Here is a 57,671-nt window from a genome sequence, read left to right as displayed (position 1 = left end):
CCTCCAACTCTATAATAATTTCATGGGAACCCAAAATCTGTTGCAGAGGACTGACAGCGCTACCCTGCAAAGTTTGCTGAGGCATAAACTCAAACTCGTAGGACTCCCCATTAATATAATGAACCGTTAAGGAAATCGGAGTTAATTTACTCATTGACGACGTGCTTCTAACTGTTCATAAACTTTCCGTAAATCCACCTGATGATAAGCCAGAGCCACCAGGGAATGATAAAATAAATCGGCTACTTCTGAGGCGATCGCCTGCGGCTCATCATCCTTACAAGCCATAACTACTTCCGCCGCCTCTTCTCCGATTTTCTTGAGAATCTTATTATCTCCCCCGGCGAATAACTGACAGGTATAGGATTGGGAATTTGGATGATCTCGGCGATCGCAAATTACCCGAAACAAACCCGCCAAGGTATGTCCACCAGAGCCATTTAACTCCGAGGGACAATAGGCAACCCCAGCCACCAGAAAATTGCCCCGGTAGTCATAGCTAATGGACTCCAGTATAATATCAGGATGCCAAAGTTCAATCTGTGACTGTTGAACCCACCACAGTTGTTGAGTCGCGAGGGTTTTCTGTAGTGCTTCCCGGTTCATCGACCCCAAAGCCAAAACCCCACCATTTAAGATATCCTGAATGGCGATCGCTACCAGGCCCTGATCATCGTAACGAATTTTATCAATATCAATCAGATTCCCCAATTCTGGGGGTTTCCCGGCTGCCATAACTCCACTAAATGTCATAAAAAACACCACTACTGTTTAGAATATCATTTTGTGTCTCACCGTTAGCAAATTTGGCACCACAGCATCCAAACATATTAAGCATAAGGAGATTAAAGTGGTAAGCACCCCATTAAAAACAACAAAATCTGAGGAAATCTTTAGCGCCGCCCAAAAAATCATGCCAGGGGGGGTTAGCTCCCCAGTGCGTGCATTCAAATCCGTTGGCGGTCAACCCATAGTTTTCGATCGCGTCAAAGGAGCATACGTTTGGGACGTTGACGGGAACCAATATATTGACTATGTTGGCACTTGGGGGCCAGCTATTTGCGGTCATGCTCACCCAGAAGTAATCGCCGCTCTCCACGAAGCGCTAGAAAAAGGGACCAGTTTCGGCGCACCCTGCGCCCTAGAAAACGTTTTAGCGGAAATGGTGATCGACGCTGTTCCCAGCATCGAAATGGTAAGGTTTGTCAACTCTGGTACGGAAGCCTGTATGTCCGTACTGCGACTAATGCGAGCCTTTACGGGTCGCGAAAAAATCATCAAATTTGAGGGCTGCTACCACGGCCACGCGGATATGTTCCTAGTCAAAGCCGGATCGGGTGTGGCGACTCTCGGCTTACCCGATTCTCCCGGCGTACCTAAAAACGTGACTGTAAACACTCTCAACGCCCCCTACAATGACCTAGAAGCGGTCAAAAAACTATTTTCGGAAAATCCAGGTCAAATCGCAGGTATCATCCTAGAAGCCGTTGTAGGCAACTCTGGCTTTATTCCTCCTGATGCGGGTTTCCTGGAAGGTTTGCGGATGCTGACCGAGGAAAATGGCGCTTTACTGGTATTTGATGAGGTGATGACTGGCTTCCGCATTGCTTACGGTGGCGCTCAAGAAAAATTTGGTGTTACCCCAGATTTAACTACTTTGGGTAAAATTATCGGTGGTGGCTTACCTGTGGGAGCCTATGGCGGTCGTCAGGATATTATGGCTATGGTCGCGCCAGCAGGTCCCATGTACCAAGCGGGAACCCTATCAGGAAATCCCCTAGCCATGACGGCGGGAATTAAGACTCTGGAACTATTGCAAAAGCCGGGGACTTATGAATATCTCGACCAAATTACCAAAAAGCTGAGTAATGGCTTATTGGAAATTGCTAAAGAAACAGGTCATGCAGCCTGTGGTGGCCAAATTAGCGCGATGTTTGGGTTCTTTTTTACGGAGGGACCTGTTCATAATTATGATCATGCTAAAAAGTCTGATTTGGCGAAGTTTGGTCGCTTCCATCGAGGTATGTTAGAACGGGGTATTTATTTGGCTCCTTCACAATTTGAGGCTGGTTTTACTTCTTTTGTGCATACTGAGGAAGATATTGATCAAACTCTGGCGGCGGCGCGGGAAGTTTTATCTGGTCTGTAGATAATTCTGACAGTCAAGAACTGGGTTTTTTATGGAATTGATGGTTAAGTCTGTCTGGAATTCCCATAGAAAACCTGGTTTTTGCTGGGGTTTATCGGGCTAATCTTAACCTATTAATTTGGATGAGTAATTACTGTAAAAAAATCTTGATTTTGGGAGGAACGGCGGAAGCGACAGCCCTATATGATAGGGTTCAAACTATGGCGAATATAGAGGCGATCGCTTCTTTTGCGGGTCGCACTCAACAGCCAGTTACCCCGAAAGACCCGGCGGCTTTTCGGATTGGGGGTTTTGGCGGTGTTCAGGGTTTAATCGACTATTTAAAACAACAAAAAATTGATATTTTAATTGATGTTACCCACCCCTTTGCTGCCCAAATTTCTGACCATGCGGCTATAGCAGCTAATGAATGTGGAATTAAACGGTTAATGGTTGTCCGTCCGGCTTGGGAAAAAGTCCCCGGCGATAACTGGGTTGAGGTGGATAGTCACTCACAGGCTACTATGGTTTTATCAGGGTTAGCTGAACGGGTATTTTTAACTATTGGTCGTCAGGAACTTTCCGCCTATGCTGAACTAAAAGATATCTGGTTTTTAATGCGGATGATTGACCCACCTCAGCCGAATTTACCTATACCTAGGGGGGAATTATTGTTACAAAGGGGGCCGTTTTCGGTGGTAGATGAACTGTCAATTTTACGGGAATATCAACTGGGTGCAATTGTTAGTAAAAATAGCGGCGGTGATGCTACCTACGCCAAAATTGTGGCGGCGCGAGAGTTGAAATTACCTGTGGTTATGGTGCAACGTCCTCCCATTCCTATGGGGGAAACAGTGGCTGATATTGAGTCGGCGATCGCTTGGTTACACCAACAATAAACCGCCTTTTTAGTTATGGTTTCAGCACTGACCATTGAGTGACAGTAGCTAAGGGTTTCCAGCCTAAAAAATTGCCAATGGCTGCAGTTCTTTCAATGCCAATTCGGGTAAGTTCCCCCCCTAATTTATTATGCCATTGTAACAGAAGTAACTCACTCTCAACTGTGACTGTATTAGCCACTAGACGACCTCCCGATCGCAATTTTTTCCAACAGGTTTCTAATAGACCTGGGGTGGTAATACCACCACCAATAAAAATGGCATCAGGGGAAGGTAAATTAATTAATGATTCGGGTGCTTTTCCGGCTATTATTTGCAGGTCTGGAGTCCCTAAAGCTGTGGCATTATCAGCAATATATTCTAAGCGTCTGGGATGCTGTTCTATGGCGATACTTTGACAACGGCGATCACTTCTCATCCACTCAATACCAATGGACCCACAACCTGCACCGACATCCCATAAAAGTTGTCCCGGTAGGGGAGATAATCGACTGAGAGTAATCGCTCGGACCTCCTGTTTAGTTAACTGTCCGTCGTGGTGGTAGGCGCTGTCAGGAAGTCCCGGGAAACTAGGGGAAAAGTTAACGGGATTAGAACTAATACACTCTACGGCGATCGCATTTAAATCAGCCACTTCGTCAACATCCCAAGAGGAAGCGATACCCGAAATTTGTCTCTCTTTTTTGCCTCCCAAATGTTCCAACACCACGATTAAACTATCACCAAATCCTTGATGTGTTAGGAGTTCAGCCACGGCGGCGGGAGTGCGACGATTAGCACTTAAAATTAACAGACGCGCACCCCCATAAATTACCCGATTTAATAAAGCCAGGGGACGACCACATAAACTCAGGGTTTCTACATCGGTTACAGACCAACCCAAACGACTACAAATTAGGCTAAATGTAGAGGGAGAAGGAATTATAGTAATTTCCTCAAGGGGTAGGCGACGGGTAAGGGTAACGCCAATACCATACCACATCGGATCGCCACTAGCTAAAACACAGACGGGTTGACCACGGCGGCGGATAATTTCTGCGATCGACTCATCCAGAGGAGAAGTCCAGAGGAGTTTTTCTCGTTTATCCTCCGGGGGTAACATTGCTAAATGACGTTGACCACCGACAACTACTGAAGCCATAGATAAAAGCGATCGCGCCGTGGCGCTTAACCCTTCTAACCCATCTTCCCCAATTCCTACAATTGATAACCATTTGTGGGAAAAATCCCTGCTGACCATGATTTATAGTTAAAATACCAGTATTCATGATATAGTATTTGGGCTTGTCGTTGGGAAAGTTCGGTGAGATTCCGACACTGTGCCGCAACTGTAATACAATTTTCTGAGTCAGAATGCCAACTACAAGTTATTGATGAGTTGTCAAAATCAGCTAATTTTGCGGCTCATTCTCTGCGTCGCATGGAGAAACAAATCACCATGAATTGGTTAGTTAAAGCAAATGTTTGTCCGGGTCTATTTTATGGAACCCACGCCCAGGATGGTTTTTTAATCCGCATTCGGACTCCGGGCGGATTAATTAATAGTAAACAGGGTAAATTATTGGGTTATTTATTAACGGAGTGGGGAGGGACGCTACAAGTAACTAATCGCGCTAATTTACAAATTCGGGGAGTGCAAAAACCACCAACTAGCGCCGTTTTTGAGATGCTGAAAAAATTAAATTTAGCTGCTCAACATCCCCACATAGACCACCTACGCAATATTATGGGTAGTCCGACGGCGGGAATTGATAGCCAGGAGTTAATTGATACTAGTCCCCTGATTAAAGCCCTGGATAATCTGATTCAAAATCACCCGTTAATTGGCGAACTTAGTCCTAAGTTTAGCATCGGAGTTGATGGGGGGGGGACTGTGGGAATTGGTATCCGTTCTCCGGTGGCTTGGGAACATCGATATAATGAGATTCAGCTTAATGCGATCTCGGTAGATGATGGGAATAATAGCATTAATTTTCAGTTGGCGATCGCCGGAGATAAAAAGCTATATAATACCCAACTTGTCATCACGCCAGAACAATGTTTATCTGTAGTCGCTACCCTTATTAATGTCTATGGGGAGTATGTCCGAAACAACCCCTTAGATACCGGGAAAAAGCCTCGGATGAAACAGCTAATTGACCATCTAGGATTAGATACATATATCCAGCAAGTCAACAGCCAACTAACCCAGCCCTTGCCGATATTGTCCGCTGAACCTACCCCCAGCCAACCCTATCATCATTTAGGAATTTATCCCCAAAAAAACGCCGAATTGTGTTATATTGGGATATCATTACACCTAGGACAAATTAATGCACAACAATGGTTAGGATTAGTAGAACTTTCAGAAACCTTTGGTAATGCCGAGTTAAGATTAACCCCTTGGCAAACAATTATAATGCCAGATATTCCCCATCAACAAATCAGCCAATTATTGCCGAAACTATCTTTATTAGGCTTCGCGGAAATTGAGTCAAATCAAGTGGCGATCGCTGCTTGTGGTGGTAAGCCTGGCTGTGCCGCATCACTTACCCACACTCAAACTCACGCTTCCCAATTAGCAGAATATCTCCACCAGCGATTAAATTTAGATACTCCTATTAATATTCATGTAACTGGTTGCCCTAAATTTTGCGCTCAACCCAGTCCCGCAGAAATCACCCTTTTAGGGCATACAATTAATCAAAATGGGAAAACTATCGAAGGCTACCAAGTGTATCTTGGGGATGGTGAACAATCCTTAAAACAAAAAATTTTTGAGGGAGTATTTACCGAAATACCCGAATTTTTAGCCAATTTTTTGACCCAAAATCGCCCACTTAATTAATCACTAATTACCTGCAAATTTGCTGATGATAGACTACCTGCGTGACGGCAACCAAATATATCAGAAATCCTTTGGAATAATTCGGGATGAAACCAACTTTCAAGGTTTATCAGATGATTTATCTCATGTAGCAGTTAGGTTAATTCATGCCTGCGGAATGACGGATATTATCGGAGATTTACAAGCCTCAGAAAATGCCGTTAAAGTCGGACGGGAGGCACTACAACAGGGAAAAGCCATCTTTTGTGATGCCATGATGGTGGCTAGGGGAATTACTAAAAAACGCTTACCTAAAAATAACCCGATTATTTGTACCCTAAATCATCCAGATGTCCCTAATATCGCTCGCCAGATTGATAATACTCGGTCGGCGGCAGCATTGGAGTTATGGGGGGATAATTTACAAGGCGCAGTGGTAGCCATTGGTAATGCACCGACTGCCCTCTTTCACCTGCTGGAAATGTTGGATGATGGTTTAGTGAAACCTGCACTGATTTTAGGGTTTCCGGTCGGCTTTGTCGGCGCGGCAGAGTCGAAACTTGAATTGGCATCTAATAGCCGTGGTATTCCATTTATGACACTCCATGGGCGGCGCGGTGGGAGTGCGATCGCAGCGGCGGCAGTAAATGCGTTAGCAAAGGAAAATGAATTATGACTAAATTAGGGCGACTTTATGGGTTGGGAATTGGTCCGGGAGATCCGGAATTACTAACTTTAAAAGCACATCGTATTTTAACAACTGTTCCCGTCATTGCCTATCCCAGTTTGGAAAATGGCAAGGTTTTAGCTAGGGCGATCGTCGCCGATTTTATCTCCCCTGATCAGATCGAAATTCCTATCCCCCTACCCTTTAGTGTGCAGCGATCGTCACAGCCTTATTATGATATCGGGGCGGAAAAAATTGCCGAACATCTCAGCCAGGGGAAAGATGTGGCGGTTTTGTGTCTGGGAGATCCGATGCTTTATGGTACGTTTATGTACATTTTTAATCGCTTATCAGGGCGGTTTTCAATTGAGGTCATACCTGGGATTTCTTCAGTGATGGCTAGTGCGGCTATGTTGGGAGTACCGATAACTTATCGCAATGATGTCTTTACCATTCTTCCGGCTACATTAGAGGCGGATATATTACGCGATCGCCTCTCGGTAGCTGATGCAGCCGCCATTATGAAATTAGGTCGGCATTTTGCTAAAGTTTATCAAATTTTGGCAGATTTAGGACTACTACAAAGGGCTTTATATATCGAACGCGCTACTTGGAAAAATCAGGCAATTATCCCCATTACAGAAGTTGACCATAACTCAGTTACCTACTGGTCATTAATTTTAGTACCTAGTCACAACCTGCCCAAATAACCCCGAATTAACCCTTAATTCCCCCTAAGTTATGAACCAACCAGCCATTATTGTTTTAACCGAAAATAGTCTTGATGTGGCTAAGAACATCCAAAAAGCGCTAGGTAATGGGATTATCTATGGTTCCCCAAAACGCACCCAGTCGGCTGATTTAACCTATGATAATTTTGGGGATACCCTGCGGGAACTCTTCCAAACAGGAACCCCCATTATTGGCATTTGTGCGGCGGGGATTTTAATTCGCACTTTAGCACCATTATTAATCAATAAATGGCAGGAACCTCCCGTTTTAGCTGTGGCTGAAGATGGTAGCGCCGTCGTGCCACTTTTAGGGGGTTTACAAGGGGTTAATGATTTGGCGCGTAAAATTGCCCAATTCTTGCAGGTTTCTCCAGCTATTACCACCACAGGAGAAATTAGATTTAAAACGGCTTTATTATCTCCCCCCAAGGGTTATCAATTGATTAATCCTGATGATGCCAAAACCTTTATTTCCGATTTGTTGGCGGGAGAACAAGTTAAATTGCTCGGAGATGCACCCTGGTTACAAAATAGTAAATTGCCCTTTGATGAACAGGGAAAATTGACTATTGAAATCGTAGATAAAGCAGATATAGACACTCTTCAGCCTAGGGGCGATCGCTTAATTTATCAGTTAGAGAGTTCACCAGAAATCACCGGTAAATTAGCCATAATTGGCACCGGACCCGGAAGCCATGATTGGCTATCTCCCCAAGTTCGCGAGGTCTTAGAAAATGCTAGTGATTGGGTAGGTTATAAAACCTATTTAGACCTAGTTGAATTTTTAAGAAAACCCGAAATTATCCGCCATGAATCTGATAATAGGGTAGAATTAAATAGGGCGGAGACTGCCTTAAATTTAGCCGCTAAAGGGCGTTCAGTGGTGCTAATTTCTTCCGGCGATCCAGGCATTTACGCCATGGCTTCAGCGGTATTTGAAGTATTAGAAACCAAAGCCAAACCAGAATGGGAGGCGATCGCTATCCAGGTCTGTCCAGGTATTTCCGCCATGCAAGCCGCCGCCGCCAGAGTTGGCGCACCATTAGGACACGATTTCTGCGTCATTTCCCTATCAGATATTCTCAAACCCTGGGATGTCATTATCAACCGCATTGAATTAGCCGCCAAAGCCGATTTAGCCATGGCATTTTATAACCCTGTTTCTCAACAAAGAACCTGGCAACTTGACCAAGCAAAACAGATATTATTAAAGTGGAGGTCTCCCCAAACTCCCATTATCTTAGCCCGAAATTTAGGCAGAAAAGGAGAAACCGTCACCGTCAAAATACTCGAACAATTAACCGCTCAAGATGCCGATATGCGAACCATAATTTTAATTGGAAACAGCCAAACTCGCATCATTAACCAAAACCAAAACCAGCAGTGGATTTACACCCCACGCCATTATCCCTCTCTCCCCAAAGGACGGGTTTATTAATCCTCCGGTTGGGAAACGAGAAACTAGCAGAACCCCCCGACAATTAACAATTATTAATTAATCACTGGCTGGGGGCGGGTTTATTAATCCTCCGGTTGGGAGGCGATAAACTACCAGAACCCGCCCCTACAATTATCAATTATTAATTAATCACTGGCTGGGGGCGGGTTGATTAATCCTCCGGTTGGGAGGCGATAAACTAGCAGAACCCCCCGACAATTATCAATTATTAATTAATCACCGGGTGAGGGCGGGTTTATTAATCCTCTCCTAGGCAAACGAGAAACTGGCAGAACCCGCCCCGACAATTAACAATTATTAATTATTAATTATTAATTATTAATTATTTGCGTTTTCGATTATTAAGAATCTGTTACCCTAGAGTGTACCCATTCCACAATAGCATCAGCCAAAGTAGTCGCTAATTTCCGCTGTTCAACCGGGTTAATAATCCATTCAAACTCTTCGGGATTAATCATAAACCCTAATTCCAATAATACCGAAGGGGTAACAGAAGGACGAGTTAGGGCGAGATTATTCCAAAAGACACCATAGGAAGGTCGATCCAATTTTTCCACCAAATAATTATGCAGAAAAACCGCTAAATTGTGGGCTTGGGGATGAAACCAAAACATCCCAACTCCCTTGGTATTGATGGCATCTCCATTATCCGGTAAGGCATTATAATGAATCGAAAAAGCCAGATCCGGCTTTTGTTGATTAATCATTTCCACCCGTTCATGAGGCCATAAATCATCATCACCCTCGCGGGTCATAAACACCGTTGCACCCCGTTTAATTAACTCACTTTGCAACAGAGAAGACATGATCAAAGCGACATCTTTTTCCGGGTATCCTGTCGGTCCTCTCGCGCCTAAATCCTCATCACTACCATGTCCGGGGTCTAGTAAAATTTTCACCCCGGTTAGAGGTCTTCCCCGGCGAATAGATGCCAGAAAACTCTGATCATCTAACGCACCCAATTCGGGGGGATGTTTAAGGGATAAAACCAAAGTTGTGCCAGCATAATTAACTTCATATCCCCACTGCTGAGAAGTTCTAAAATGGAAAGTATATTCAACCGCTGCTTGAGTTTCTCCCATGGGTGAGAGAACAGGTTGCCAGTCCATCCGTTCAATTAATGGGTTATCATCAAAGCGGATAGTATCAGTTTGGGCAGTTGTATTATGCAGAGTAATAGTTAAAGTTCGATCGCCCTGTTTAATACTAATCGGAACCGGAACTTGTAAAGGAAAATAAACCTTAGTCCATTGTCCATCTCGGCGCGCACTAGCGCTGCGAATCATGGAATTAGGAGGAATAGAACCGGAGAAAATCCGGGTTTCATCCGCTTTTATCCATCCGCCATAGTCCAGACGTAAATAATCTCCATCCCTACCAGTAATGCGCGACCGGGTTCCTTTGGGAAGCGGAGTTAGACGGGAATAAGTAGTGCTAGGTCCGGTTCTGGCGACCCCTGCATCGACAATTACTTCGGCGATTTCAAATTGAGTCGGAGACAAAATAGACACGGTTCCGGTGGCTGTTTGCGTGACGGTTTCACCATTGAGAATAAGTTGATATCGGGGTTGACCTAAATCGATCGCCTTCCGATTATTAGCAAAATCAGTATCTGGGGAAATAGTGGCGCATCCCCCGAACTTTCCCCCTATATTTATAGGTTCGTTGGTGCCAGTCAAAACCGCCTTATTATCAGGAAGTTGCCGACTTTCAGTTTGCTTAAATAGCGGGATAGTTTCCCCCCCAATATCCACGGAAACTTCGGCGTTAGGAGGTGCGATCGCACTAAAACAAAGAATTTCCCCTGGCAGTCGGGAAATGGGGCTAGAAGGGGTCAAGGATTCCGGCACAAACGCTATTCCATCGGGGATAGGTGGTTGATTAGAAACGCGGGTAATAGTGCGGCGAATTTCCTGATCACCGTGGCGGAGGATAAATTCATTTTCCCCTAATTCCAGAGGAAAAGTGGGGGCGAAATGTCCCCCTTGACTGCGATCGATAACTTGACCATTGATTAATACCTCACCATGGGGGGCGGCGGTGCCAATTAGAAAAATGCGATCGGATATAGTCCTATGTTGGTTAGGAGGATACGCTACAAATAAAGGCTGTTCTGCTAATGCTGGAGTGATCATCACTAAAGCAAAGACTATTAATCCTAATATAATTTTTTTCATCAGTGCTAATTATTCTAATGGTGTCACTGCTATGGATTTTGTCAAAAGGCGATCGCCCTTTCCGGGGCTGATTAACCCCCCTGTTCATAGCAAATCCCTACTGCTATCCCAAATTCTAGCAGCAGGGAGTTAAGATGACCACTGTTTAGTTAATAGTTAATTCCGCAGAACCCCATTCCCCATTTACGCAATCGGTCGCGCATAGAATGAAACCCCTTGACCGATGAAATTGGGTAAATCATTAGCAAAGGCTGCTTGACTTGGATCAATCGTATAGAAATGACCATTAGTATCCAGATTAAAAGCTCTGAATACGGGTAATGCACCAGGCACGGGAGACGAAAAAACCCGAATCGAAGTTCCGGGATCATCCGGGACCCATTCTTCCAGAGTTTGCACAAAACTAATTTCCCCGGGATTGCTGGCATAGAAAAAACCACCCTGGGAGTTTCTAAAGCGTTGTAGGACTGTATCTCCCTCTGATACAAATTCAAACCCCTCATTCACAAATCTTTGTGGATTGCTGGCTAAGGTGTTTTTTTCCATTTGATCAGCCGTAAAAATATGGGAACCCGCCTCAGCATCCCAGAATCTAGCTACACCTGTCAAAGGATCGACATCGGGGCCAGCAAACTCATTAGGTCCTAAAATTCCCCCATTAGCAATATCTGGAGGGTTTAAACTTCCTAAATCAACACTAACCGCTAATTGATAGTCTTGGGGTAGTTCTCCAGTCGGGGGAAATGTGCTAGTATCCGGCAGAGGATCATAACTTGTTACCCGCACTAAATACCGGGAAACCCCATCGGCTCTCAGGGTACTCGGTGCCCCTAAACCTGTGCCAAATTCAATCTGACCTGGCGCAATAGTGGCGTTTCGGTTTCCCAAGGCGCGATCGTCATTGGCTGCGATCGGACTTTGACCAGGGAAAGGAGCAGTATCATTAGGCCCAAGTTGAAAAACTTTCACAATTGGGTCATATTGCATTGTATTAAATGCGTCTACAGCGATCGAAACATTCGCATTGGGAAAGGTAGGCTGAATAATATAATCATCGTAGCGGGTCAGTAAGGCTGGATTACGCAGAGAGGGACTAGCCGGATCGGTGGCGCTTAATTGTTCTCGGACAACTTGAGCATTAGTCATTTTTTACGACTCCTCATGATAAATATTGCACCGAATAATAGCCATAATACCGACACCTGTGGGGAGTTGGTAGTTTTAGGGATTCCATAAACTATGGCTTATACAATCATTTATACCACATTTTTGATCAGGTGAAGATTAAGTTTTTCTTAACTAACCTGACCCGCCAGTGGTTATGGTTTTCCCTGACTATGCACTCCCGTAGTCCCTGGGGGAAATACACTATTGTTACTCCCAGGTAGTTAGTCAGGGTTTCTCAACAACTAATCACGATTCACTCAACCTCGTAAACCATCCCCACGTATGCGATCGCACTGTGAGTAAACTGTGAGTAAACTGTGAGTAATGCTCAGTGATTAGACAGCTACCAAAATCTGCGATCGCACTTGTGCAATCAACTCATTTAAACCATCAGAATTTAACCGATAGCTGAGGGGATGAGCAATCAGTTGAGCCGTACTTTGAAACAACACCTCAATTTCCACTAAGCCATTTTCCTGTAGCGTGCGACCCGTTGACACCAAATCCACGATCGCCTCAGACATTCCCGTAATCGGCCCTAATTCAACCGACCCATAAAGTGGTATAATCTCCACAGGTAAATCAATGCTCTCAAAATATTCACTCGCACAGTGAACAAACTTAGAAGCAACTCGGCTATGGGGGGGGAGTTGGACCGGACGACTATAGGGGCTAGATTTTTTCACAGCTACCGACATCCGACATCCTCCGAATTGGAGATCAACCACAGAAGCCACCTGAGAACCTTTTTCCCGCAGAACATCATAGCCCACAATCCCCAATTGCGCCTGACCATATTCTACATAAACAGGCACATCCTGGGCTCGTACCAGCAAAGCCTTAGCCGTTTTTGTCGGATCTTCAATCTGTAATTGGCGATTAGCCGAATCCAGAAAAGCGCTAAAATCCAGTCCAACCCCTTTGAACAAACCAATACTATCTTTCAGTAAAGCGCCTTTAGGAAGTGCAACAGTAATCATAATAACTTCGGAAATTTATTTAACCATGAGTTAGCTTAACCTTACTGGAACAATATTGATACAATCTTATTAAATCTTTCCGTTGCAGCCTCGCCCTCAAAGACCCTTTTCCTCTTCCTTCCCCATGTACTGTTTTGGGGTTGACAGGGAGACCTAGACCCGAAACCATGAGGCGAGTTGCTATGAGTCGCCCAGAATCACCGCTGCTTTAGCGCCGTGAGTACGTCAATATGTCAACAAATTTAGCTTAATATTCATGCGGATTCTACTTGTAGATGATGAAGTGGAATTAACCAATTCCCTCAGTCGCGCCCTCAGTCGAGAAGGTTATACAGTCGATAAGGCTTATGAAGGTATACAAGCCGGGACCCTCGCCCAAAACCATCACTATGACCTATTGATTCTTGATTGGATGTTACCCCATCAATCAGGATTAGAAATTTGCGCCCAATTGCGATCGCAGCAAAACCGCACCCCCATACTATTTCTCACCGCCAAAGATACCCTAGACGACCGGGTAAAAGGACTAGACGCAGGCGCAGACGACTATTTAGTTAAACCCTTTGAACTGCGGGAACTACTAGCCAGAGTCAGGGCGCTATTGCGTCGCCCTCCTATTTTAGATGTCGCAGTCACCTCTAACCGCCTAGAATTCGGTGATCTGCAATTCGATTGTGAAACTCAATTAGCCTATCGTGGACAAAGAGCGATCGAATTATCAGAAAAGGAAAGCCAATTACTAGAGTATCTCATGCGCCACCCCGGACAACTCCTCACCCACACCGAAATTCACCAACACCTATGGGGAGAAACAGATAAAAAACCCAGCAGCAACGTCCTAGCTGCTCAAATTCGCCTCCTGCGGCGCAAAATCGAACTACCCAACGAAGTCCCCCTCGTCCACACTGTCTATGGAAAAGGATATCGATTTGGGAATTAGTTTTTCTTGGCCTCCCCTGACTACTTCTGTTCAGGATGAGATGCACCTGGTAAATTTTGCCCCATCTTATTGATAGCAGCAATCATAAGATATAAACGCCCCACGTCCCGTTGATTAAAATAAAAAACTAAGCGGGGTAGATGTTCCGTTTCATCTCCTAATTCCTTGGGAAGGGCGGGGCTTTTTTCTATGCGTCCCCGCGAGAGAATATCCTGAAAATCTTGATTAAGATATTCTACCTGTTCATCACTCAGTTCACAATTTAGGCGCATCACAAATAAATCCCCCACATAGCGACTAGAGTGATACACCTGGTAAAAATCAGCGATCGCCGCCTCTGCTACAGCCAAACTATCTGTAATCGTGTAGATACTAGGGTCATCCTGGGAAATCAAACCCCGTCGCAAAAGCTGTTTTCTGACAAATTCTTGCCAATCATACCAATAATCTCCCCCCGGATGGTCAATCAAAATCACCGGAGCCGGGCCAAACTTTCCCGTTTGAGCCAAAGTCAAACCCTCAAAAGTTTCGTCCAAAGTGCCAAAACCACCCGGAAACATAGCCAAAGCGTCACTTTCGCGCAGAAAAAACAATTTGCGGGTGAAAAAATACTTAAACTTAATCAGCTTAGGATCTCCCTCAATGTAGGGATTAGAAAACTGCTCAAAGGGGAGTTTGATATTTAAACCAAACGATCGCTCTGCACCCGCGCCCAAATTAGCCGCTTCCATAATTCCGCCGCCAGCGCCTGTTAGCACCATAAATCCCTGCTGAGTCATCGAACGCGCTAACTCTACCGCCATATCATATTCTGGGGCTTTTGGTGAAGTTCTCGCCGAACCAAAAATGCAGATTTTGCGAACATGGCGATAAGGATAAAAAATCTCAAATCCCTGTTCCATATCCAACACAGCAGCCGAGAGAATTTTCCAGTCCAAGGACTCAATCTCCGATTGTGCTATACGCACCAGGCTAGAAAGCGATCGCAAAATCCATTTTTCGTGCTTTAATTCCGGTAGCTCATCAATGAGTTCGTTAATCTCTCTCTTGAGAGATGCCAGCGTATCTCCATTTCCAGAAGCATTCATAAAATCAGAACAACTGACAACAATTCGCCCTATATTCGCAGTTTGACCGGGCTATCTATCTACAAAATTCCACCAATCATAGCTGAAAATTCCAGGAAAAGGGGCAGGCGGGACAACCCGCTTGCCGACTCTCCACCTTGGACCTGACAGACAGGCTTTTTATTTATTGACACTCCCGCCGCCTTGACTAATGGTGCAGGTAGGATAGGGATAGTTTGCCTCATGGCGGGAAATTTCCGTAACACCTTACGCGCATTAATTAGGGGTCGAGATAGGTTGGAGAACCTTTAATCCCGCTCAAACCTGATTCTTTGGGAGCCTATCACATATAAAGCCCTTAATCTCAAGTTTCGGGTCTAGCCCATGGTTTAAAGGTACTTTTCTAATGTATTAGCAAGGGTACTTTTAGGAACCGCTCCCACCACCATATCGACCTTCTGGCCGCCTTTAAAGATCATTAATGTGGGAATACTGCGAATTCCATATTGGCTTGCTACCTGGGGATTTTCATCGGTATTGAGCTTAACAACTTTAATCTGTCCATCGTACTGCTCTGCAATTTCCTCAACTACAGGGGCGACCATGCGACACGGGCCACACCAGGGAGCCCAGAAATCCACCAGCACCGGAAGTTCGCTTTCCAGTACATCCTGCTCAAAGGTGCTATCAGTAACTTCTACGGCTGTTGACATTCCTTCCAATCCTTAATCTAAATCGTAAATCATTCTACCACCAAACCAACTGGGGCAGAATTAGCAATTTTGTCCCGATGGTTCTGATACCAGGCTGTACAAAAGACTACAGCATATCGAAGTTAATCATATCAGGCGATCGCCAAAAATTTTGGCTAACCTAAACGATTACCCAATTAAGAAACCGCCCGAACCGTAGGTCCAGGCGGAGTGTGGTGTGAGGAGTGAACGGAAACATTTGTCTCCGCCACTTCTATTGTGGCACTTTTTCCCAAATAATTCCAGTGGGTCACACTAAATTTTACGATACTTAATCAGACCACCCCCCGGAAAAATCAGCCAGTCGGGTACAGAAAGCCCAATAATTGCTACTTACCCATTCCCAATTGTTGTGCCTTTTGATAGACCTTACCCTCAGTCAACAGCGAGGGAGCAATCACCACCTCTACCTGCTGCATTTCTTTGATAGTCTTCGCTCCCAAAGTTCCCATACTCGTTTTTAAAGCTCCCAGCAGGTTGTGTGTCCCATCATCCAACTGAGCCGGACCCCGGAGAATTTGCTCTAATGTTCCCGTAGAACCCACCTGAATCCGTGTTCCCCTGGGAAGCACAGGACTAGGAGTAGCCATACCCCAGTGAAATCCCCGTCCTGGAGATTCTTCAGCACGAGCAAAGGGAGAGCCAATCATCACACCATCAGCACCGCAAGCAATACACTTACAGATATCGCCCCCAGTAATTAATCCTCCATCAGCAATCACAGAAACATAACGCCCAGTTTCCTGATAAAAATCATCACGAGCCGCAGCACAATCAGCCACCGCCGTCGCCTGGGGAACTCCCACCCCTAACACACCACGAGAAGTACAAGCCGCACCCGGTCCAATACCTACCAATATTCCCGCCGCTCCGGCTTTCATTAGGTTGAGCGCCACCTCTAATGTGACACAGTTACCTAAAATCACCGGGATAGGCATATTTGCACAAAACTGAGCCAAATCTAAGGGAGTCACCGATTCCGGGGACAGAAAAGCCGTTGAAACCACCGTAGCTTGTACAAAAAATAAGTCTGCTCCCGCTTCAGCAACAGTACCGCCATATTTACTGGCTCCGGCTGGAGTAGCACTAACCGCCGCAATACCGCCCTGAGCCTTAATTTCGGCAATCCGTTTTTTAATCAGTTCCGGCTTAATCGGTTCAGCATAGAGTTCTTGCATCAAGGTCACAAACTCCGTTTTTCCCACCGAGGCAATCCGATCTAAAATCGGGTTGGGATCTTCATAACGGGTCTGGATACCCTCTAAGTTCAGAACCCCCAACGCACCGATTTGGCTCAGTTTCACCGCCATATTCACGTCTACCACGCTATCCATGGCACTAGCAATAATCGGAATTTCTCGGTTAATATTGCCAATAGTCCAACTGGTATCCGCTAAACTTGGATCAAGGGTTCGATGGCCAGGAACTAGGGCAATTTCATCAATTCCGTATGCTCGACGAGCCTTTTTGCCACGCCCAATTACAATATCCACTTCTTTACAGGTTCCTAACACTATTTAGTTAGCCTATCAAATTATCAAAATTGGTGGCGCATATCAACCAGGAAATCTCACCTGACCCCGGCTCACTCCTCCTAGTCCCCCCGGCTACAACCCATCCTTACCACTCTTCACAGATTAATTTTGGGTTAAGTTTTGCATTTAGTATTGAATATTTGGGGATATATCGCTAGGCTAATTATAAGTCAATCTTTTCTCTTGATAAGCTATCCCTATGAGTACCACCCGCACTGACCGCAACCACACGACTCTCCCTAATTCTAACCATGATCAAAATTTTGACTTTGACCAGTGGGTGAAAGCCGTCAAACCTCAGCTTATGGCTGCATTGCGCGCTAACCACCCCATTAGTGATATTCATAAAAATGGTAGATATCACCAAAAAAGGTAACCATTGATAACAGGGTATTTTGATGAAAATTTATTCTGTTTATATGTGAAGACAAACTGACTCCCCAAACCGCAACTTATCAGTTGAAAATGGGGAGTTATACTTATGTCAAGATTATCGAAATGACGAAAATCTATTGCTACACTATTTATTAAATACCATAAACTCAGCCTAAGTCTTTATTTTTGGTAATTTTGTAGCCTAGGCTACAGATTTTTTGTTTATATGCACTTACCACATCCAAAAAATGTATAAAAAGCATAATATCCTGAAAGTCCAACTGATTACTCGATTCTGCACCTGTTCCCTGGGACTGTTTTTGGTGTTTCCCCTACTATCAACTATGTATCCATCCTCCCCGGCTTTAGCAGAGTTTCCGCGCGCGGCTTCTGTCAGTTCGTCCGCGCGCCAAAAGATTTTAGAATCTCTCAAAACGGCTAACATCATCTATCTGGGGGAAACCCACGACAACACCCTGGACCATCAAGCCCAATTCGAGATTTTGCAAATATTGCATCAGCACAATCCCCAAATAGCGATCGCCATGGAAATGTTCCAGCGTCCCTATCAGTCAGTGATAGATCAATATTTAGCGGGGGAGATCTCAGAAACCCAACTGGTCCGGGACACGGAATATCTGCAACGTTGGGGTTTTCCCTGGAAATATTACGCCCCCATTGTTAGATTTGCGCGGGAGAATCAACTTCCGGTTTTAGCCATTAATACCCCCACGGAGGTGACGCGACAAGTGGCGGCGGGGGGGTTAGCCAGCCTACAAACTGAACACAAACGCTACATTCCCCCCATTGAGGAAATCAAGACGGATAATGAAAACTATCGGCAAATGCTCTACAATGTCTATAGGCAACACCAACATCAAGGCAGTGAGGGCGGGTTCGATCGCTTTGTGGAAGCCCAAGTTCTTTGGGATGAAACGATGGCTGATGCGATCGCCAATTTTGTCCAAGCTAACCCAGACTTTACCGTGGTAGTTATTGTCGGAAAGGGTCATGTAGTCTACAACTATGGCATCCCCTCCCGCGTGGAAAGACGATTAGCTGATGCCAATATCGTTCAGCGATCGGTTTTATTTCAATCTCCCCACCAAGACAGTCTACCCACAAATATAGCTGATTTCATCTGGAAACACGATACACCACAAACCAAAACCACCCAGCGATATTATAGCTGAGGCGTTCAAGTGGACCTGGGGGGAATTTAAGGCTGTACAGGCTCAAAATTTGTAGCCCCTGGGACTATAAGCCTCTATGCTGTGGTGTTGTAAAGTTTCAATAAGGATATAGTTCAGATATAGTCATATCTGATAACATACGGACGCGGGAACTGTCAGAACCCAGAAAAGAAGCAGGAATCAGTTATCAAACTGCCTGGTGGTTAAAACCAGGAAATTTGACGATTCATCAATTGCCGTATTTTAGGATTATCATAACTTAATAGGCGATTGAAAGCCACTTGAATATACTCTACTTTTAAAAACTATTAACCCCGAAAACATTGACCCCAGGAATTTGAGACAATTCAGATGATTAATCAACCCCGTTTCCCGGCGCATATAGGTCAAGGATTGGCTTTTCCACTGTTCGTAAATCAGCAAGGCAATTGGGCTTTGAGTGCAGGCGATCGCAACGTCCGAGAGTCGATCTTACTAATTTTGATGACCAATATTGGGGAGCGAGTCAACCGGCCAGAGTTCGGCTGTCGTTTGTGGGAACTCAGCTTTGCACCAATCAACTCGGAAACCCTGATGTTAATGCGAATCTTCGTGCAAGAAGCCTTAGAACAGTGGGAACCGCGCATCATGCTGAGAGACGTAGAAGCGATTCCCGACCCCGATGGTGGGAGAGTAGATTTAGTGATTAACTATAGTCTCAAACCCAGTGAAGATAAGAGGAGCCTAGTCTATCCTTTCTATCTGCAAAAAGAGCCGGAATAAGCTGCCATGGTATTCAACTTTTTACCCAACCTTCCCAAAGCCAGCCTAGATGATCGGACCTATGAGGATCTGCTGCAAGAATGCTTGTTAAGAATCCCTCGCTATTGTCCCGAGTGGAGTAACTACAACCCCAGCGATCCAGGGATAACCTTGCTGGAACTGTTTGCATGGTTGATGGACCAGATGCTGAGTCGCTTCAACCAGCTTCCCAGGCGAAACTACGTCCTATTTTTAGAACTGCTAGGAATTCGCCTACAGCCTCCCAACCCCGCCCAAACGGAAATCACCTTTTATCTGGTATCAGATCTTCCCGAAGCCTATACCATCCCCGAAGGCATCGAAATAGCGACCACTAGGCTACCTGATGCGGAATCAATCGTATTTAGTACGGCTCGCCCGTTAGTTATTGGCAGACCCCTGATCGGACACATTCTGCACGCTGAAACCCCAGAAGAGACCCCAAAAATGTTGCGCGATCGGTTAACGAACTGGTGGACGAGGACAGAAGATGGCACATGGTCTGGCCCAGAACTGTCGTTGTTTAGCGATCGCCCCGAACCAGGGCAATGTTTTTACCTAGTCTTTCACCCTGACAGTACCATTGAAGGCAACGTCATCGCTCTCTCAGTCAGAGGCCAAGCAGCCACGCCCACAGGGATAAACCCCGACCATCCCCCTCGTCGTTGGGAAGCCTGGAATGGGAGATACTGGCAATCAGTCCTACTGACAGAAGCAGACGACGAAAGCCAAGGCTTCAGTTTTCAAGATGTAGTCAAACAGGGTCGAAACCCCCAAGGCGGATCAGATATTATTTTGCATTTACCCGTAGAATTTCCCGTCGCCCAGTTCACCGCCTATCAAGGTCGCTGGCTGCGCTGCGTCTACACAGAACCCACCCCTGACGAATCCCCTTATAGTGCATCCCCCCGCATTGTCGGCATCAGTTCCCGTGCGGTCGGAGGAAGCACCATAGCCACCCAGTGTCAAGTAATCAGCGACGAATTACTAGGAGTGAGCGACGGGACTCCAGGCCTAGCATACCGACTCCAACGCACCCCGGTGCTGGCTCGCCTCCCCGGAGAATACCTAACTGTTACCCCGACCGGAGAACTACCTCAAACTTGGGAAGAAGTCCCGGACTTTTCCAATTCCCGACCGGACGATCGCCACTATGTGATCGACTCCCTAACCGGAATAGTACAATTTGGACCCCAGGTGAGCGAACCGACTCAACTAGTGCGAGAAACCGAGTATCGCGCTCTGTGGCAAACCACAGGCAACTCTAGGGCAGTTTTACCCGCCGACCATCAAAAGCGACAGTATGGTGCTATACCCCCAGCCGGAGCCGCTGTGCAAATGGTTCGCTATCGTACCGGAGGAGGAGTCAAGGGGAACGTCCAACCCGGAACCATCACCGTGATGAAAACTGCTGTACCCTACGTCGGGGCTGTGGTCAACCATATTCCAGCCCGATCTGGTTCCGATGCCGAATCCTTGGAGATGGCCGCCATTCGCGTCCCCCAAATGTTGCGAACCCGCGATCGCGCTGTCACCCCCGAAGACTTTGAAACCCTAGCAATAGTAGCAGGACAAGGAGCGATCGCCCGCTCTCGCTGTCTCAGGGCAAGTCCTGGGGAAGCGGGAACCGTTGAATTGCTGTTGATACCCCGCACCAGTTTGCTAGGTATCGAACAAGGAGTCGGCATTTCTCCCGATGAATTAGCCATCAGTTCCGAACTCAATCGCCAGGTTCTCAGCTACCTTGATGAACGTCGCCTGCTGGGGATACAAGTAAAATGTCGCGAACCAGAGTATGTGGGAGTCGTCGTCGCCGCCGAAATCACTATCGGAGCGCAATACAACAACCCCAACGCCCGGGAAGAGATGCGATCGCAATTGCAAATAGCTCTGTATCGGTTCCTTAACCCCATCATTGGCGGCGCTCAATCCCAAGGTTGGCCATTCGGTCAGCCCCTGTATACAGCCGATATCATCGCCCTACTACAGCAATTTCCTACTGTGATCAGCTTGGGGGCTGTGCAACTCTTTCCGATCCGCCGTCAGGGCGGGCGGTGGGTGCGGGGACAACCTACAGCCATCATTGACCCTGGTTCTAACGGCACTATCTGTTCCTGGTCTGATGTGGCAGGGGGTTGGAGTCACATTATCAATATTATCTATTAAGATGCTATCTGAATTATGGCCCTAGTTCCTGATCAACAATCTGTCCTATTAGATATTGTCTCGATCGACTTTCCCGAAACAGAACCCGCTCAGTTATCTGAATTTAATGGTACTTTCTCTCAACTGGAACCAGCAAGTCCCGCGATCCAACTCATTCCTGGAGAAACCAGCCAAATCGTCATTGACCTGGAAAACTTAGATACCCAGCCATTACATCTCACCTGTAGCTTGTCGGGGAATTTTCCCCACCACTGGGGTAGGAGTGAATTTCCCGAAGCCGTGCTGTCACCCGGAGAACGGCGGTCAGTAGTTCTCTCTTTTGGAGTCGATCGCAATTTTTTCGAGACAGAGGAGCTTTCTATGAATACCGAGGGACTGCAACTCAACTATTCTGGTCGCTTTAATGTTTATGGCAGTTATGTTAATAACCAGTCGGACACCAATGAGCCACTTTTGGAATTTATCGAGTTTGACCTATTTGTGCGACCGCGATCGCCATATATCAACCTACTACCGCAAATTTATCGAGAAATCGATTTGGTCGGTCGATTCCTGAAAATTATTGAAACCACTCTCGACCCAGATTTGCAAATATTCAGCCATCTCTGGGCCTACCTAGATCCCCTCACCGCCCCTGAAAGTATGTTGCCATTTTTAGCCCACTGGGTTGGTTGGCAGAACATCCCAACTCTGAGTCTCCAACAGCAACGCCGTTTAATTCGCCACGCTTTAGAGATTTATCGGGCTTCGGGAACTAGGCGGGGGCTGCGGTTTTACCTACACCTCGTAACTGGTTTACCTCTTGATGAAGATTTGCCGGAAGCGTCCAAACACATTTCAATTCTGGAAAACTTTACCCAGGGGGCGGTCATGGGCAGCTCCTATCTGGGTATAGATACCATTTTAGGCGGTGGCAAACCTTTTCACTTTCAAGTCCGACTGCTGTGCGATCCTGATACTATTGACGAAAAATTGGTTCGCACTGTTATTGAAGCACAGACACCAGCCTTCTGCACTTATGACCTAAAAATAGATTCGGACAATAATATATGATCATCACTGAGAGAAATTCCTCTGATTACCCGCCGCCAGAAATTTATCCCCTCCAACGTTTGATAGTTGACGATGGATTGCTGTTAAATGCCCAGCGTTGGCGACAATCGCACGAATACCACCGAGCGCGACAAAATCTCCATTATCAATCTCTTTACCAACCGGGGATAGTTAGGGGGTTAGGGGTGTGTGTAATCGATGCTCCAGAGAGTATATCTGCCCAATATCGAGATAATCGCTGGGTGCAAATTCAACCGGGAATTGCCATCGATTTGACCGGAAATCCGATTATTGTCGATCGCCCTATCGAGTTTCGGATTAGCTCCGAGTGTCGGACAGAACCAATTACTGTTTATTTAGTTCTCCGCTATGTGGATCCGGAAACCCTCTACCGTGCGTCAGAGCAAGTATTGGTGCCAGAAAGTTTTAGGATAGATGAAAAAAATACCCCCCCCTCAGCCCAGGAAATCGAACTGTGTCGGATCGCTATTTCTGCTAATTTCACCGAAATTAGACCCGCCACAGATGTTTTTTCTCCTGATGTAAATGAGTTGGATTTACGATACCGGGTGCGAGTCCGACCGCGCTCCCAAAAAACTCGGATACGGGTAGGGGTTTTACAGGGTACTGCTGAAGATTTTTATGTAGGGGAGAATCTATTTTATCTATTGCGATCGCTTTCAGTTTTAGCACCGATGACTATGGATGCTGAACCAGTTGAAGAAATCACCTTAACTTCCCAGGTGGCTGATATTCCGCGAGACTATAGCTTGCTATATATGAGATATTCTCAGATGCTGTCTTGGGGAGAAACAGAATACAATCATCTCAAATATTACAGCGATAGAGGCACCATACTGTTGATTGAAGCCTCATCGGTCGAAGTCAATATTGCTGATATTAATTCAGCGATCGGCGAACTTAAACAGGCTCTGAATGATATTCAATTTGCCCAAGTTTCCGAATTCAGAAGGGAATTATCCTCAGAATTAACTATCTGTGAATCCGAACTTCAAAACCGCCTAGAATCCTCCTTAGAGCCTCTGCAAAATATAGCCCATCAATATCTGGGGATTAATATATCGAGTATTGCACCCATATCGGCTCAAGACCCGATTAAAATCCATCCGTTTTTATTTGATGAATTACCAATAATTAATGGAGAGCCAACCCGACTGATAAATTGGGGCAAAATTATTATATCCATAGGCTGTCTGTCTTCGGGTTGGGGGTTAAATAGTCATCAGGGATTATCCCGAGAAACCATCCGCAGCGCCCAAGAATTAGGGATTAATATTCTTAATTTTGCCTCGGAAAATTATCATTTGTCCAACATTCAAAGAAATGCAATTAGCTAGTAATTTAACCCCAAGAAAAGCCATGAAAAAAATTATTTCTATCCGACATTTCATTCCCGCATTAGTAGTATTACCCTTGCTTTGGGCTACCATTACCACAGGAGTTTTAGCTTTTTATAGTGGCAGAAAAGCTGTCAATAGTCTCATGTCAGAATTGAGCCAAAAATCGATAAATTCCATTGAAAAACACATAGATAACTACCTGAAAGTTCCAGAAATAGTAAATACCATAAACATGATCACGATTGAAAATAACTTAATTGATATCAATAATCGGGAACTATTAACCCGCTATTTTCATGCTCAGGTTGATGCGATCGATGGGTTATATTACATTTATCTAGGAACTGAAACCGGGGATTTTCTCGGTGTTCAAAAGCAGCCTGATGGAACCCAAGCATTGGTTATTGGAAATGCCGCCGAAGCTGCCGGTCGAAGTGTTTATCAGCTTGATTCAGCCGGAGTTCGTGCCGAAAAAATCAGAACCTTAGAAGCCCAGTACGATGCTAGACAGCGCCCTTGGTACAGATCATCTCTAGAAATCGGTGAAATAAGTTGGAGTCCCATTTATATTTTTGGCTCCACATTAGAACTAGGAATGACCTCAACAATTCCAGTTAAAAGTCCTGGAGGTGATACTATGGGAGTTGTGGGTATTGACTTGGGCTTGAAAGACCTCAGCAATTTTTTGAGAAGTTTGGAAATCAGCCCCCAGGGTATCGCATTTATTATGGATCGCGCCGGAAATTTAGTAGCCAGTTCTACAGACGAACAACCCTTTTTGAATGAAAATGGTCAACAACGACGATTACTCGCCCTCGAAAGTCAAGAACCGGTGATCCGCTCTACAGTCCAACACTTACTCGATACTGAGTTAAGCCTGAACCAAATTCAACAACCGATTTCCTCTCGCTTTCGATTGAATCGTGAACGCCAATTGCTACAGGTGACTCCCATGGAAAGTATGGGTTTGGATTGGCTAATTGTTGTGGTGATTCCCGAATCCGATTTTATGGAACTGATTTATAACAACCTTCGGTTTACGATGATTATCGGCTTGGGTGTGACGGTGGTAGCGATTACACTGGGGGGGATCGCCTCTTGGTGGATTATCAAACCCATCGATAATCTACACGCGGGAGCGAAAGCTATCAAAGCTAATTCCTTCGACCCAGAAATGCTTGAATCTACTATTTCGCGCTCTGATGAAATGGCCGAATTGGGTCAAGCCTTTGTGGAAATGGCAGCAATTGTCCAGGCTCGTGAGAAAAGCATGAGCGAGGAGTTAGTGGAATTGCATCGCCAGCAAGAACAATGGCGACGCGCGAGCCATCAAAACCTTGATCCTACTGTGCGCTTTCAGGAATTGATGGAGCGAGCCAGACAGGCTAGACAAAACCGCGTGTAGCAGTACGACCAGCAATTATCAATTCTTCTAGCGACCTGATAACGTGAATCATGAACACAGATATCTCTACTAAGGAATTAACCCTAGACCCTTCTGGAGAGGGTACTACATTTGATGTGGTGGTGATCAATGACAGTCAATTCATGAGTAGCTTTCAACTAGAGATATCAGCCGCAGGAGTCGAATCCGATCGCCAATGGCTTTGGTATCAAGTTACACCGGAAGTCTGTAGCAAAAAACCACCAGGGGACCAAACCAAGTTTCAGGTAAAAGTGCTACGATCGCCAATTCCCGGATTTGTGGGGTTAGTTAATCTCACAGTGAAAGTATTTTCCCTGGAACTTGGGAAGGAAGAACGTCACATTCTCAGGCTGAATGTTATGCAGGGATTGGGAGAATGTCCCTTTCGAGTGGAACTCCCCACCAGCCACATTCAGACTCTGCCCAATAACGAAGTTGAAATTTTAGTCGGTATCCACAATAACAGTCAAAAGGCGATCGCTCTAATTTTATCGGTTATTAGCCCTAAGCGGGAATGGTTGCTGTTGGATAATCAAACCCCCCTCAACCTTCCCCCCCAGCAGAGTCAGAATTACTCCTTTACCTGCAAAGTTCCCGAAATTTTACAAGCTCTAGCGGGAGTCTATCCCTTTACCATTAGGTGTGTTTCAGCTAACCATAATTCACCCGTAGGGGCCGGTTCAAGCCTCAGTCAGTTGAGCGCGAGGACAACCACAGAAGCCTCCTGTACTGGCAGTATAGAGGTTTTACCCACAGGAACCTTAGAATTTGACGCTTTTCCTAAACAGCAACGACAACCAGCACTTCGGCCATGGCTACCTCAGTGGGGTATAGATCCCGCAGTTTACCAATTGGAATTTACCAATAATTCTAATTATCCCCAAGGGGGAACCGTAGAAATTATCAACAATCCCCAGACCCAAGATCCGATTATCAATGAGTTTTCGATTATTCCCGAACAGGTAAGTTTGGAGCCTGGAGAAATCCAAACTGTGGAACTTCTCGCCTATAGCAAACGACCTTGGTGGGGTTTGGGTCGAACACAGACCATTGAAGTAGGCTGGGAAGGCAAAGTGGGGGCTGGTTCTCTGGCGGTCAGACCTACAGGGGAGTTAACCGACCCACTCCAAAGGTTAGAAACCAAAATTTCCCCTAGGGTAGGGGGAATTGATGAATTGACGACGACCAGACCTTCAGAGGATTATGGTTCCGACAGTGAGCATCCACAACCATTGCCAATTCTGGAGTTGAGACTGTTACCCATTATTCCCCGGTGGTTACAGGTGGCGATCGCACTACTGATTTTAGGTGGTATTTGGTGGTTTTTGTATGCTGCTTTCCGGCTTAACTACCATACTGCTCCCGTCAATGTGGTTAGGTTTAACGGTTTGGGGGATATGGCGATTAGCACCTCCAATGACCAGACTCTGCGGGGGTGGCGGGTTCAGGGAAATAGACTGCGACATAACGGTTGGTTGCGGAATTTGGGGAAAGCGGGGCGCACAGGTTTGTATCGCCCTGTGGATAATGATCAGGTGGCTGTGGGGTTGGAAAACGGCGAAATTCAGATTTGGGACTTGCTCCGCTCCACTGACAGCCCCCGGCGCTCCCTGTCCTATCGCCGGGATGATCGGGTCATGGCTTTGGCTTATAGTCAAAATTCCCAGTATTTATTCAGCGCCCACGGCAGCGGTTTAATCTTGCAATGGTATGTGGGACCCACGGTAAATCTCACTAATGTTGAGGAACCTCAGTTAATTCAGGAATTTGATTTCGCTATTTATGATATCGCCCCCGTAGGGCCACGACAGGAAACTCTGGCGATCGCTGGTCGCTATAACCAATTGGTGCTTTGGGATACCACCGGCGGTAATGAAGGGTTGCGAACTGTTCCCTACCCAGCAGGGGGACAAGATGAATACATCACCTCTCTAGCTACAGCAGCAGATCAACCTTTTTTGCTGGCTACAGCAGACGATCGCGGTTCCATCAGTCTCTGGAATCTCAGAGAATGCTTAACCAACCAGTCCGCCACTTGTCAAATTATAGATCAGTGGCAAGCTCACGGGGGCCAGCCCATCCGTTCTCTAGCTTTGACGGCTAATGGCTGCTATTTAGCCAGTACCGGAGATGACGGAGAGGTTATGCTGTGGCCATTGCAGCGCTCTGGAGAGCGATCTACCCAACATCTCGCGGGTGAGGCGATCGCGCGATCGCGTTACCCAAAAAACAGTCTAGATATGATTGCCATTGGCTCCTACCTCCACATGATCACAGGAAGTAGAGATCACCAAGTTAACCTTCACCGCATTCAACAACCTGCCACTCTCTGTAATTAGCACAGGTAGAACAACTATTAATTATCTATTATTCTTGATTGACTGAGCCATGAGCAGTACAGAACTTTCATATAACGGCCGACAACAACCTAACCAAATCGTCGAGGGGGTTCTGGAACCCGACCTGCCGACTTTGGGAAAATCCCTAACCCTAATTGCCAACCCATCTGGGGATTTTGCTATATCCGCAGGGGAAACCTTCGAGCTGCATATCACCGTAGTTAATCAGGGTATTATCGGTGCGATTATTGACCTTTATATTGATCAAACCTCTGCATCAGTATGGGAATGGTGTCGCACGCCTCAACAACGATTAGCCCTAAGTCCTCAGCAAAGTGCCGAAGTAGTCTTTGAATGTCCTATTCCCCCCCAGGCGACTCCCGGAATTTATAGTTACTTGCTCGTTGTAGATGCACCATTACACTACCCAGAAGATACCCCCATCCACCACCAAGCTAATCTTCAGGTACTCCCACAATTAGCGTCAGCGGTGCAACTCGATGATCCCACTTTTAGCCTGATACCACACACCACATCAACTGAACCAGCGATCGCCATACCAGGACAGCCGTTAACCGTCAGTGTAATAGTCAATAACCGCACGCGGCGAGTGGATCGGTTTCGGTTGCACTGTACCGATGTCCCCCCCGAATGGGTAGAGATCGAATACCCAGAAGGCTTGAATGATTTGGGTTTAGTAGTCGTCACTGATAGTTTAGCCCTCAATCCTGGGGCGATCGGAGAGATTAAGTTAAAGTTAAACCTACCCGTGGACGTTCATGGGGGGCGATATGCCATCACCTTGTCACTGAACTCCGAAAATCTTCCTGATTTAGCCCTGTTGGATATCCTCCACCTTCACATTAAGCCTAACTATGATTTGGTGTGGGATCTACAGACCATCGTGGGTCGCATTCGCACCGGAAGCGGACAGTTTCAACTGCAAATCCAAAACCGGGGTAATACCGATCGCCAACTGCGGTTTAATCCCAGAGAAGAGGGAGAGGTAGAAAATTGTCTGTATACTCTGATGCCAGATGAGTTTCGGCTACTCCCAGAGGAGAGTGTGGAAATGTCTGTCGAGGTCATGCCAAAACACTGGTGGTACAGACCTTGGTGGGGACGGGGACGGCTATTTGAGTTTTATTTGGAACCCCAAGATTTGCACCGCTTACCCCTCCCTCAAGATCGTATCAATGGTACTCTAATTTGGGAGCCTCGCCCCTGGTGGCAGTTGTTGGTTGCCTGTTTGCTGGGACTCGGAGCGATCGCTGCCTTGATTTTCGCGATCTGGTCCGTTTTTTTTAAGCCTCCCACCCCCCCTCGGATTTTAGAGTTTAGATCCGAGTCCCTCAACTACGCCGCCGCTAATGACGATTTTATTTATTTGGGTTGGGTAATTGGACCGCCGACTCGGGAAATCCGTGCTATAGAAATTGTTGGCAAATCTCCTGATGGTAGTATTTCCAGTGCTGCCGTTACCTATGATTTTAGTCGGGGTATTCCCGATGAGTTGGCTTCTTTGTGTACCCTAGAACAGGTATTGCGATGCTACAACATTCGCACTGATGCTCGTCGTCCCGGAGAGTATATTTTTGAGTTAAGGTTGTTTCCTAAACAGGATATTGACAATATTCAATTAGCAAAGACCAGTTTAATTAGGATTGAACCTCTACCTATTCCCCAAATTACCAATTTCACAGCCAGATTAAGTAGTCAGCAGCGCCGAGAATTGCCACCAGAACAGGTTGATAATCCGCGCGCCAACAATAACAGCCTTCCTAACAGTGGTTTTTTCTCTGACCCCGAGCCAATGATCGCACAATTGAGTTTTCAGGTTCTCCATGGCGCGCAAGTCGAAACCTTAACATTGGTGGGTCGCTCTCCTGATGGCTTCGTTAATTTTCCCCAGAAAACCTATACTGTCAGTCCTGATGAATTTTCCGAAGATTTACTCGGTCCCTGTCAGGTTGATTGGGATGGGATTTTGACCTGTCGGGGGTTATCGCTACAATTGGAAAAACCCGACACTTATATTTTTGAATTACAGGTCATTTCTTCGGACTCCCCCGCAGAGGTAGCCGACAGTCGCAAAGCTGACCCCATTGTGTGGGAACCGCCACCACCGCCACGGATTACTACTTTTGCTTCCCGCAAAGCTACTTATCGCGTTGGTGAACAGCAACAAATTGAGTTTCAATGGGTGATTGATAATGCCGCACAACTTCAACAGTTGGAGTTACGGAGTTTATCCCCGGAAGGGTTGGTTAATTTCCCCAAGATTACATATCGCTTTGATGGACAAATTCCCCAGGCCTTACAAGATAAATGCCAAGTTACCGGGAAACAATTGGTTTGCGATAATATCGCGATCTCACTACCAGACCCAGGACGCTATAATTTTGAGTTGACAGCTATTCAGCGTTCCCGCCTGGCCGAAACAGAGCCATCTCGACAAATTCATGCGATCGCTATTCAACCACCATTAGCCCCAGAAATTACCAATTTTCAGGCAGAAACATCCAACTCTCAGACGGGGACAAATCCTATTCGTTTAAATTGGAACATCAAAAATCCTCAACATTTACTAGGTGTTCGGATCATCGGGCGCTCACCAGAGGGAATTGTCACAGTTCCCGAAGTTCTCTATCCTTTTAATGGTAGTATTCCCCCAGTTCTTCAGAATAACTGCCAGTTAAATGCTGAACAGCTTACCTGTCGTAATGTTCCCACTTCCGCCCAAGAACCCGGAGATTATATCTTTGAGTTAATACCTGTTAATCAGAGTAATTTAGCCGCCAATGCCACATCTGTTAAAAGCGATCGCATTCGTATCCGACCACGCCCCGTTGCTCCTCCTCAAATCAATAATTTTCAAATTAATGGTGAGGATGCTCCCCTAAAATATGTCGTTATTATAGACCCTGAAACTTCTCCATCACCTTTGAATTTATCATGGGAAGTTAGTGGTAGTGGCGACCTACAAACCGAGTTACTCCCGGTTCCAGGTGTGGTTCCTAACCGTGGAAATTTGACCTATCCCATTGCGCCTCAGTCCGGACAAGATACCCTGACTCTCAGAGTCACTAATACTGACGGGAAACAGGTTCAACGTTCCATTTTGATTGAAAGGGTGCTTCTTCCTCAACCAGAACCTGCACCTTTGATCAGCCCCGATTCAGACACCCCCGATTCAGACACCCCCGATTCAGACACCCCATCAGGTAGACAATTAACACCCTTTTCTCCTGAACTAGAATCTAATCCTTGGGATCTGATTGATAACCCACCGCCATTTAATTAAATGTCTTTATTCCTAATTATTACATGATTTCAATGAACAATCAACCTATCTTTCAACAACAAGCTATCCCCGGAATTATTGGCGGATTGGGTCCTTTAGCACATATAGAATTTGAACGGCTATTACTGGCTTTAAATTCCACTCGCGGTGCTTGTGGCGATCGCCAACACCCGATTTGGTTTTTAATTAATGCTACAGACCTTCCCGATCGCACCCAAAGTTTACTAGGAAATCAGCCAAGTTGTGTGCCTTGGTTGGTCAAATATGGTAAAATATTAGAAGTGGCTGGGGCAGATTTTTTGGTGATTACCTGTAACACTTCCCACGGATTTTATAATCTGGTACAGCCTCAGTTAAATATTCCCTGGATTCATATTATGCAGGAGACAGTTAGATTTATTAAACTCCATTATCCTGGACTTAATCGCGTGGGAATTTTGGCTACCGATGGCACTTTACAAGCCCATCTCTATCAGGATAGTTTAACGGCGGCGGGATTGACAGCGATCGCCCCGGCTTTAAACTCAGAATTACAGCAAGATATTATGAATGCTATTTACCATCCAATTTGGGGAATTAAAGCCACAGGAGTTCAAATTTTGCCACCCCCTATTCACATATTAAAAACCGCTATAAAATGGCTGGAAAGCCAAGGTGCAGAATTATTAATTGCTGGATGTACAGAGATTTCTGTAGCCTTAAAATTACTGGATAAAACTTCATTAATAGCAATAGATCCCTTGGAAATTATGGCGAATTTGACATTAGATTTAGCATTTGGCTATGAGAATATTCCCGAAATATCAAGTCCCCTTAAATAGTTATCAATTATTCGATAGTAGTATCTTGAGAAAGCGCTAAGGTTGTGGTTTTTTCAGTTGAAAGTGGGTGAGTATCAGCGATCGCTGCTGTCGCTGCTATTCCCGTGTGTACAATAGTTAAAGTTCGGAAAGGGTCAATAATAGGGTCGATCGCAATTAATAATACCAGTATAGCTTCTAGGGGTAATCCTAAAGGTTTTAAAATTAGATCCAACAGGGTCAGCGTTAAAATTCCTGTCGCCCCCGCCGTGGCCATTCCTGCTAAAATAGAAGCGATAATGATAATTACAAAACTCGACAGGTTAAATTCATAGTTATAGAGTTGCGCCACAAACACCGAAGTTGTCGCAAAATAGGCCACCGGACCAAATCGACACACCGTTATCGCTAGGGGAATGACTAAATTAACTGTTTGTTTATCGAAGTTTAAGTGTTCATCTAAAGCCGAAATAGCAGAAGGTAAACAGGTAAAACTACTACGAGTTGCTAAAGCTAAAATTGTCGGTTCTTTTAAGACCATCAAAACCTGACCAAAACCATAGCCAGACTTATGCCAAATTACCAGGGTACTGATAATGTATATAATTATAAAAGCTACAATGGCAATCACTACAAAATTTTGCATAGCTACCAAAATCCCAAAACCAGTAGTTGCCATTTGGGAAGCCAACAGGAAACACAAACCAAAAGGGAGGAATAAAATAATCCAATCAATTAACTTTTTGGATGTATTAAATAAGGTTTCTAAAATCTTAAATACATCCTCCTTGGCGGGTGATTGTGAATATCCCATAGCGATACCAAATACAATGGAAAAAAATAGTATTTCCAGAGAATTACCCTGGCTGAGAGATGCAAAAATATTCTCAGGAATTAAGTTAAACAAAAAAGATATCAGCAGTGATTCTTCCCTATTTTCGATAATTGGACCCGTCAAAGATAACTCAAAATCTAACTCAGAAGTATTCACAACTACCCCCAAAGCTGCGAGGGTAGAATCTTCTAAATTACCCCCAGGATTAGTTAAAAATGCGGCTGTTGCGCCGATGATACTAACCCCTAATAAACTCACCGAAAATACTATTAAAATCCGTTTCACATATTTATTGGCTTCATGACTAGAAATCAGCTTACCCACACTCATTGTTATGGCTGAAAATAACAACGGTAAAACGCACATTTTGAGGAGAATTAGATATAGTTCTCCCAACGGGGTTAACAACAAGGCAATATCTTTATGAACAATGCCAATATATAAACCCAGAAGGATAGAAGGAACAATCGACCAGGGATTTTTTAGGATTTTAATTAACTGCTTAGAGACGCTGTAAAAATTCATATTTTATCAATGGGTATTTTTGTTAATTTTGTGAGTTGAGTTGACGAGACTGAGAGGGGGACACTAACAAATCAGAATAATCTTCTAATAACTGACTAACTGTATATTGTTTTTCGTTCATTGTCAGATACAAATTCACAAACTTTAACAGGTGATTACTAGACCACGGTAAAGCGATCGCGATCAGATCTTGGCTATCTGTTAACGCGACGGTTTGAAAATTCAAAGCCACATTGGGGTAATTAATTAGAATCTTTTTAACCTCCAACTCATCCCGGTATGCTGCTAGTATATCTCCCCTCATTGCACCTCTAATTAAATCCTCCCAATTGGAATATCTGATAATGGTAGCTTTGGGAAATTTTTCTATGGCAAATCTCTCATAAGAAGAGGCATTAATCACACCCATCCTTCCTTCAAAATCTCTCAAAAACTCAACTAAATCTTTATTTCTTGTGGCTTGAGTTAATTGCAGGCGATTTAACAAAAGACCATGGCGCATCGTTAAATAGGGATGAGAAAATGAAACAATTTTTGCCCTTTCTAAGGTTTGACTCAGTTTAGAAATCGCCATATCTGCATCACCTTGATAAACCATATTGACCACTTCATTAAAGGTTTTTGCACTGCGGTCTAACCTAACTTTTACTCCGATAATTTGGGCAATTTCTCTGGCGATCGCCACATCTAATCCGATTAATTCACCGTTGGCATCTTCCGCAAAAAAAGGCGGCGAATCTTCTTGATTTATCGCGACGATTAACTCTCCTCTATCCATGATTTTTTGCAAGTCTGGCGACATGGAGTTTAATGACTGGTTTGCCTGGGAAACTGCCGCAGAATTTCCTAGTAAAGAATCCCAGGTTTCTTGATTCACTATACCAGTGCTTTCTAAGCCTATACTGAGTTGAAAGTTAGAAATAGCTTCTCTGGTTTTTTCCCCATAAATGCCATCGATCGCCCCTAGATAATACCCCTTTTCTTGTAAGCGTTTTTGCAGTTCAATAATATCATAATCTGCCCCAGCTTCAGTCAAGTCTAAATCCCAACTATTACTATCAGGCGAAGTTTCAGCACTGCTTAATTGTGCCAGATTTACTAGAGATTCTGAAGAGACAAAAATGGGCGCATCTTGAGTTTTTACTGAGGGGGGAAAAATCAAAATACTTGCCAAGCATATAGCTACTAATATCAGAACTTTGTATTGCCAGTTAGAGAGTATTTTCATATTAAAAATAATTGCTTTGCTGTTCCTTTCACATCAATTTAGGTTGACAGTTTTCGGAAGTTGTTTTTATCCCCCCCAAACCTTCAAGACTAAATTTTGAGTATTCAGCGATTCAGTTAGTATTCCTAGCTATAGGATTATGGTACTTTACGGTTGTTGCCAATCTTTTCCGGATTAAATCCGAAGTATACAGCCCTTTCAGTAATTATGCAATACGTCTTCACTCGTCTCTCTACCCGGGTGGGAGAGGGATTGAGGGTGAGGGGAATCTTTGAAGCGAACAACCTGTAGCAGCTTCTACAACGGTCTGTATGCAGGTATCCCTAATCCGTGGACACACTTGGACCCTACCATTATACATCATGCGATCGCCATTACCATCATTTTCAGCCAACCCACAGACCCTAAGTAATATAGCCAGTTGGCAGAAATCAGGTTTTTAGGTAATAATTAAAGTATCGCCGATATTCTCAAGTAGTTTCGCACTCATTAACAAATCATGTCTAATCAAAAACGAGAACCTGGAGGCTGTGGATGTGCCAGTATTCCCTTTTCAGTAATTCTGCTGTTTTTGGGCGGCGGTTATTGGCTATTTACACAGCGAGATAACTTGGAAATTAGTAGGTTTTTCAATCATGAGATTATCGCCGATATTCCATTTTTGAATACTTGGGCAACTTCCACTGATAAATCACCGCCTACTTTACCAAATATTCCAGAAATTCCTCAGACTACCAATCCTGAACCGAAACCACAATCCCAACCACAACCGGAAGCCCAACCGGAAACGCCACCCAAATCACCAACCATCAAGCCACCTTCCCCTATACCATCATCCCCACTCAATACCTGGGAAGGTAAACCCATTAGAGGCATTTATTTAAGTCGTTATCAAGCCACAAATAACGCTAGCGAAGAAACCATTAGGGCTAGGGTTCGCTACTATCGCGATCGCGGTATTAATACCATTATTCATGGGGTATGGGGTAACGCTTGTACCATGTATGAAAGTCAAGTAATGCAGGCAAAATTTGGTTATAGTAGCTGTCAAAATTTGTTTGAAGAAGAATGGATTGATTGGTTGATTGATGAAGCCCATAAACACGGCATGGAAGTTCATGCTTACTTTGAAAAAGGCATTAAAATAGATGAAAATAGTCACGCCTTTGATTGGGCAGTCCAGAGAGGTTGGATCGTCCCAGGAGTCGATCGCACTCACCCAGGAGTTGATCATTATGTCTTGAATGTGGGTATCCCAGAAGTTGCTCAATTTTTTACTGATATTGTGGTTGAATTTGTCCAAAAATACCCCACCATTGATGCTGTACAATGGGATGATTATTTGGGTTATCATGATGAGTTACCCGGTCAAATCGATCGCACTCCTAAATTAACTAATTTTGTCCGCAATATGATTGCACAAATGAAAGCCGCTAACCCCTCAGTTAGTTTTGATATCTGCCACCATAACCCCTATTGGGCAAAACAGTATTTTGCCGCAGACCTAGAAGCATGGGGGGTCGATCGCTTTTTTATCCAGGTTTATGCTGAAGAAAATTTTGATGATGAAATGGTCTATGTCGAAGCCTCTGATGGTATTTCCATTACCGAGAGACAATTGAATCGATTGCCCGAGTTGATTGATAATCCTAACATCCCTAATATTTTGCTATTTCCTCTCTCCGGAGAACCCGAAAGACTCGCCGACAAGGTGCATGAATTGACCATTTGAATAAACTTACAAATTAGGTTAATTATCATCATTTCCTCCTGTGGCTTCCCTGCTTCTATTCTACAGTTAAATTATCTCGGGTTGATTTTTTGGTCAATTTTTTTAAAAAATAGCCCGCCGAAATCGGCCAGAGGGGTTGACAGGCGGCGGCGATTAGTGATATCATATTTACATAATCTTAAATAATGGTTATTTTCCCAAAAAAATAATTTAGTGGATATCTGTATTATCTAATATGATAGCATCAGCCGCTAAAAAAAGCAAGTATCGCCACTGAGGGAGGAGGGATTTTAATTTTTGGAGGTAATCAGTTACAATTATTACAAATATTAAAATTATTGCCATGATTGCCATTGTATAGACTTTTTTGCCACCAGGTTAGCCCTCAACGCATTTGCTAGTTATAGATGAATAATCAACCCTTCAGAGATTTAAATAGTCAATGGGCCGACCAGGTGAGGAATGGTTGTAAGGAACCGCGCGACAGCGAGGAAATCAGAGAGACTTGGGATCATATCATCGCAACTATGGCGCTACGGATTCGGCGATCGCTGAAACTCAAGGAAATTCTACAGACCACAGCGGATGAGGTGCAAAGATTACTAAAATGCGATCGCGTTTTATTGTACGAAATCGACTTGCATGGGAATGGTGGCATTGTGGTAGAGGCGGTAGAGGATGAGAGGTGGTCCTTAGAGTGAACCATGCACCTTGTAAGATGGGCCCTATCTTTGGTTAGTGGCGATCGGTTCCCTCGCCCTAGAAGCAGGTCAAATTGGGACTTGGGATTGGGATCTCAAAGATACGGTAAACTGGGATCAGCGGATGTATGAGATTTTTGGGTTGCAAGGTTGCCAGGGTAAAGTAGTCTATCAAGACTGGGCTAATCTCGTCCATCGAGATGATATTACCGAGGTTGAAAAGGCTATCAAAGCAGCCATAGCCCAAGATAATTTTTTTAATGTAGAATTTCGTATTGTTAGACCCGATGGAATCAAGCGTTGGTTGCGAGGGGCAGGCATAGTCCAGCGCGATAGTGACGGTACCCGGAGCGATGACGGGGATTAATTACGATATTACTGATCGCAAACAGGCGCTCATTAGCCCTCAAATACAGTGAAGCCAAATATCGCACCATTATTGAAACCACCCAGGAGGGAGTGTGGGTTTTAGATAAGACAGATCACACCAGCTTTGTCAATCAGCAAATGGCAAAAATGCTAGGCTATTCTGTCACGGATATGCTGGGAATGTCTTTCCTAGATTTGATCGACACAGAAGGATCTTCGATGGCTGAAATTTATCTAAACCAGCGTCATCAGGGTATAATGGGTCAACATCGCGCCCATCTGTGCCACCGTGATGGTAAAGTGGTCTGGGTTTTGGTTTCTGCTACACCTTTGTTTGATGATATGGGGCAATATGACGGCTGCATTAAACTGGTGACAGATATCACCCACATGGTGGAAATACAGGAGGCTTTACAAACTTCTGAGGCGCAGTTGGCTAGTGTATTAAATAGTTCCCTTGATGGGATTATGGCTTTTCGTTCTCTGCGGGATGAGACTGGGGAAATAGCGGATTTTATCTGGTTGTTGACTAATCCCACGGCTGGCAAATTGGTGGGGCGATCGCCTCCCAAATTAATCGGTAAACAATTATTAGAAGAAATGCCGGGAAATCAAACTGATGGTTTATTTGATGCATTAGTCCAAGTGGTGGAGTCCGGCGAACCTTTCCAGTATGAGTTTCATTATCAACATGATGGCATTGACTGTTGGTTTGAAAATGTGGCGGTTAAATTGGGGGATGGTTTTGCGGTCACTTTCCGGGACGTGACCCGAACTAAACAGTCAGAAAAGGCTCTCCAACAAGTTAATCAAGAGTTGGAACAAAGGTTAGATGATCTCAAGCAGCGTCACCAAGAGATGGTGATTTTGGGTGAAATTAACGAATTTTTGCAGGCTTGTAACAATGTCGATGAGGCTTATGAGGCGATCGCCCGCCCAGTCGCACCTTACTCTTCCCAGAGTGTTCGGGTGGTCTGTTTAGAACCTGTAGTTCCCGCAACCGGGTTGAAAATGTGGCTCGGTGGGGGTCTGATTTGCATTCAGCAGTTGATTTTGACCCTAAGCATTGTTGGGGACTGCGCCGGGGTCGTCCCTATGAAGTAGGAAATCAACGCTCAGGTCCTCGGTGTCAGCATATCCAAAACACTACAGAATTGGCGGTTACCCTTTGTATTCCCATGGTAGCTCAGGGGGAAACTTTGGGATGATTTTATCTAGCTACCAAAACCGCCACGGCTTGATCTGAACCAAAACAGCAATTAGCCCGCACTGTATCGGAACAGTTAAGTTTAGCGATCGCTAATTTAAACCTCCGAGAAACCCTCCAAAATCAGAGTATCCGAGATCCATTAACTGGATTATTTAACCGCCGCTATTTGGAAGAATCCTTTAATCAAGAGATTCTCCGCGCCCAACGTCAACAGCACCCCATTGGTGTGATCATGCTAGATATAGACCATTTTAAGCAGTTTAACGACACCTTTGGTCATGATGCAGGGGATTATGTCTTACAGGTGGTTGCTGAAGTATTGAAAAACAGTGTGCGCGGTTCAGATATTGCTTGTCGCTATGGCGGCGAGGAAATGACTCTAATTATGCCAGAATTGTCTTTACCCGCTATCTGCGATCGGGCTGAAGCTATCCGCACTGCTATTAGCCAACTCCATCTCAACCATAACGGTCAAAATTTAAACACCCTCACCGCCTCTATAGGAGTTGCTTGTTTTCCTCAACATGGAACTACCCCAATGGCTGTAATCAAGGCGGCTGATGGGGCTTTATATCGCGCTAAGGCTAACGGACGTAACTGTGCGATCGTTGCCACCTTATCTTAATTTATTCTACCTGCTTCTGGGAGAGTTTGTCAACCTTGCCTAAAGGGTGAAGTTAGAATAAGAAATAGCGCTGCGCCATGGGTAAAACTGTGGCGGGTTCACAGGTTAGTAGTTCCCCGTCTGCCGTGACTTCGTAGGTTTCTGGATCTACTTCGATCTGGGGTAAACTATCGTTTAATTTCATGTCTAATTTGCTCAAATGGCGGGTATTAGATACGGGAACTGTTGCTTTTTTTAAACCCAGTTTTTGCATAGTTTTACCCTCTAAAGAAGCCTGGGAAACAAAGGTTAAGGATGTGGCAGATATCGCGCCTCCAAAACTAGCAAACATCGGACGCATATAAATGGGTTGGGGTGTGGGAATACTGGCGTTGGGGTCTCCCATTTGTGACCAGGCGATCGCCCCCCCTTTAATCACGATTTCCGGTTTAACTCCAAAAAATGCCGGTTTCCATAGACATAAATCTGCTAATTTACCCTCTTCAACCGAACCGACATAATCATTAATTCCATGGGCAATAGCAGGATTAATGGTATACTTAGCAATGTAGCGTTTAGCCCGGAAATTATCATGGGTTTCTGCCGCATTTTCTGGGGATGGTAATAACCCCCTTTGTACCTTCATTTTATGGGCGGTTTGCCAAGTGCGGATAATGGTTTCTCCTACCCTTCCCATAGCTTGGGAGTCCGAGGCTATCATACTAAATGCGCCTAGGTCGTGAAGGATATCTTCGGCGGCGATCGTTTCCCGACGTATGCGGGACTCGGCAAAGGCGACATCTTCGGGAATATGGCGATCGAGATGGTGACAAACCATCAACATATCTAAATGTTCTTCTAGGGTATTTGCAGTATAAGGACGGGTGGGGTTCGTCGAGGAAGGCAGGACATTTTTATAACTACAAACTTTGATGATATCTGGCGCATGACCACCCCCCGCGCCTTCCGTGTGGTAGGTGTGAATTACCCGGTCTTTAAACGCGGCTATGGTATTCTCTACAAAGCCCGCCTCATTCAGGGTATCTGTGTGAATAGCTACTTGAATATCATATTTATCCGCAACTGTTAAACAAACATCGATCGCCGCTGGTGTAGTTCCCCAATCTTCATGAAGTTTTAAACCCATTGCGCCCGCCATTACCTGTTCAACTAAGCCCTGGGGTTGGGCGCTGTTTCCCTTCCCTAAAAATCCTAAATTCATCGGGAAGGCTTCCGCCGCCTGTAGCATTCTATGAATATTCCATGGTCCGGGAGTACAGGTGGTGGCATTAGTTCCGGTGGCGGGTCCAGTCCCACCCCCTAACATGGTGGTAATTCCAGAGGCGATCGCTGTTTCAATTTGCTGGGGACAAATAAAGTGAATATGGCTATCAATTCCGCCAGCAGTTAGGATTTTACCTTCTCCAGCAATCGCCTCTGTAGACGGACCAATAATAATATCAACGTTGTCTTGAATATAGGGATTTCCCGCTTTACCAATTTTGCAGATTTTACCGTCTTTAATACCCACATCAGCTTTAATAATTCCCCACCAGTCTAAAATTAGGGCGTTAGTAATTACCACATCAACCGCGCCATCTTCCCTGGAAATGGGAGATTGTCCCATACCATCCCTAATTACTTTACCACCCCCAAATTTGACCTCATCTCCGTAGGTAGTTAAGTCTCTTTCAACTTCTATAAATAGTTCTGTATCGGCTAATCGAATGCGATCGCCTACCGTCGGTCCGAAGGTTTCCGCGTAGGCTTGTCTATCCATGCGATAACTCATTTTTAGCTCCTAATTAATCACAATATAGCTATTTTCAAGCTGGCGGCGGGTTAACTCACCAGATTTACTTAGGCTTTTTTTTAGACTTATCTTTTTTGCGTTTTTCCCGCTTAACTTCGGGTGATAATGTGCCATTAATTAACCCATTAAAACCGTAAATTTCACGACTTCCGGCTACAGTCACTAATTCGACTTCCCGGTTATCTCCGGGTTCAAATCTTATCGCCGTACCAGCGGGGATATTTAACCGCATTCCCCTAGCCGTTTCTCGGGCAAATTCTAAGGCGGGATTAACTTCGTAAAAGTGGAAATGAGAACCGACTTGGATGGGGCGATCGCCTGTATTAGCTACATGAATTTTCACAGTTTCGCGACCCGAATTAAGTTCGATTTCTCCTGGTTTAACGATTATTTCTCCGGGAATCATAGTTAATTAAATAGTGATTGTTTTATTGGATGGGATTATGAACTGTTACCAATTTCGTACCATCGGGAAACGTCGCTTCTACCTGTACCTCGTCCACCATTTCCGCTACCCCTTCCATCACATCATCTTTAGTTAATAGAGTCGTTCCATAACTCATTAAATCCGCCACAGTTCGACCATCTCGCGCCCCTTCTAAAATGGCAGCAGATAGGTAGGCGACAGCTTCGGGATAGTTTAATTTAACTCCCCTGGCTTTACGTCTTTCCGCTACTAAGGCGGCAGTAAAAATTAGTAGTTTATCTTTTTCTTGGGGTGATAGTTGCATTCACAACTCCTTAAATGAGTCCAGTTATTAAACATTCCAAACTCGCGGTTTGGTGATGTTTTTTCCTGATAAATTGGGGCGTAATAACTGCCAAATTTCAGTAAACCAGGCGATCGCTTCTTGGCTAGACGGACCACGATAACGACACAATAACCCTGATAACAGTTGAGTCGCCCCGGCTTCCCCTTCCCTTTGGTGTTCACCCCACAGCATTCTAACATGGTTTAGGGTCTCTTTGGAAACAGGTTCACCTACCCAGGTGAGGGTAGCAACCACAGGCCATCCTCCTAAGCCGTGGGGACTCTCTAAAATGGTTTCACCCCCAGGAAGCCATTGTCTATCTATCCATAGGGGTTTCTCATTTTGCCATATTTCCGTGTGCGATCGCCACTCTCCCTCCATAAATTTTTCCCCCCTGGCTGAACGACCAAACCGGGTAATTTCCCATCCTAACCAGGTCGCTTCTGGGGCTAATTCTACCCGTAAATCTTGACGATAAATAGCACCATTAAAAATGATGGTTTCTCGGGGCAGATATTCTAAATAAGCGCCTTTTTCTAGTTTAATCTTAACATTTTGGCTGGCAGTTTTTCCCGTGCTACGATAAACTCTACTCGCCGCCGCCGTAGTTAATAAAACTTTCGTATCCGCTTGTAAATGCAGGTTCTGCGATAGGCGATCGCCCCCCACCATTCCCCCCGCTGTATGTAATGCTACACTCTGGCAAATTTCCTCCCCTGGCGGATAAAAAGGGCGTTGGATTTTATAGGGCGCGATCGTATACTTATTAACTACTTGGGTAATCCCATTATTTTGGGAATATTTCAGGTTAAGAATACCATGCCATTCCGACCGGTTAAAGTCACTCATTAATTGATAATTGATAGAGGAGTTATATCAAAGTCCCCCCACTGGGGAGATGGATTGAGCGTGAGGGGAACCATTAAGTTGGAAATAGATAGTTGACTGCTAATTATTTTTGATGGTTTTTTGATGCTTTAACACCGCATCTCTCAATTGTCCTTGACATTCATCAAGCAGTTGAATTCCCCCTGAAGCATCTAAATCAGTCCAATACATTAATAGGGCTAATTTCACCGATTTATTACTGCGTTCTAATAATTCTGCCGCTTGTGAGCGAGTCATACCTGTTAAATCAATTAAAATACGCATCGCCCGATCGCGTAATTTATTATTCGTCACCGCCACATCAACCATGCGATTACCGTAGACTTTTCCTAGCCTCACCATCACACTGGTTGAGATGATATTTAATGCCATTTTGGTGACAGTTCCCGCTTTCAGACGAGTCGAACCCGCCAGGATTTCTGGACCTACTAAAAGGCGGATATCTACATCAGCATCAAAGGTCACTTGTTCCCTGGGAACACAAGCCATAAATATCGTTTTTGCCCCTCGACTTTTCGCTGCTTGTAGCGCCCCATAAACATAGGGAGTTGTGCCGCCAGCCGTAATTCCTAGGACGATATCTAACTCCGTGATTTGGCGGTGGGCGATCGCTTTTTCCCCATCTGTCGCCCTATCTTCTAATTCTTCCGAACTACGAATTAATGCCCCTGCGCCCCCCGCAATAATCCCCTGTACCAGTTCCGGGGGACTACAGAAGGTGGGCGGACATTCAGCCGCATCTAACACCCCTAAACGGCCACTCGTACCCGCCCCGACGTAAAATAACCTCCCCCCTTTTTTTAGGGATTGTGTAGTTATGTCGATGGCTAGGGCCAGGGATTCGCGGGCATGGGCGATCGCCAGTAAAGTTCTGACATCCTCGCGGTTGAACAAATCCACCAATTCTAGGGAAGTCAGGCGATCGAGGTTTTCGCTACTCGCATTAGCCTGTTCCGTCAATAAATGGCCCCGCGTTTCCAAATTAGTCATGTTTTGCTGTTGGTCCTTCACAAGTTATCAGGCTAAAGTAAACCTTCTAGGCGACGGCGAATGCTGTCGAGTTCGTCTGATGGGAATTCTGAAGATTCCTCTGAGTCCCTTTCGTCTTGGGTTTTGCCTTGCTTTTCCCACTCCAACTCCTCCACATTATTTTCTGGAGGAATCGCTAAAGCCCCAGACGGAATCAGCTCCCAATCATAATCTACACTGCGACAGAATTCTTTGATTTCATCATCATCAATTCCCTCAATACAGGGACTGGGGAAATCTTGGGCTTCCAACAAACCACCAAAGCGGATGGCATCGTCTTCCTCCTCAAACATTAACACCTTATTGCGATCGCCCATCTGAATTGTATGGATTCCCTCATTATCAGTCCCGGCATTGAACAGCAAGACATAGACTTTCATGATCTTGAATCGGGTTGTTAACAACAGCTTGATCTTATCTTACAACCTCCGATCACCTTTTTTCTCAACTCCACCATGGATCCCCATTCCAGACCCAGCCCCTTCCGGTTGAGATGTGCTAACCAGTCTGCTAGACTGTCTCCACCAGCTAAATATCACAATATTGGAGGATTATCTTGTATGAATTATACCATATCCGGTGCTGAAATGCCAGCCATTAAAACATTTGTTCACAATCAAGTTAAGTTTCCTGATCGCTTTAATTCAACCATTGACAATCAGGATGAGATGTATTTATTCGCCCTCCAAAATCAAGGCAGCCCTGAACGCGCTATAATTCGTTACTATAGCAATGGCATTCGCATTTTTGATGCCGTCAAACAAGTCGTTGATTGGCATTTTGGCAGCTTTCATAAAATCGGTGCCTTTTTAGACTTTGCTAGTGGCTATGGTCGCTCTACCAGGTTTTTTGTGCAAGAAATACCCTCAGATAAAGTCTGGATTTCTGATATTTATGCCGAGGGGGTAAAGTTTCAGGTTGAACAATTTGGCGTTAATGGTATTGTGTCTACCTCTCAGCCAAAAGACTATCTTTGTAGTCAGAGTTTTGATGTGATTTTGGCTTGTTCCTTTTTTAGCCATCTCCCTAAAGCTACCTTTTCCCAATGGTTAAAGGTGTTATATAACTTACTTAATCCCAACGGTTTATTATTATTGAGCGTCCATGATCGCAGTTTATTACCATCTCATTTAATGATTGATGATTCCGAGTTGTTATTTTGTCTGAATAGTGAAAGCAGAACTTTGGACTTGGGGGAATATGGAACCAGTTATGTCGGCGAAAATTTTGTCGCTAATACCATTGCTGATATTTCGGAACATCAGGCTGTTTATCATCGCATACCCCAGGGAATTTGTCGGTATCAAGACCTATATATTTTGGCGAAAAATCCGACCATGACTTGGGAGAATTTTCGATATTATCATCATCCTATAGGAAAAATTGAACATTGTCATCTTACCGCTGATGGGGTTTTGGAATTGGGGGGTTGGGTTTCCGAAATTAACCCTGGTGGTCAGGTTTCCGAAATTTTGGTTTATCTAAATACTCTCTTAGTTTATCGGCAAACAATTACCTGCTCAGATAATTATGACCACCAATGGCATTTTAGCTTAAAGTTAGATCAGGTTAATTTGGACGATATTATTTTAGTCAAAACTATTAATAATTTTGGCTTAGAATGGGTGTTTGATTGTGCGCCACTGGAGTTTTGGTTGAGGGGTAACTAATTGCTATGATGAAAATCACACAGTCTCCAGTTTTAATTATTACCGAAATCCATAAATATGGGACTTTTGGGCATTCCTCAAAGAAGTAATGATGCCTTGTGGCGATCGATAAAATACCATTAGGCACTAATGTGATTCTGCCAACACTTGGAAAAGGACAAGGCCTTGCCTACTAAGCGAGACACTCCTTGCCTCAAGGTATTGTTAAACCCCCTTTTTTTTGAGCCTTACCTGGACTTGGCGGCGTACAGAGACATATTTCTGATTAACGTAGTTTGGCAGCCAGGGTTCAGGCACTTGGACGGCTCCTGCTATTCCAGCCTGGGGAATTCCCTCAGTCCGCAAACGGTCAATCAGAGACCGTGTTCCTTGGTGAATCACCTTTTTGGTGGGGTGTTCAACAAACTGTGGTCCACAATCACGACACTTGAACCGTTGTTGGCCGCTTTTGAATCTGTCTTCAACTTTGGTACAGATACCTAATACTAGCACCGAGATGATGATACCATTTACGGAGGTCAAGGTAATGACTCTCGTAGGTGAAACAGGTAGCGACCTGTTATTGGGTGATAGGGGGGATGATACTTAATGGGTATTAGCGATCGAGTTCCTGGTTATACATTAATTGATCACTTTGCTCTGGATGAGGATATCATCCAGTTAACGGACTTCCGAGGAACTTTTCGACTCTAACCTTCCCCCGAACAATTACCCCCCGGTACAGCAATTGTCGACCAAAATCGCCAAGGAGATTTTGACTTAATTGCCCTAGTCAAGGACGTTTTCTGCTTTGATTTAGAGGAAAATTATTTTATATTTTCTTAATAAATCGCCAGAATGTTCATGTTGTACAAGTAAATGACCATGCCGACCCAAATATCGGATTTTTAGCCAAATTTCCTGAGCTAAAATCAGGGTAGCAGAAAACATAGTCCAAGTCCGAGTTGTTGTTTATTTTTTATACCCATGGAAGACCTAATTCTAAATCTAACCAATACCGAAACCCCGTCAACCCCGTCAACCCCTGTACCTCCCCGTGTATCGACAGATGAGATAGATACCTTATTTGGTGGTCCTGGCAATAATGTTTTCCTGCTTCAGAATCATTTTGATCAATTGCCTCCCCTGAGTCCAGCCACGACTCAAATTGGTACTAACAATGACGATGAGTTATTTGGAACCAATGGGAATGATGTCATCCTAGGTCGCGGCGGTAATGATACCATTTACGGATTTATGGGTGATGATTTCATAGATGGTCAAGGGGGAGATGACCTGATTTATGGCGGTCAGGGTAATGATATCTTATCAGGGGCTGAAGGTAGAGATACCATATTCGGCGATATCGGTGATGATATCATTTACGGTGGCGCAGATGACGACCTGTTATTTGGCAACCAGGGCAATGATACAATTTATGGTGACGGCGGTAATGATACCATCTATGGCGGTCAGGGAGACGACTACCTAGTAGGCGGTAGTGGTAATGATCTGTTATTTGGTGACCAAGGAAATGATACCCTAGTGGGAATAAGTCGCGCCGGAAGAGGTTACACCCTGATCGGTGATTTTGACCCAGAGAAAGATACGGTGATGTTACGGGGACGCAGAGAAAATCATGAATTAGTTCCATCCCAGGAGCTATCTGTTGCTACCAATGTTAGTCTACCAGAAGGAACGGCAATTATTCAGACCACCCTAGATGGTACTCAGCAACTGTTAGCCGTTATTCAGGATAATTTCTTTTTGGATATTGACGCGAGTTATTTCGACTTCTTATGACGGTTTCAGGGCGCTAATGATTAGTCATAGCGCCCTTACCATCATCCCCTTAATTATTGTCCAGTTTCGCACTACAGGTTAAAGCTACATCCACCAATTCATCTGGGGCTTGTCCAGTTTCCTGAAGTTGCTGTACGATGTCCACAAACTCCTCAATCGAAAATCGATCTTGATACTCAAAAATGGTACACTGACAGATAGTTTGCGCTTGTTGGGGGGTTAGCCCTGACCTCTGCGATCGCTCACGACAATTGCTCACATAATTGCTGACAAACTCTTGAGGATAAGCATTCCTGGGTTGTTGTTGGTAACTAGGAGATTCAGCAGCAGCCATCGTAGAGACAGTCACCGTGAAACTTAGGGAACCTAAGAAAAAAAATTGTTGCCAAATTTTGGGTATGCTCATGCTATTAATTGGATTCCGTATCAGCCTGCGGAAGTCTCCACAACTTGACATTATAGCAGTAGGATTTGGTACGCCTTAGATGAGTAAGCCTCAGAACACCCCCAGGTTGATTAGACAAGGCGCGCGCCGCCGAGTCAAAATTTTGCTCATAGCAGCGTGCGCCTTAATGTTATTCATGAGTCTAGGACTGGTCAATCACCTGTTAATAATGCGATCGTCCGCTAGAGAACCCGTTGATACCTTCTTAGTATTGGGGGGAAGTATCCGCCGAGAAATCTATGTTTCCCAACTAGCCACAGAATATCCACAAATCCCCATTATCATTTCTAAAGGTTCCGACGATCCCTGCATTGTCAAGCTATTTGAGCGCAACAAAACCCCCAGCCAAGGAGTTTGGTTAGAAAAATGTGCCAACTCCACCTTCGGGAATTATATGTTTAGTCAACCCTTACTCACCCAATGGGGTGCGCGCCATGTAAAAATCCTCACCTCAGATACCCACCTTCCCAGGGCCCAATGGATGGCTAAAATCATGTTAGGAGCCCATGGGATTTGGCCTGAAATGGAATTAGTAGAAGAATCCGGGATACCCGGGAACACAGAATCTCTGATCAAAACCATATTAGACCTCAGCAGAGCCATACTTTGGGCTTTTTTTAGCCAGATCTGGCAACCGAGTTGTTCTGATATTGTTCACCTTCCAGAAGTCGATATGGCTTCCTGGTGTGTAAATGGTTTTACCTGCGAGTATCAGGGGGGAGTTGATCCCGAATCCCTATGCAATTAGAAAATCAGCAGAAGTAACCGCCGATCTCTAAAATGGAGTCCAACCAGTTCGCAGCATTAGAGTGGGGTGCTTTTCTGTGTCTGTTGGCCAACCAAGACCTACAGCTTTTTTGTTGAAATTTCCCTGGGAAATGCTATAATGATTAATGAGCTTGGAAATGCCTGGAGAGGTGGCAGAGATGGTCGATTGCGACGGACTCGAAATTCGTTAGGGGTGCAAGCTCCTCGTGGGTTCGAATCCCACCCTCTCCGGTTTTGCTCAGGCTCAATCATGACCAGCCCTGGCGCTAATCCCTACCTGTGCGAGCGATCGCGCGCGAGGGGTTAGGGCAGGGTTTGGCTGTTTTTATGGCTGCTGTGGATATCTGTGTAACGGATCTTTACGATCGCTACTGAGAAGGTATTATCAGTGATAGGATCCCGTAAAAACCTTTGAGATAATTTTCTATGGTAGAAACACTGACAGGAAAAGCTCCCAAATTCGGTGGTAGCACAGGTGGTCTTCTCACCAAAGCCCAAGTTGAGGAGAAATATGCCATTACCTGGACCAGCACCAAAGAACAGGTGTTTGAAATGCCCACAGGTGGCGCAGCTATTATGAACGAGGGAGAAAACTTGCTCTATCTGGCTCGCAAAGAGCAGTGTCTCGCCTTGGGAACCCAACTGCGGACTAAATTCAAGCCGAAAATCGAGGATTTCAAAATCTATCGGATTTTCCCCAATGGCGAAATGGAATATCTCCACCCCAAAGATGGCGTTTTCCCTGAGAAAGTTAACGAAGGTCGGGAGTTCAACGGAAAAATCGATCGCAAGATTGGTGACAACCCCAACCCAGCTAGTGTCAAATTCAGCGGTAAAGCCACCTACGAGTCTTAGGGGTCTATGGGTAGGGGCGGGTTCACCGGACTTTTCATTCAGATAATGAGCTTTTGTAGCACCCACCCCTACAGTACAGGTAAACTCCCTATAAGATCAGGTTTGCTGGTTCCTGATTTTTCACCAAAAACCAGCATTTTCTGTTATTTTTGATACACCGTAGCATTAAATTCAGCTACCAATTTTCCCAAAAATTACAACGATGATTTTTCCAGATTTCTCCCAATTCTGCCAACTACAGGCTAGGGGTAACTTCATTCCTGTCTATCAGGAGTGGGTGGCGGACTTGGATACACCAGTTTCGGCGTGGTATCGGGTTTGTGCAGGTCAACCTTACAGCTTCCTGTTGGAGTCAGTCGAAGGTGGGGAGAAAATTGGGCGTTACAGCTTTCTGGGTTGTGATCCTCTGTGGACTTTATCCGCCCGCGGCGATCGCATGATTCAAAAATTTAGGGACGGTCAACAACAAGATTTTCAAGGCGATCCGTTTAAGGTATTAGCTGACTGTCTTAAACCCTATCAACCTGTCAAATTGCCAGAACTACCGCCGGGAATTGGGGGACTGTTCGGGTTTTGGGGTTATGAATTAATCAACTGGATTGAACCACGAGTCCCCATTTATCCCCTTACAGACGATGATTTACCCGATGGCCTATGGATGCAGCTTGATAGTTTACTAATTTTTGACCAGGTGAAGCGCAAGGTTTGGGCTATATCTTATGCTGACCTGCGGGAAACAGACCCAGAAACAGCCTATCAACAGGCTTGCGATCGCGTTACTCAATTGGTAGATAAACTGAGATCTCCCCTATCTCGTCAGAGTACCCTATTACAATGGACTCCCCCCGATAGCAACAAATCTGATGATACCGAAACATCACGCCAATACAGCAGCAATTTCTCCCGCGACCAGTTTTGTGCTGCTGTTGACCGGGCGAAGGACTATATTAGGGCGGGAGATATCTTTCAGGTCGTCATTTCCCAACGCCTGGCGGCACAATACCAAGGCGATCCTTTCTCCTTGTATAGATCCCTGCGTTTAATCAATCCTTCCCCCTATATGGCTTATTTTAACTTTGGGGATTGGCAGATGATTGGATCTAGCCCGGAAGTGATGGTCAAAGCCGAAAAAAACATTGACGGAAAGGCGCGCGCCACCGTTCGCCCCATTGCTGGAACCCGCCGCCGTGGTAAAAACTCCCAGGAGGATCAACACCTAGAGCAAGATTTGCTACAGGACCCCAAAGAAATCGCCGAGCACGTTATGCTAGTAGACCTCGGACGTAATGATTTAGGGCGCGTCTGCCAAAATGGAACCGTAATGGTTGATCAGTTGATGGTCGTCGAACGCTATTCCCATGTTATGCACATTGTTAGTAATGTGGTGGGAGACTTAGCAGATGATCAAACTGCTTGGGATTTATTAAAAGCCTGTTTTCCCGCTGGGACTGTTAGCGGTGCGCCGAAAATTCGGGCTATGGAAATTATTAATGAGTTGGAACCTAGCCGCCGAGGTCCATATTCCGGCGTTTATGGCTATTATGATTTTGAGGGACAACTAAACACGGCTATCACGATCCGCACTATGATTGTCCGTCAGGGGGAAGATGGTATAAATCAAGTTTCTGTACAAGCGGGGGCTGGACTTGTGGCTGACTCCCAACCGGAAAAGGAATATGAGGAAACCCTCAATAAGGCGCGGGGGTTATTGGAAGCCATTAGCTGTCTGAAAACTTCTCAGAGTTAGTTTTTATGAATTTCTACATCGTTGATGTTTTTGCAGAAGCTAAATATGCCGGAAATCAACTCGCTGTTTTCTTCGGTGAGGGTGTTTCCTCTCTGTCCGATGAGGAAATGTTAGAAATTGCCCAGGAAATTAATTATTCAGAAACTACTTTTATCCGTTCCGAGGGAATGGTTGATGGTGGCTATGATGTCAGGATTTTTACCCCTTCCAAAGAATTGCCTTTTGCGGGTCATCCTACCCTGGGAACTGCTTATATTATTCAACGGGAAATGATTAAAAAACCTGTTGATCAGGTGGTATTGAATTTGGGAGTCGGTCAAATTCCGGTGACTTGGAGTAATGGTAACACTGACCAAGAGTTGTTATGGATGCGCCCCAGTAATCCCGTTTTTTATAATTGTTTAAATCCGGCATATGTCGCCCCGGTTTTGGGTTTGGAAATGGCGGATTTTGACGATAACTTTCCCATTCAAGAAGTGTCAACGGGGATTCCTTTTTTAATCGTCCCTCTCAAAAATCAAAGGGCTTTAAAACAGGCTAAGGTTAATTTAGACCATTATGGTGAGTTTATTAAAAACACTAATGCTAAGGAGATTTTTGTTTTTTGTCCTGAACCCTATGACATGGAAAATGATATCAGCGCTAGGATGTTCGCCCCGGCTTTAGGAATTGCCGAAGACCCAGCCACGGGAAGCGCTAATTCTTGTCTGGCAGCTTATTTCGTGCATAATTCCTATTATAATAGGGATGAGATTAATGTGCGTGTGGAACAGGGTTATGAGATTAATCGCCCTTCTTTACTATTTTTAAAAGCCCAAAAAGTTGGGGATGAAATTGATGTCATGGTGGGGGGAAAAGTGGTGGCGATCGCTAAGGGAGAATGGTTGAATTAACTTAGCTAACTGCGGCTTCTAGCATTTGGATAGTTCCGCGATCGCTATTAATTTCTACCATACCACCTATGGCTATGGTAAATTGGTCGCGAATATGACCTATGGCTGAACCATACCAGGCGGGTATTCCTAGGGGTTGAATATGATCTACTAACACTTCCCATAAGCTAAAAGATGATTCCCCTTCCCTCCCCGGTGAACAACGGCTACATTGTCCGAAAATAAACCCCGATAATTGATCTAAAATTCCGGCTAGTTTTAATTGGGTCAATAGGCGATCGACCCGGTAAACATCCTCGTTAATATCCTCAATAAATAGAATTTTTCCCGACCAATTCGGTAGATATTCCGAACCCACCAACCCCGCTAAAACTGATAAATTACCCCCCACCAGTTGACCCCTGGCGCTACCGCTGGTAATAGTTTCTACCCGAATATTCCCAGGATTTTCAAACGTAACAGCTTCCCCTGTAAACAAAACTCGCTTTAAGTAATTCACCGAAAAACTCCGCCAATGAGAAGTGCCTAATAATCCGTGAAATGTGATAAAATTGCACTGGGAATATATCGCCAATAATAATGATGTGATATCACTATAACCAATAATCACCTTGGGATTGTTGCGGATTATGTTATAATCTAATAAGGGTAAAATACGGGCAGCCCCCCAGCCACCGGCGGCGGTAATAATTCCCCGAATATTCGGATCAGCAAACATGGTATTAACATCGGCGGCGCGGTCTCGATCTAATCCGGCTAAATAACCATATTTATCCATCAGGTGAGGTGCGGCTTTCGGATTAAGTCCTTGTTGCATTAATTGCCAAGTTACAAATTTTAACTCCTGTGTGGTAATCCATCCAGAAGGCGCAATTATTCCCACCGTATCCCCAACCCGCAAACGGGGTGGTTTAATAGGATTAGGAGAAGATGCTAATACCGGAAATCCTGTTGCTAAAAGTGTCAAACCTAACTCACTTATAAATTGGCGGCGATTTTTCATAGATCTAATTTTCATACCATTGTTAAGATGATGAACCTAGATTATTCCCGAATGCAATCAGTTCAATCCCCAATTATTCCGATTATTGGAAAACTAATTAACAATCATCCGGGGACAATTTCCCTAGGTCAAGGGGTAGTTTATTATGGCCCGCCACCTGTGGCATTTGACCATATATCCGAGTTTTTAGCTAGTCCAGAAAATCATAAATATAAACCAGTAATTGGTATCACTCCACTACTTGAGATCATCGCCGATAAACTGCAAACAGAGAATCATATTAATCTCAGCGATCGCCAGAAAATTGTCGTCACTGCTGGTAGTAATATGGGGTTTATGAATGCGATTTTAGCTATTACCTCACCTGGGGATGAAATCATTATACAATCTCCTTACTATTTTAATCATGAAATGGCGATTATGATGGCAAGTTGTCAGCCTGTAGTTATTCAGACCGATGACAATTATCAACTACGAATTGATGCCATTCAAGCCGCCATCACTGATAAAACCAGGGCGATTGTTACCATTTCTCCCAATAACCCCACCGGGGCGGTTTATTCCCCAGAAGCATTACAAGAAATTAATCAAATTTGTAGCGATCGCCACTTATACCATATCAGTGACGAAGCCTACGAATACTTTACCTATAATAACATCAAACACACCTCACCCGCCACCTTTCCTAACAGTGAATCCCACACAATTTCTCTCTTCAGTTTATCCAAAGCCTACGGTTTTGCATCCTGGCGCATTGGATATATGCTAATTCCTGAACACTTACTAATCCCCATCCAAAAAGTTCAAGATACCATCTTAATCTGTCCTCCCGTCATCTCCCAATATGTAGCTTTAGGCGCGTTAAAAGTAGGTTATGAATATTGCCAAAATCATATTAAAACCATCACGGAAGTTCGGGATATATTTCTCAATGAACTCAGCCAATTATCAGATTTTTGCACAATTCCGCAAGCTGATGGCGCGTTTTACTTTCTGCTGAAAATAGACACAGAGTTAGACTCAATGGAATTAGCCCAACAACTGATTAAACAGTTTGGGGTAGCCGTAATTCCGGGGACTACCTTTGGTATGTCACAAGGCTGTTATTTACGGGTAGCTTATGGGGCGTTAAAACCAGACACCGCCGCCGAAGGAATTGGGCGTTTAGTCAAAGGTCTGAAAACCTTAGTTATTTAGATTAACCTATCAATCATCTATCCGGGATTATCCCCCCAAGGGAAACTAATAGCCAGCCATAATTGCATTATACCAGCCCCCCAATTTTGTACCTATACCATTTTAGCCCAAATCCTAATAGCTGCATAGGTCAGTCAAAATCCCCAAATTAACCAGCTATGATAGAAAACAGACTGATTTGAGATTAACCATAAGATTATGCCTTTATACCGCCTTTTCATCATCATTGTGGGTGTTTGTGTCATCCTGGGTTTAATGATTTGGCTAGTCACATCGATTTCTTGGTTATACAGTCAAGTGGCGTGGATGGCTAACCCGATTTTAGCAAATTTGTTGCTAGTTGTGTTAATAGGTTTGCTAGGGTTATTGATGTATACGTTTTTCTACTATTTGAGGCTGTTTCAATTTGGAAGTAATGGGAGGAAAAAACGCCGCCATAACTTGCGTATCCCTTTGGATAAATCCGAGGCGGCTGAAACGTCTTTAAAAGCTATCCGACAACAGGTTAATCAAATTCAAGATGAAGTAGCACGTCAGGCGTTAATAAGTCGTTCTCAGGATATACAAGCTAACCTATCTCAAGGTAGCATTCAGGTGGTGATATTTGGCACAGGTTCCGCCGGGAAAACATCTCTGGTTAATGGGTTAATGGGGGAGATGGTCGGGCGGGTTGACGCACCCATGGGAACTACCATAAATGGGGAAACTTATCGACTCGAATTAAAGGGGTTAAATCGGGAAATTTTAATCATTGATACTCCGGGAATTGGGGAGGTTGGAGAAGGGGGAGTAACTCGTTCAGAAATGGCTAGAACCCTGGCTACCGAGGCAGATTTATTATTATTTGTGGTGGATAATGATTTGCGTCAATCCGAATTATATCCTCTGCGTAATTTGGCGGAAATGGGTAAGCGATCGCTATTAATTTTTAACAAAACCGACTTGTATACAGAAGCTGATAAAAATCAGATTTTAAATCGATTAAAGCAACGAGTGAGCGGGTTTATTTCTCCGGAAGATGTCATAGCGATCGCCGCTAATCCTCAACTAATTAATCTGGACAATGGAGATACATTTAAACCTGAGCCTGATATCATGCCACTTATTCATAAAATCGCCACAATTCTACGCGCCGAAGGGGAAGAATTAATAGCTGATAATATCCTTCTCCAGTCTCAAAGATTAGGCGAAGAAGCGCGGCGTTTAATTGATAATCAACGTCTACGCCAAGCCGAACAAATTGTCGATAGATATCAGTGGATTGGGGCTGGGGCTATTGCTGTTACGCCGCTTCCGGTGGTAGATTTATTAGCGACTGCGGCAGTTAATGCCCAAATGGTAGTAGAAATTGGCAAAATATATGGGTGTAAATTAAATATGGATAGAGGGCGAGAGTTGGCGTTATCTCTCGCGAAAACTTTAGGCAGTTTAGGCATTGTTAAAGGTGCGATTCAATTAGTAGCTACCGCCCTACATTTTCACATCGGTACTATTGTAGTTGGTAAGGCGATTCAAGGGATAACTGCCGCTTATTTAACCCGAATTGCGGGGCGTAGTTTTATCGAGTATTTTCGCCAAAATCAAGATTGGGGAGATGGGGGTATAACAGAGGTGGTGCAGCGACAATTTCAACTTAATCGGCGAGATGAGTTTGTGCGAGGATTTATTCAAGATGCGATCGCCCGCGTGATTGAACCATTGAACCTCGATCAATCATCAGCAGAGTCCGATGATGAACTAGAATTAGAATTAGACAAACCCTCAGATATTGCCCCCTATTTAGATCAAGATTCATCTCAAGATGATTGGGATAATCCCCGTCATCCTCGAGAGAATTGGTAAAAATTTACTACGGAGAATCTTCCCATTCTGGAGTCAAAAGACGGAAGTTATAATCAGATGCACCCGGATGACAGGTTTGGCAATTATGAATATTAATGGGTTCCGTAAATTCTACGCGGGGATGTAGCGCCCTAAAAAAGCGCGATCGCTCAATTCTAAAAGGGATACCCTCTTCAGCCACAGTCATAGAACGGGAAAAATGGCGGAGATAATTCCACACCAACAGGCGAGCCGGATCCACTAAAGGTTCAATTTGAGTGCCATAATGTTGACTATCCTGGAGAATTTGTTGCCAAGTCTGTCTCGGTAAAACTGACGGCGGAATAGGAATATGGCAAGTAGCGCAGTTTTCTAAATAGAGTTCCTGGCCCAGTTGAAATTCTGGCGGTACAAAATCAACAGTACCGATCGCACTAACAGAATACTGACCTATACTTGGCGTTGTAATGCCCAAGGATATCAGGACAGCAACCAGAATCAAACAGCATCGAATCAATAGAGAATATCTCCTTTCGCTGCGCCGATTGGAGAGTCTGGAATTGAACATATTATAGAAGTTAGCTTATTCTAGGGTAATGACCATACCTTCTCTGGCAACAACCCCCTGGGGGAAAGCAGCCTTAAGTTCAAGTTGGACGCGATCGAGAAAATCATCATCGTGGGATGGGTCATGTTGATACATGGCTATCTGCTTAACACCCGCTTTTTTGGCAATTTCTACCCCTACCTCCCAGGTAGAATGTCCCCACCCGATTTTGGGACACTTATGATCATGATACTCCTCATTAGTATAGGTAGCATCATAAATCAGCAAGTCGGCATTGCGAGCCAAGTGCAGAACATTATTATCAAAGCGATCGAGAAAATGCTCTGTATCACTACAGTAAACCGCTGTACGGCCTTCCCAAGTAACCCGATAGCCGACCGCCATATTAGGATGATTTAGAGGAGCCGTTTCGATTTTAATGCCATCGGACAAAGCAATCACATCCCCAGGGATCAGATCATAAAATTTCAGATCTGATTGCATGACGTGCATGGGAACCGGGAAATTAGGATGTACCATTTGATCAGACAGGCGTTCCTTAATCGTTGAGCCATCAGGAGCGATCGCCCCATAGATATGAAAGCGATTAATCGGGATAAATGCTGGCACAAAGAAAGGAAACCCCTGGATATGGTCCCAGTGGGTATGGGAAAAAAAGACAGAGGCTTCAACGGGCATTTGTTTGAGCAGATCCAAACCCAAAACTCTTAACCCAGTCCCTCCGTCAAAAATAAAACGTTGATTTCCCAGACGCATTTCGACACAGGAGGTATTCCCCCCATATCGAACAGTTTTATGGCCAGGGGTAGCAATATTTCCCCTCACCCCCCAAAACTGTACAGAAAACTCCACAGGAGCCGAATTATCATTCATCGCATTATTATCGGAAACTTGAGGATTTTTAACAGGTCGATCATAAACTGGCATTTTAACTGATACAGAGGTTGAACAGCAGTGAGATAAGCAACACTTGAGACCCAATACTCCCTAGTTACTGTTATGACTGATTGGTTATGGTCGAAAGAGAAGTCACCTTCCCCAACTCCACTTCAAAACCGTGCTTGCGAGTTTCCCAGCACACGGCTCCTGATGTAGATACCCTAATTGTCAATAGGAACAGGGCTACTACCC

Annotated in this window: 53 protein-coding genes, 1 tRNA gene and 1 riboswitch (1 of these 55 running past the window's edge); of the genes, 32 read left to right on the top strand and 22 right to left on the bottom strand. The window is 44.7% G+C overall.

Annotation, left to right across the window (positions count from 1 at the left end; translation table 11 throughout):
* Positions 1–154 carry the 5' portion of a hypothetical protein gene (locus ACTIE0_RS01545; RefSeq protein ID WP_006626038.1) on the bottom strand. 107 nt of this gene lie to the left of the window's left edge, so 154 of the gene's 261 nt are visible here — the first part of the coding sequence; it begins with the start codon at positions 152–154; its stop codon lies beyond the left edge, outside the window.
* Positions 151–753, bottom strand: coding sequence for a phosphoribosyl-ATP diphosphatase (gene hisE / locus ACTIE0_RS01540; RefSeq protein WP_006669034.1), 603 nt, complete (start codon positions 751–753; stop codon positions 151–153). Before hisE ends, ACTIE0_RS01545 begins: the two co-directional genes overlap by 4 nt.
* A 97-nt stretch (positions 754–850) precedes the next feature.
* On the opposite strand from hisE, the gene hemL reads away from it, so the two are divergent.
* Together hemL and ACTIE0_RS01530 are read left to right on the top strand one after the other, a co-directional pair.
* On the top strand, positions 851–2,149 hold the full coding sequence (gene hemL / locus ACTIE0_RS01535; RefSeq protein WP_006669033.1) for a glutamate-1-semialdehyde 2,1-aminomutase: 1,299 nt from the start codon (positions 851–853) through the stop codon (positions 2,147–2,149).
* Between the two features lie 122 nt (positions 2,150–2,271).
* Entirely contained in the window at positions 2,272–3,027 is a 756-nt protein-coding gene (locus ACTIE0_RS01530) for a cobalt-precorrin-6A reductase (RefSeq protein ID WP_006669032.1), read from the top strand.
* A 13-nt stretch (positions 3,028–3,040) separates the two neighbouring features.
* On the opposite strand, the gene ACTIE0_RS01525 is transcribed toward ACTIE0_RS01530, so the two are convergent.
* Complete coding sequence (locus ACTIE0_RS01525) at positions 3,041–4,267, bottom strand: bifunctional cobalt-precorrin-7 (C(5))-methyltransferase/cobalt-precorrin-6B (C(15))-methyltransferase (protein WP_006669031.1); 1,227 nt, start codon at positions 4,265–4,267, stop codon at positions 3,041–3,043.
* A 43-nt stretch (positions 4,268–4,310) separates the two neighbouring features.
* A riboswitch (adenosylcobalamin-variant (AdoCbl-variant) riboswitch) is annotated at positions 4,311–4,394 on the top strand.
* An 11-nt stretch (positions 4,395–4,405) separates the two neighbouring features.
* Between ACTIE0_RS01525 and cobG the strand changes: the two genes are divergently transcribed.
* Genes cobG through cobJ form a run of 4 tightly spaced genes read left to right on the top strand, consistent with a single transcriptional unit; the run spans position 4,406 to position 8,669 of the window.
* A complete protein-coding gene (cobG, locus tag ACTIE0_RS01520) occupies positions 4,406–5,854 on the top strand; it encodes a precorrin-3B synthase (RefSeq protein ID WP_235720190.1) in 1,449 nt (482 codons plus the stop codon).
* Positions 5,855–5,879: 25 nt separating this feature from the next.
* Positions 5,880–6,509 (top strand): precorrin-8X methylmutase, encoded by a 630-nt coding sequence (locus ACTIE0_RS01515; RefSeq protein WP_006669029.1) that lies wholly within the window; start codon positions 5,880–5,882, stop codon positions 6,507–6,509.
* The gene (gene cobI, locus ACTIE0_RS01510) at positions 6,506–7,210 is read left to right on the top strand and encodes a precorrin-2 C(20)-methyltransferase (RefSeq protein ID WP_006626031.1); all 705 of its coding nucleotides are present in this window, start codon (positions 6,506–6,508) and stop codon (positions 7,208–7,210) included. Before ACTIE0_RS01515 ends, cobI begins: the two co-directional genes overlap by 4 nt.
* A 31-nt stretch (positions 7,211–7,241) precedes the next feature.
* Positions 7,242–8,669 carry a precorrin-3B C(17)-methyltransferase gene (gene cobJ / locus ACTIE0_RS01505; RefSeq protein ID WP_006669028.1) on the top strand — a complete coding sequence of 476 codons (1,428 nt, stop codon included), beginning with the start codon at positions 7,242–7,244 and terminating at the stop codon, positions 8,667–8,669.
* 362 nt (positions 8,670–9,031) lie between these two features.
* Here cobJ and ACTIE0_RS01500 read toward each other — a convergent pair whose 3' ends face one another.
* The 3 genes from ACTIE0_RS01500 to hisG form a co-directional block, all read right to left on the bottom strand.
* Positions 9,032–10,867: an N-acetylmuramoyl-L-alanine amidase gene (locus ACTIE0_RS01500; protein ID WP_006669027.1), complete on the bottom strand. Its 1,836-nt coding sequence runs from the start codon at positions 10,865–10,867 to the stop codon at positions 9,032–9,034.
* A 183-nt stretch (positions 10,868–11,050) separates the two neighbouring features.
* Complete coding sequence (locus ACTIE0_RS01495; RefSeq protein WP_006669026.1) at positions 11,051–12,013, bottom strand: hypothetical protein; 963 nt, start codon at positions 12,011–12,013, stop codon at positions 11,051–11,053.
* A gap of 356 nt (positions 12,014–12,369) precedes the next feature.
* Positions 12,370–13,014 (bottom strand): ATP phosphoribosyltransferase, encoded by a 645-nt coding sequence (gene hisG / locus ACTIE0_RS01490; RefSeq protein WP_006626023.1) that lies wholly within the window; start codon positions 13,012–13,014, stop codon positions 12,370–12,372.
* Positions 13,015–13,270: 256 nt separating this feature from the next.
* Between hisG and rppA the strand changes: the two genes are divergently transcribed.
* A complete protein-coding gene (gene rppA / locus ACTIE0_RS01485; protein ID WP_006626022.1) occupies positions 13,271–13,954 on the top strand; it encodes a two-component system response regulator RppA in 684 nt (227 codons plus the stop codon).
* Positions 13,955–13,974: 20 nt separating this feature from the next.
* On the opposite strand, the gene ACTIE0_RS01480 is transcribed toward rppA, so the two are convergent.
* The 3 genes from ACTIE0_RS01480 to ACTIE0_RS01470 form a co-directional block, all read right to left on the bottom strand.
* Positions 13,975–15,042, bottom strand: coding sequence for an LOG family protein (locus ACTIE0_RS01480; RefSeq protein WP_006669025.1), 1,068 nt, complete (start codon positions 15,040–15,042; stop codon positions 13,975–13,977).
* Positions 15,043–15,410: 368 nt separating this feature from the next.
* A complete protein-coding gene (gene trxA / locus ACTIE0_RS01475) occupies positions 15,411–15,734 on the bottom strand; it encodes a thioredoxin (protein WP_006626020.1) in 324 nt (107 codons plus the stop codon).
* A gap of 368 nt (positions 15,735–16,102) precedes the next feature.
* Complete coding sequence (locus ACTIE0_RS01470; protein WP_035760216.1) at positions 16,103–17,266, bottom strand: GuaB3 family IMP dehydrogenase-related protein; 1,164 nt, start codon at positions 17,264–17,266, stop codon at positions 16,103–16,105.
* Positions 17,267–17,507: 241 nt separating this feature from the next.
* On the opposite strand from ACTIE0_RS01470, the gene ACTIE0_RS01465 reads away from it, so the two are divergent.
* The 10 genes from ACTIE0_RS01465 (at position 17,508) to ACTIE0_RS01420 (ending at position 32,126) form a co-directional block, all read left to right on the top strand.
* On the top strand, positions 17,508–17,684 hold the full coding sequence (locus tag ACTIE0_RS01465) for a hypothetical protein (RefSeq protein WP_006626017.1): 177 nt from the start codon (positions 17,508–17,510) through the stop codon (positions 17,682–17,684).
* Positions 17,685–17,931: 247 nt separating this feature from the next.
* Complete coding sequence (locus tag ACTIE0_RS01460; RefSeq protein WP_006626016.1) at positions 17,932–18,876, top strand: ChaN family lipoprotein; 945 nt, start codon at positions 17,932–17,934, stop codon at positions 18,874–18,876.
* Positions 18,877–19,227: 351 nt separating this feature from the next.
* Entirely contained in the window at positions 19,228–19,638 is a 411-nt protein-coding gene (locus ACTIE0_RS01455; protein ID WP_006626015.1) for a GPW/gp25 family protein, read from the top strand.
* 6 nt (positions 19,639–19,644) lie between these two features.
* Positions 19,645–21,822: a putative baseplate assembly protein gene (locus ACTIE0_RS01450; protein WP_006669024.1), complete on the top strand. Its 2,178-nt coding sequence runs from the start codon at positions 19,645–19,647 to the stop codon at positions 21,820–21,822.
* Between the two features lie 15 nt (positions 21,823–21,837).
* Positions 21,838–22,875, top strand: a complete 1,038-nt coding sequence (locus tag ACTIE0_RS01445) for a phage tail protein (protein WP_006626013.1) — start codon at positions 21,838–21,840, stop codon at positions 22,873–22,875.
* The gene (locus ACTIE0_RS01440; RefSeq protein WP_006669023.1) at positions 22,872–24,233 is read left to right on the top strand and encodes a hypothetical protein; all 1,362 of its coding nucleotides are present in this window, start codon (positions 22,872–22,874) and stop codon (positions 24,231–24,233) included. Before ACTIE0_RS01445 ends, ACTIE0_RS01440 begins: the two co-directional genes overlap by 4 nt.
* 22 nt (positions 24,234–24,255) lie before the next feature.
* A complete protein-coding gene (locus ACTIE0_RS01435; protein ID WP_439516822.1) occupies positions 24,256–25,641 on the top strand; it encodes a PDC sensor domain-containing protein in 1,386 nt (461 codons plus the stop codon).
* A gap of 50 nt (positions 25,642–25,691) precedes the next feature.
* Complete coding sequence (locus ACTIE0_RS01430; protein ID WP_006669021.1) at positions 25,692–28,001, top strand: hypothetical protein; 2,310 nt, start codon at positions 25,692–25,694, stop codon at positions 27,999–28,001.
* Positions 28,002–28,050: 49 nt separating this feature from the next.
* Positions 28,051–31,305: a COG1470 family protein gene (locus ACTIE0_RS01425; protein WP_006626009.1), complete on the top strand. Its 3,255-nt coding sequence runs from the start codon at positions 28,051–28,053 to the stop codon at positions 31,303–31,305.
* A 32-nt stretch (positions 31,306–31,337) separates the two neighbouring features.
* Positions 31,338–32,126: an aspartate/glutamate racemase family protein gene (locus tag ACTIE0_RS01420; protein WP_187757903.1), complete on the top strand. Its 789-nt coding sequence runs from the start codon at positions 31,338–31,340 to the stop codon at positions 32,124–32,126.
* Between the two features lie 7 nt (positions 32,127–32,133).
* Here the strand turns inward: ACTIE0_RS01420 and ACTIE0_RS01415 are convergent, their stop codons facing one another.
* Entirely contained in the window at positions 32,134–33,465 is a 1,332-nt protein-coding gene (locus ACTIE0_RS01415) for a dicarboxylate/amino acid:cation symporter (protein WP_006669020.1), read from the bottom strand.
* Positions 33,466–33,487: 22 nt separating this feature from the next.
* Positions 33,488–34,693, bottom strand: a complete 1,206-nt coding sequence (locus ACTIE0_RS01410) for a transporter substrate-binding domain-containing protein (protein WP_006669019.1) — start codon at positions 34,691–34,693, stop codon at positions 33,488–33,490.
* 271 nt (positions 34,694–34,964) lie between these two features.
* Here ACTIE0_RS01410 and ACTIE0_RS01405 point away from each other — a divergent pair, with 271 nt between their 5' ends.
* The 6 genes from ACTIE0_RS01405 (at position 34,965) to ACTIE0_RS01380 (ending at position 39,330) form a co-directional block, all read left to right on the top strand.
* Positions 34,965–35,105, top strand: a complete 141-nt coding sequence (locus ACTIE0_RS01405) for a hypothetical protein (RefSeq protein WP_155839170.1) — start codon at positions 34,965–34,967, stop codon at positions 35,103–35,105.
* 87 nt (positions 35,106–35,192) lie between these two features.
* Positions 35,193–36,425 (top strand): family 10 glycosylhydrolase, encoded by a 1,233-nt coding sequence (locus ACTIE0_RS01400; RefSeq protein WP_006669018.1) that lies wholly within the window; start codon positions 35,193–35,195, stop codon positions 36,423–36,425.
* A gap of 407 nt (positions 36,426–36,832) precedes the next feature.
* Complete coding sequence (locus tag ACTIE0_RS01395; RefSeq protein WP_006669017.1) at positions 36,833–37,126, top strand: GAF domain-containing protein; 294 nt, start codon at positions 36,833–36,835, stop codon at positions 37,124–37,126.
* A gap of 37 nt (positions 37,127–37,163) precedes the next feature.
* Positions 37,164–37,493 (top strand): PAS domain-containing protein, encoded by a 330-nt coding sequence (locus ACTIE0_RS01390; RefSeq protein ID WP_006626001.1) that lies wholly within the window; start codon positions 37,164–37,166, stop codon positions 37,491–37,493.
* Positions 37,493–38,599 (top strand): PAS domain-containing protein, encoded by a 1,107-nt coding sequence (locus tag ACTIE0_RS01385; RefSeq protein WP_311737729.1) that lies wholly within the window; start codon positions 37,493–37,495, stop codon positions 38,597–38,599. The genes ACTIE0_RS01390 and ACTIE0_RS01385 overlap by 1 nt, the downstream gene beginning before the upstream one ends.
* Positions 38,600–38,871: 272 nt before the next feature.
* The gene (locus tag ACTIE0_RS01380) at positions 38,872–39,330 is read left to right on the top strand and encodes a diguanylate cyclase (RefSeq protein ID WP_006625998.1); all 459 of its coding nucleotides are present in this window, start codon (positions 38,872–38,874) and stop codon (positions 39,328–39,330) included.
* Between the two features lie 52 nt (positions 39,331–39,382).
* On the opposite strand, the gene ureC is transcribed toward ACTIE0_RS01380, so the two are convergent.
* The 6 genes from ureC to ACTIE0_RS01350 form a co-directional block, all read right to left on the bottom strand.
* Positions 39,383–41,101: an urease subunit alpha gene (gene ureC, locus ACTIE0_RS01375; protein ID WP_006625997.1), complete on the bottom strand. Its 1,719-nt coding sequence runs from the start codon at positions 41,099–41,101 to the stop codon at positions 39,383–39,385.
* A 64-nt stretch (positions 41,102–41,165) separates the two neighbouring features.
* Positions 41,166–41,528, bottom strand: a complete 363-nt coding sequence (locus tag ACTIE0_RS01370; RefSeq protein WP_006669016.1) for an urease subunit beta — start codon at positions 41,526–41,528, stop codon at positions 41,166–41,168.
* Between the two features lie 22 nt (positions 41,529–41,550).
* Entirely contained in the window at positions 41,551–41,853 is a 303-nt protein-coding gene (ureA, locus tag ACTIE0_RS01365) for an urease subunit gamma (RefSeq protein ID WP_006619200.1), read from the bottom strand.
* A gap of 27 nt (positions 41,854–41,880) precedes the next feature.
* Positions 41,881–42,723: an urease accessory protein UreD gene (locus ACTIE0_RS01360; RefSeq protein WP_006625995.1), complete on the bottom strand. Its 843-nt coding sequence runs from the start codon at positions 42,721–42,723 to the stop codon at positions 41,881–41,883.
* Between the two features lie 99 nt (positions 42,724–42,822).
* Complete coding sequence (gene murQ / locus ACTIE0_RS01355) at positions 42,823–43,752, bottom strand: N-acetylmuramic acid 6-phosphate etherase (RefSeq protein WP_006625994.1); 930 nt, start codon at positions 43,750–43,752, stop codon at positions 42,823–42,825.
* A 32-nt stretch (positions 43,753–43,784) separates the two neighbouring features.
* On the bottom strand, positions 43,785–44,171 hold the full coding sequence (locus ACTIE0_RS01350; protein ID WP_006625993.1) for a DUF3110 domain-containing protein: 387 nt from the start codon (positions 44,169–44,171) through the stop codon (positions 43,785–43,787).
* Between the two features lie 180 nt (positions 44,172–44,351).
* Here ACTIE0_RS01350 and ACTIE0_RS01345 point away from each other — a divergent pair, with 180 nt between their 5' ends.
* Positions 44,352–45,461 carry a methyltransferase gene (locus tag ACTIE0_RS01345; RefSeq protein ID WP_006669015.1) on the top strand — a complete coding sequence of 370 codons (1,110 nt, stop codon included), beginning with the start codon at positions 44,352–44,354 and terminating at the stop codon, positions 45,459–45,461.
* A 204-nt stretch (positions 45,462–45,665) separates the two neighbouring features.
* Here ACTIE0_RS01345 and ACTIE0_RS01340 read toward each other — a convergent pair whose 3' ends face one another.
* The gene (locus tag ACTIE0_RS01340) at positions 45,666–45,983 is read right to left on the bottom strand and encodes a hypothetical protein (RefSeq protein ID WP_199345995.1); all 318 of its coding nucleotides are present in this window, start codon (positions 45,981–45,983) and stop codon (positions 45,666–45,668) included.
* A 444-nt stretch (positions 45,984–46,427) separates the two neighbouring features.
* On the opposite strand from ACTIE0_RS01340, the gene ACTIE0_RS01335 reads away from it, so the two are divergent.
* Positions 46,428–47,243, top strand: a complete 816-nt coding sequence (locus ACTIE0_RS01335) for a calcium-binding protein (protein WP_006625988.1) — start codon at positions 46,428–46,430, stop codon at positions 47,241–47,243.
* A gap of 49 nt (positions 47,244–47,292) precedes the next feature.
* On the opposite strand, the gene ACTIE0_RS01330 is transcribed toward ACTIE0_RS01335, so the two are convergent.
* Entirely contained in the window at positions 47,293–47,649 is a 357-nt protein-coding gene (locus tag ACTIE0_RS01330) for a hypothetical protein (RefSeq protein WP_006625987.1), read from the bottom strand.
* 79 nt (positions 47,650–47,728) lie between these two features.
* Between ACTIE0_RS01330 and ACTIE0_RS01325 the strand changes: the two genes are divergently transcribed.
* From ACTIE0_RS01325 to ACTIE0_RS01305, 5 genes are all read left to right on the top strand, one after another.
* Positions 47,729–48,436: a YdcF family protein gene (locus ACTIE0_RS01325; RefSeq protein WP_006625986.1), complete on the top strand. Its 708-nt coding sequence runs from the start codon at positions 47,729–47,731 to the stop codon at positions 48,434–48,436.
* A 163-nt stretch (positions 48,437–48,599) separates the two neighbouring features.
* Positions 48,600–48,687: transfer RNA gene (locus tag ACTIE0_RS01320), tRNA-Ser, on the top strand.
* 195 nt (positions 48,688–48,882) lie between these two features.
* Positions 48,883–49,311 carry a photosystem I reaction center subunit II PsaD gene (gene psaD / locus ACTIE0_RS01315; protein WP_006616635.1) on the top strand — a complete coding sequence of 143 codons (429 nt, stop codon included), beginning with the start codon at positions 48,883–48,885 and terminating at the stop codon, positions 49,309–49,311.
* Between the two features lie 202 nt (positions 49,312–49,513).
* Positions 49,514–51,058, top strand: coding sequence for an anthranilate synthase component I (trpE, locus tag ACTIE0_RS01310; RefSeq protein ID WP_006625985.1), 1,545 nt, complete (start codon positions 49,514–49,516; stop codon positions 51,056–51,058).
* Positions 51,059–51,063: 5 nt separating this feature from the next.
* Positions 51,064–51,951: a PhzF family phenazine biosynthesis protein gene (locus ACTIE0_RS01305; protein ID WP_006625984.1), complete on the top strand. Its 888-nt coding sequence runs from the start codon at positions 51,064–51,066 to the stop codon at positions 51,949–51,951.
* Position 51,952: 1 nt separating this feature from the next.
* Here ACTIE0_RS01305 and ACTIE0_RS01300 read toward each other — a convergent pair whose 3' ends face one another.
* A complete protein-coding gene (locus tag ACTIE0_RS01300) occupies positions 51,953–52,954 on the bottom strand; it encodes a S66 peptidase family protein (protein ID WP_035759645.1) in 1,002 nt (333 codons plus the stop codon).
* Between the two features lie 30 nt (positions 52,955–52,984).
* Between ACTIE0_RS01300 and ACTIE0_RS01295 the strand changes: the two genes are divergently transcribed.
* Together ACTIE0_RS01295 and ACTIE0_RS01290 are read left to right on the top strand one after the other, a co-directional pair.
* The gene (locus ACTIE0_RS01295) at positions 52,985–54,151 is read left to right on the top strand and encodes a pyridoxal phosphate-dependent aminotransferase (protein ID WP_008050449.1); all 1,167 of its coding nucleotides are present in this window, start codon (positions 52,985–52,987) and stop codon (positions 54,149–54,151) included.
* A gap of 198 nt (positions 54,152–54,349) precedes the next feature.
* Complete coding sequence (locus ACTIE0_RS01290; protein ID WP_006669013.1) at positions 54,350–55,993, top strand: YcjF family protein; 1,644 nt, start codon at positions 54,350–54,352, stop codon at positions 55,991–55,993.
* 7 nt (positions 55,994–56,000) lie between these two features.
* Here the strand turns inward: ACTIE0_RS01290 and ACTIE0_RS01285 are convergent, their stop codons facing one another.
* Both ACTIE0_RS01285 and ACTIE0_RS01280 read right to left on the bottom strand, forming a co-directional pair.
* On the bottom strand, positions 56,001–56,540 hold the full coding sequence (locus ACTIE0_RS01285; RefSeq protein WP_006669012.1) for a cytochrome c: 540 nt from the start codon (positions 56,538–56,540) through the stop codon (positions 56,001–56,003).
* 15 nt (positions 56,541–56,555) lie between these two features.
* On the bottom strand, positions 56,556–57,467 hold the full coding sequence (locus ACTIE0_RS01280; protein ID WP_006625979.1) for an MBL fold metallo-hydrolase: 912 nt from the start codon (positions 57,465–57,467) through the stop codon (positions 56,556–56,558).
* Between the last annotated feature and the right edge of the window lie 204 nt (positions 57,468–57,671).

Origin of the sequence: Limnospira sp. (assembly GCF_051859755.1) — a bacterium.
GTDB classification, from domain to species: Bacteria; Cyanobacteriota; Cyanobacteriia; order Cyanobacteriales; family Microcoleaceae; genus Limnospira; species Limnospira fusiformis.
This window is presented reverse-complemented; position numbering and strand designations above follow the sequence as displayed.

What these genes read in the sequence shown, in the direction of transcription:
- ACTIE0_RS01280 (WP_006625979.1), bottom strand. Translation starts at nt 57,467, where the DNA reads ATGCCAGTTTATGATCGACCTGTTAAAAATCCTCAAGTTTCCGATAAT.
- ACTIE0_RS01525 (WP_006669031.1), bottom strand. Translation starts at nt 4,267, where the DNA reads ATGGTCAGCAGGGATTTTTCCCACAAATGGTTATCAATTGTAGGAATT.
- ACTIE0_RS01295 (WP_008050449.1), top strand. Translation starts at nt 52,985, where the DNA reads ATGAACCTAGATTATTCCCGAATGCAATCAGTTCAATCCCCAATTATT.
- ACTIE0_RS01435 (WP_439516822.1), top strand. Translation starts at nt 24,256, where the DNA reads ATGAAAAAAATTATTTCTATCCGACATTTCATTCCCGCATTAGTAGTA.
- ACTIE0_RS01395 (WP_006669017.1), top strand. Translation starts at nt 36,833, where the DNA reads ATGAATAATCAACCCTTCAGAGATTTAAATAGTCAATGGGCCGACCAG.
- ACTIE0_RS01335 (WP_006625988.1), top strand. Translation starts at nt 46,428, where the DNA reads ATGGAAGACCTAATTCTAAATCTAACCAATACCGAAACCCCGTCAACC.
- ACTIE0_RS01430 (WP_006669021.1), top strand. Translation starts at nt 25,692, where the DNA reads ATGAACACAGATATCTCTACTAAGGAATTAACCCTAGACCCTTCTGGA.
- ACTIE0_RS01465 (WP_006626017.1), top strand. Translation starts at nt 17,508, where the DNA reads ATGAGTACCACCCGCACTGACCGCAACCACACGACTCTCCCTAATTCT.
- ACTIE0_RS01290 (WP_006669013.1), top strand. Translation starts at nt 54,350, where the DNA reads ATGCCTTTATACCGCCTTTTCATCATCATTGTGGGTGTTTGTGTCATC.
- trxA (WP_006626020.1), bottom strand. Translation starts at nt 15,734, where the DNA reads ATGTCAACAGCCGTAGAAGTTACTGATAGCACCTTTGAGCAGGATGTA.
- ACTIE0_RS01460 (WP_006626016.1), top strand. Translation starts at nt 17,932, where the DNA reads ATGTATAAAAAGCATAATATCCTGAAAGTCCAACTGATTACTCGATTC.
- ACTIE0_RS01455 (WP_006626015.1), top strand. Translation starts at nt 19,228, where the DNA reads ATGATTAATCAACCCCGTTTCCCGGCGCATATAGGTCAAGGATTGGCT.
- ACTIE0_RS01305 (WP_006625984.1), top strand. Translation starts at nt 51,064, where the DNA reads ATGAATTTCTACATCGTTGATGTTTTTGCAGAAGCTAAATATGCCGGA.
- ureA (WP_006619200.1), bottom strand. Translation starts at nt 41,853, where the DNA reads ATGCAACTATCACCCCAAGAAAAAGATAAACTACTAATTTTTACTGCC.
- ACTIE0_RS01285 (WP_006669012.1), bottom strand. Translation starts at nt 56,540, where the DNA reads ATGTTCAATTCCAGACTCTCCAATCGGCGCAGCGAAAGGAGATATTCT.
- ACTIE0_RS01350 (WP_006625993.1), bottom strand. Translation starts at nt 44,171, where the DNA reads ATGAAAGTCTATGTCTTGCTGTTCAATGCCGGGACTGATAATGAGGGA.
- ACTIE0_RS01530 (WP_006669032.1), top strand. Translation starts at nt 2,272, where the DNA reads ATGAGTAATTACTGTAAAAAAATCTTGATTTTGGGAGGAACGGCGGAA.
- ACTIE0_RS01495 (WP_006669026.1), bottom strand. Translation starts at nt 12,013, where the DNA reads ATGACTAATGCTCAAGTTGTCCGAGAACAATTAAGCGCCACCGATCCG.
- cobI (WP_006626031.1), top strand. Translation starts at nt 6,506, where the DNA reads ATGACTAAATTAGGGCGACTTTATGGGTTGGGAATTGGTCCGGGAGAT.
- hisE (WP_006669034.1), bottom strand. Translation starts at nt 753, where the DNA reads ATGACATTTAGTGGAGTTATGGCAGCCGGGAAACCCCCAGAATTGGGG.
- murQ (WP_006625994.1), bottom strand. Translation starts at nt 43,752, where the DNA reads ATGACTAATTTGGAAACGCGGGGCCATTTATTGACGGAACAGGCTAAT.
- ACTIE0_RS01425 (WP_006626009.1), top strand. Translation starts at nt 28,051, where the DNA reads ATGAGCAGTACAGAACTTTCATATAACGGCCGACAACAACCTAACCAA.
- ACTIE0_RS01450 (WP_006669024.1), top strand. Translation starts at nt 19,645, where the DNA reads ATGGTATTCAACTTTTTACCCAACCTTCCCAAAGCCAGCCTAGATGAT.
- ACTIE0_RS01400 (WP_006669018.1), top strand. Translation starts at nt 35,193, where the DNA reads ATGTCTAATCAAAAACGAGAACCTGGAGGCTGTGGATGTGCCAGTATT.
- rppA (WP_006626022.1), top strand. Translation starts at nt 13,271, where the DNA reads ATGCGGATTCTACTTGTAGATGATGAAGTGGAATTAACCAATTCCCTC.
- ACTIE0_RS01515 (WP_006669029.1), top strand. Translation starts at nt 5,880, where the DNA reads ATGATAGACTACCTGCGTGACGGCAACCAAATATATCAGAAATCCTTT.
- hisG (WP_006626023.1), bottom strand. Translation starts at nt 13,014, where the DNA reads ATGATTACTGTTGCACTTCCTAAAGGCGCTTTACTGAAAGATAGTATT.
- ACTIE0_RS01360 (WP_006625995.1), bottom strand. Translation starts at nt 42,723, where the DNA reads ATGAGTGACTTTAACCGGTCGGAATGGCATGGTATTCTTAACCTGAAA.
- ACTIE0_RS01445 (WP_006626013.1), top strand. Translation starts at nt 21,838, where the DNA reads ATGGCCCTAGTTCCTGATCAACAATCTGTCCTATTAGATATTGTCTCG.
- ACTIE0_RS01500 (WP_006669027.1), bottom strand. Translation starts at nt 10,867, where the DNA reads ATGAAAAAAATTATATTAGGATTAATAGTCTTTGCTTTAGTGATGATC.
- ACTIE0_RS01415 (WP_006669020.1), bottom strand. Translation starts at nt 33,465, where the DNA reads ATGAATTTTTACAGCGTCTCTAAGCAGTTAATTAAAATCCTAAAAAAT.
- ureC (WP_006625997.1), bottom strand. Translation starts at nt 41,101, where the DNA reads ATGAGTTATCGCATGGATAGACAAGCCTACGCGGAAACCTTCGGACCG.
- ACTIE0_RS01410 (WP_006669019.1), bottom strand. Translation starts at nt 34,693, where the DNA reads ATGAAAATACTCTCTAACTGGCAATACAAAGTTCTGATATTAGTAGCT.
- cobJ (WP_006669028.1), top strand. Translation starts at nt 7,242, where the DNA reads ATGAACCAACCAGCCATTATTGTTTTAACCGAAAATAGTCTTGATGTG.
- ACTIE0_RS01300 (WP_035759645.1), bottom strand. Translation starts at nt 52,954, where the DNA reads ATGAAAAATCGCCGCCAATTTATAAGTGAGTTAGGTTTGACACTTTTA.
- ACTIE0_RS01480 (WP_006669025.1), bottom strand. Translation starts at nt 15,042, where the DNA reads ATGAATGCTTCTGGAAATGGAGATACGCTGGCATCTCTCAAGAGAGAG.
- ACTIE0_RS01345 (WP_006669015.1), top strand. Translation starts at nt 44,352, where the DNA reads ATGAATTATACCATATCCGGTGCTGAAATGCCAGCCATTAAAACATTT.
- ACTIE0_RS01440 (WP_006669023.1), top strand. Translation starts at nt 22,872, where the DNA reads ATGATCATCACTGAGAGAAATTCCTCTGATTACCCGCCGCCAGAAATT.
- ACTIE0_RS01325 (WP_006625986.1), top strand. Translation starts at nt 47,729, where the DNA reads ATGAGTAAGCCTCAGAACACCCCCAGGTTGATTAGACAAGGCGCGCGC.
- trpE (WP_006625985.1), top strand. Translation starts at nt 49,514, where the DNA reads ATGATTTTTCCAGATTTCTCCCAATTCTGCCAACTACAGGCTAGGGGT.
- ACTIE0_RS01370 (WP_006669016.1), bottom strand. Translation starts at nt 41,528, where the DNA reads ATGATTCCCGGAGAAATAATCGTTAAACCAGGAGAAATCGAACTTAAT.
- ACTIE0_RS01420 (WP_187757903.1), top strand. Translation starts at nt 31,338, where the DNA reads ATGAACAATCAACCTATCTTTCAACAACAAGCTATCCCCGGAATTATT.
- psaD (WP_006616635.1), top strand. Translation starts at nt 48,883, where the DNA reads ATGGTAGAAACACTGACAGGAAAAGCTCCCAAATTCGGTGGTAGCACA.
- ACTIE0_RS01330 (WP_006625987.1), bottom strand. Translation starts at nt 47,649, where the DNA reads ATGAGCATACCCAAAATTTGGCAACAATTTTTTTTCTTAGGTTCCCTA.